This is a genomic window from uncultured Sunxiuqinia sp., assembly GCF_963974515.1.
Taxonomy (GTDB): Bacteria; Bacteroidota; Bacteroidia; order Bacteroidales; family Prolixibacteraceae; genus Sunxiuqinia.
On record NZ_CAXBDD010000014.1, the window covers coordinates 1 to 57671 of the forward strand.

Genomic DNA, 57671 nt, shown 5'->3' on the forward strand with positions numbered 1-57671 from the left:
AACATCATAAATATCACAGCACTATTAACTTTTCTATTTTGCTAATCTAAAGGAGTCTGAGATTAACTTTTGAAGATCGTCAATGGATGGTTGATGGCGCAGGAGTCATCAACATTCCGACAAATAAACGAGCCAAACGATAGTATCAACTTTGCCCGACACAAACAAAAGCCGCTCTCCTTTCGGAAAGCGGCTTTTGTTATATCTGGTTGTCAAGAATTACTTCTTGTAAACTTTTTTATATCCGTAAATGGCCGAAGCACCCAATTGCTCTTCGATGCGAAGCAGTTGGTTGTATTTTGCCATACGGTCGGAGCGGCTCAAGGAACCGGTTTTGATTTGACCTGAGTTGGTAGCAACAGCAATGTCGGCAATGGTTGAATCTTCTGTTTCACCTGAGCGGTGAGAAGTTACAGAAGTGTAACCTGCACGGTGAGCCATTTCAATGGCATCCAAAGTTTCTGTCAAGGTACCAATTTGGTTTACTTTGATCAGGATTGAGTTGGCAGCACCCAGTTCGATCCCCTTTTTCAGGTATTCTACGTTGGTCACGAACAAGTCGTCGCCAACCAATTGGCACTTATCGCCTAATTCAGCGTTCAAAGCAACCCATCCATCCCAGTCACCTTCGTCCATTCCATCTTCGATTGAATCAATAGGGAATTTAGCAACCAGTTCAGCCAGGTAAGCAGCTTGTTCTTTTGAGTTGCGCTTCGCGCCACCGGCACCTTCAAATTTGCTGTAATCGTAAACACCGTCGCTGTAGAATTCAGAAGCAGCACAGTCCAAGGCGATCGAAACATCACCACCATCTTCGGCACGACCTGGCTTGTAACCAGCGTTCTTAATGGCTTCGATAATTGAGTTCAACGCGTCTTCTGTTCCATCCAAGGCAGGAGCAAAACCACCTTCGTCACCAACAGCGGTGCTCAGGTTTCGTTTCGACAATACTTTTTTCAGGCTATGGAAAACTTCGGCACCCATACGCAAACCTTCGCGGAATGAAGGAGCGCCAATCGGGCGAATCATGAATTCCTGGAAAGCGATCGGAGCATCGGAGTGAGATCCACCATTGATGATGTTCATCATCGGAACAGGCAATGTTTTGGCATTGGCACCACCAATGTAACGGTACAACGGCAGGTCGAGCGCATTGGCAGCTGCTTTGGCAACCGCTAATGAGACACCTAGCATGGCATTGGCACCCAATTTTGATTTTGTTTTGGTGCCGTCAAGCGCCAGCAATTTGCGGTCGATTCCAACCTGATCAGAAGCGTCCATACCAATAATTTCTTTGGCAATCGCGTTGTTGACGTTCTCAACAGCTTTCAAAACACCTTTTCCAAGGTAGCGGCCTTTGTCACCATCACGCAGTTCAAGCGCTTCGTTTTCACCTGTTGATGCACCTGACGGAACAGCAGCTAAACCAATAGCTCCGCATTCCAGCGTAATTTCAACTTCTACTGTAGGATTACCGCGAGAATCTAAAATTTCTCTACCAACGACGTTATTAATTAACATGATTTATGGTTTTGATATTAAACTTAGTAATGATCTTAAACTTTGATTTCAGAAAACCGTTGCAAAGATAGAAAAACCAGTCGATATTTATGTATCATGGTCCCGATGGATAACCTAAATTTAACCACCAAATACTTCGAATCTGTCAGGATTCTCCATTGACCTTCGTTTCGGCCAAAAGAATTTTACCTGCAATTGGATTGAGCAGCGAAAAACAAGGAGATTGAGCTCTACTTTTTAAAACGACTTAAATGGGTTGTACTTATCTCCCGGCTTGTACTCCATCACCTCAACGGGTTGAATAGTTACCAGCGCACCCTTTTTCGACTGGTCAATCAGTTCGCTCACCCGAACCGCAAACTTTTTAATTTTCGGTTCGGTGTCCACAATTTCGATCACCACAGGCAGGTGACTCGATAGGGCGAAGATTTTCATGGTGTGGATGGAATGGCTTGCTCCAAACGAAAGTATCCCCCGTAGGACAGTCGCTCCGCCTAGTCCTTGGTTCCGTGCCTCGGCTACAATCTCCTCATACATGGGTGATGCACCGATTTTATCCGATTCTGAAATATAAACTTTCAGCAAACTCGCTTTCCCTTTCATCTCTGTCGCTTTTATGGGTTATACTAAGCACGAACAAAACATGTTACTCCAAACACCTGAAAATGTGGATTGACCGGATAGCGAATTAACAATTCTCCACATCGGATTGTTATCAAGTGAGGCAGCCCAACCATAAGTCCAGCCAACGATACGATATACCAACAACCATCATGACAAGTAAAGAGCACCACGAGACTACGGACCAACCCGGTTACAGCACAAAAAAAATAGAGGCTTTTGCTATGGGCGATGAAGCGAGCTTGCGTTTGATTCTGGATTCGTTTGTCCAATCCACTTGGGTAAACCTCAATCAATTCCGGAAGCACCTGGCCGAAGAACAGCATGAACCAATCATTGAACTGGCTCATAAAATGCGCTCGATGTTTCTGCAATTGGAGGCGACCGGGGTAGCCCGACTTTTAAATGAGCTGGAAGAAAACCAGCTGAGCAGCGATGCGTGGAAGGCTAAAGCCCAAGAGACGCTTAATCGGGCAGAAGATCTGGTAAAAACGATTCAAACGGACTATCGGCTTGACTGAACAAACCAATCTATTGTTAAACTGAGTATTCGCGAAATTAGCAATAGCATTAAATTGTCTTGCACCAATCCACGATAATCAAGCGCCAACGAATGATAATCATTGACAGCCCGGACAGGCTAAGTAGGCTGTGGTTAATCACTTACGTTCGGGTAGCTCAATCTTGTAGCTTTTCAATTTGTTGTACAAGGTTTTACGATCGATCTTCAATAGGCGGGCAGCCTGGCTTTTATTGTAATTTGTGGCTTCCAGCGCTTTTAAAATCAATTCATTTTCATCTTTTTCATTATACAAGGCAAAATGGCTCGCTTGTGATTCAGAATAAATTTCGGTGGGAATTTCATTTAACGTGATCCATTTGCCGTGAGCCAACAAGGTGGCCCGCTTGATGACATTCTTCATTTCTCGCAGGTTGCCTGGCCAGGAATAATTTAAAAAGACCGACTCCAAACTTTTATCAAACCCCTGCACAAACTTGTCGAGGTAACGATTGGACTGATCTAAAAAATAGTGCGCAAAGTGCATGATATCTTGCTGCCGCTCACGCAGCGGAGGAACATAAATCTGAAACTCGTTGAGCCGATGATAGAGATCCTCGCGAAATCCGCCTGTCTTCTGAGCTTCAAGCAAGTTTTCGTTGGTTGCAGCAATTATCCGCACATTGACAGTAATTTCCCTATTGCTTCCCACCGGTTTAATCAGGCGTTCCTGCAACACGCGCAATAACTGAATCTGGGTATTGTAAGGCAAATTACCCACCTCGTCCAAAAACAAAGTGCCTCCATTAGCCGCTTCAAAATTGCCAATCTTATCAGCAATGGCTCCGGTAAACGATCCTTTTACATGACCAAAGAACTCGCTAGCCACAAGCTCCTTAGGTATGGCTCCACAATCAACGGCCACAAAAGGCTTGTGCGCACGTTTGCTTTTTGCATGAATTAACTTAGCCACATATTCTTTTCCGGTTCCACTCTCACCGACAATTAAAACTGAAATAGGAGTTGGCGCAACCAACTGGATGTGTTTACTCATTTTCCTGGCCTGACTGCTCACCCCCTCCTGGTAATCTGTCTGAACCTCCTGACTTACCGCTTCCGGTTTGTCATTTAATTTTTCTGTTGAAGCAGCAAGAGCCTCTTTAACTACGTTCAGCAATTCATCCGGACTTAATGGTTTTGGGATGTAATTAAAGGCCCCCTTCTTAATCGATTCAATGGCCGTGGAAATGTCGGCATAGCCCGTCATCATGACTATTTGTGTATTGGGAGATTGACTTTTTACCAGGCGAATCAGTTCCATCCCGCTGATATCGGGCATGCGCAGATCAGTCAACACGACATCATACGCCGTGCCCTGAATCATTCGTGCTGCTTCAACCGGAGAAAATACAGTAGTTACCGTGTAATGATTCTTCTCCAGCAGGGTTTTCAACATTAAACAAAAAGTAACATCATCATCTATTATCAGAATGCTTGCCATAACATATTTCCATGCACGTTTATTGTTCCTTAACTACTATTTTCTAACGGGCAAAGTCTACAAATAGTATAAGCAATTTTCGCGCAAAATGTTTAGTAAAAAAACCCCTGTCAATCAGAATTTCTTCTTTTCGACAGGGGCTAAAGACACTTAATCTCAATTAGCATCCAAGTAACAGATGATTTCTTCTGTTTCTTTATTCTACTGGTACTTCACCAGCTGGCTCTTCGCCCTGCTCAATTTTCAGGAACTCACCGCTGGCATTGAAAAATACCGCAATTTTTTCTTCTTCTTTTGTCAATTTAACTTTGTAGCTACCGTCAGTTCCCATGTAGGCTTCAGACAAGGTATAATCTGCATACCCCTCAGAAATCGCCTGAGTTACTGCTTCCGGCAGATCCTCAACGTTCATTTTTTCATACTGAACTTCTTCCTGGGCAATCTGCATTGTTTGATTTGTACTTTCGGCCATAACTCCGGATGGCATACTAATTCCTAACACGATTACGGCGGCTGTCATTATCATTCCTTTTTTCATACTCTTTAATTTTTATGATTCAACATTTATTTATAATTCTACATCTTACCCTTAAGGGATAAGTGTGCCAAAAAAGAAAATAAAATCAGCAAAACGCCCCAAAACAATGACAACCAAGTCGTTGGAAAATAAACTATAAAGAATAAACTCGATAAGAATAGCATGCAACTCATGGGGATTACCCGTGTAGATGTAGAAAGTTTCTACATCATTTCGACAAAGGAAGTTGAATCGCAGTCAGAATGGATTCCACTAAAAGAAAGGAAATTCAAGAATGCTTAGCTATAAATCAATCGAACAGTTACAATCCCGACATAGACAGCAAAAACCCCCAGAAACACACTCATCCCCACATTGGCAAACAGCTGAAACAAGTTATTTTCCGATAGCATGGTCAGATTATTATAGGCAAACGATGAAAATGTCGTGAATCCACCACAAAAACCAACGGTCAAGAAGATGCGCCACTCGGGTGTCAGTAAGTTCCCGCGTTCTGAAAGGGCGAACACCAATCCGATAATAAAGCAACCAGCTATGTTGGCTACAAACGTTCCCCACGGGAAAGAGCTATGCAACCAGCGCTCAACTATAATCTGGGTCAGATAACGGGCCACACTTCCGAGGAAACCGCCAGTACCGACAATTAAGATGGTTTTCAACATCAATTTTTTATTTTTCGGGCGAAATGAATACCTTCCCTGCAAATTTACAATTATTAGCGACTTTTCGATTTTTGCACGGTACGAAGCTGATTTAATATTTTTATTTTCGCTTTTTCGGGCCTAAAATCACACAAGCAACAATAAACGAACACACGTTTGCAAATAACGTTTTCAAAAAGAAGCCCCATGAACAAAGTTAAGTTATTCTTCGCAGGACTCTTCATCCTCTGTGTTGGTAAGATGGGCACGGCGCAGCAAACCAACTGCTCTTTCAAAAATGAAGTTGCCCTGTGGACTACGCATACGGCTTTACGACATGCCGGCATTGGTATCTACTTACAAGATTCCGAAACAGGCGAAGTGCTTGCTCAAACCGATCCCCAGCTGAGCTTGGTGCCCGGATCGACACTAAAACTGATTACAACAGCAACGGCACTTGAGATGCTAGGCCCTGACTTTCGCTTTGAAACGCAACTGGCCTATTCCGGCGAAATAAAAAACGACACCCTCTTTGGCGATTTGGTGATCGTCGGGGGTGGAGATCCGGCGTTGGGGTCCAACTATTTCAAAGAACACTACCTCGACAACCACTTTCTGAACGATTGGATCAAATCACTTCAGAACAGGAACATCGTTCACATCACAGGAAACCTGGTTACTGATGCTACAATTTTTGAAGATCAGATGATTCCCAACACGTGGATTTGGGAAGACCTGGGTAATTATTATGGAGCCGGAGCCTCGGGCTTATCAGTTTATGACAACCTGTACAAGATTCACTTTTCGTCGCCACAGCAGTCCGGCGAGCCCACCCGAATCAAATACACCAATCCATACATTCCCGGTTTGGAGTTTGAAAATCAAGTCAAATCATCCAATATTAATCGTGATCTGGCCTATGTTTTTGGCGCGCCCAAATCAAACAAACACACCATTCGAGGAACCATTCCCAAAGGACGAAACGATTTCGTCATCAAGGCTTCTGTTCCTGACCCTCCGTTTTTACTAGCCTGGGAACTAAAGAACCGGATGGCCGAAAACGGGCTAAGCCTGGCCGGTTTCATTCAGGAAAAAAAGGGACTTAATCACTGGCCGCTTCACCCATTGACCAGGACGCTTTCACCCAAACTAATCGATATCGTCCGGGTGACCAACCACGAAAGTGTCAACCTTTTTGCAGAACACCTGCTAAAATACCTGGCTTGGTTAACACATGGTGAAGGATCGACTCAAAAGGGTCTGGATGTAATGACCGACTTTTGGGAAAAACAAGGCATCAGAATGGATGGCTGTTTTTTAGCTGACGGAAGCGGATTGTCGCATTTTAATGCAATCACCGCCAGGCAAATGGTCGACATTCTTTACTACATGAAAACCAACAGCCTCCAAAGCAACTTGTTTTTCAACAGCCTTCCATATGTTCCTAATGGAACGCTTTATTTTTTCAACCCGCTGAATTTTCCCGGAAAAAGCTTACGCGCCAAAAGCGGCAGCATGACACGGGTGCGTTGCTATGCCGGCGAGATTACCACGCAAAACAACCAGCACGTATTGTTCGCTATTTTCCTGAATAATTTTTCATGCAGTCAAACCGAAGCCATTAAGCTGGTGGAAGAATTGCTCGTTCGCATCGCCGAAAACTAGCCCCGAAGTGTTATTCTCAACCACAGCTATCATCCTACTTTTTTCCGGCAACTCCCAACATTTTTGCTATTTTTGTTGTTAGTCTTAGGAACTTGAAACAAGTCTATGTTTGAGAAACAAATATACCTGGAAGGTGTTGATCCATTGGAGTTTTATGGTGTAAACAACACCAAGATTGATCTGATAAAAACATTTTTCCCAAAGTTGAATATTGTCAGCCGCGGCAACCAGCTGATCATTCAAGGTGATGAAGTTGAGAGTGATGCTTTTGAAAAAAAGTTTCATCTGCTGCTGGATCATTATACCCAGTTTAATGTGTTAAGCGTTGACACAATTAAGCAAGTGATGAACAATGATTTTTCGCAGATCGAATCTGAGATTGAGAATTCAAGAGAAGTTTTGCTGCACGGAATTAACGGCAAACCCATTCGAGCCAAAACACCAAACCAGCGAGTTTTGGTTGAAGAAAGCCGGACTTCGGACCTGATTTTTGCTATTGGCCCCGCCGGAACCGGAAAAACCTATACTGCCATTGCCTTGGCTGTCCGGGCACTGAAAAACCGAGAAATCAAACGGATTATTTTAAGCCGTCCGGCAGTTGAAGCTGGTGAACGACTTGGATTTCTTCCCGGTGATTTAAAGGAAAAAATCGATCCCTATCTGCAGCCACTTTACGATGCACTGCAAGATATGATTCCGGCCAAAAAGCTGGAAGAATTCATGAAAGACGGCATCATCCAGATTGCTCCGCTGGCCTTCATGCGGGGCCGCACCCTCAGCGATGCCTTTGTGATTCTGGACGAAGCACAAAATACCACCCTCAACCAGCTCAAAATGTTTCTCACCCGAATGGGAATGAATGCCAAATTCATTATCACCGGCGATGAAACTCAGATCGACTTGCCATCAGTCCACCAGTCCGGGCTGGTTCAAGCCAAAAAAATTCTGAAAAACATCAAGGATATTTCGTTTGTTCAGTTTGACGCCAACGACATTGTTCGTCACCGCCTGGTGCGCGATATTGTCAATGCCTATGATGCCTTTTACAAAAAAGAATTAGCACGAAAAGAAGCACTAAAAAAAGATAAAAACGACAAAAAATGACGAAAGCACTTACAAGAACCGATTTTAATTTTCCAAAGCAAAAAAATGTCTATCATGGAAAAGTCAGGGATGTTTATAACATTGACGACCAATATTTAGTGATGGTTGTTTCGGACCGCATCTCGGCTTTCGATGTAGTTTTGCCCGAAGGAATTCCTTACAAAGGACAAGTATTAAACCAAATTGCCGCCAAGTTTTTGGATGCAACAGCCGACATTGTGCCCAACTGGAAAATTGCGACGCCCGACCCCAACGTAACGGTTGGTCACCATTGCGAGCCGTTTAAAGTTGAAATGGTGATTCGTGGCTACCTGACCGGTCATGCCTGGCGCGAATACCGCGACGGTAAGCGCAGCATCTGCGGCGTACCGATGCCCGACGGCATGGTGGAAAACCAAAAATTTGAACAACCGCTGCTTACGCCAACCACCAAAGCCGACCAAGGCCACGACGAAGATATTTCGCGCGAGGCCATCATTGAGCAAGGATTGGTGAGCAAGGAGGAATACGAAATGCTGGAAAACTACACCCGCCAATTGTTTCAGCGAGGAACCGAGATAGCTGCTGAAAAAGGACTGATCCTGGTGGATACCAAATACGAGTTTGGTAAAAAAGATGGTAAAATCTACCTGATTGATGAAATTCACACGCCCGACTCATCTCGCTATTTTTATGCCGATGGCTACGAGGAACGTTTGAAGAAAGGAGAAAGCCAAAAACAATTGTCGAAAGAATTTGTGCGCCAATGGCTGATAGAAAATGGTTTTCAAGGAAAGGCAGGACAAAAAGCACCTGCAATGAACGCCGATTTTGTGAGCTCGGTTTCCGAACGTTACATTGAGTTATTTGAGAACATCACCGGTGATTCGTTTGTGAAATCGGAGATTGTTGACATTCAGAGTCGGATTGAGAAGAATGTAAATGCTTTCCTTTCATCGATCTGAGCGTTCAAATAAAATAACGATACAAACTTCCGGAAATCTCACTCCGGAAGTTTTATTTTGCCTTTTCGCAAATCAACTTAACCCGTGCTGTTCTCAGAAACTTTGATTATGCAACTTAAAAGCTTCCATATATTTCTCCTAACTCTAGTGTTATTTGGCTCTTCACTCTTGGGATCGTGCCAAACCGATGCCGCAAAGTCAACGCTTGTGAAAGTTGGCCAGCAGGTTCCCAGTTTTGATTTTATCGAAGCCAACGGGCAGGAAAAATCCCATGCCGATTTAAAAGGCAAGGTAATCATGATCAATTTTTTTGCAACTTGGTGTGCCCCTTGCCTCAAAGAACTGCCCCACGTACAAAGCGATATTTTCGATCAGTATAAAGATCATCCGGAATTCAAGCTGTTGGTCATCGGCAGAGAACACACTACGGATGAGCTTGTCAAATTCAAGCGAGCAAAAGGCTATACGTTCAGCCTGATTGCCGACCCCAAGCGAGAGATCTATTCCAAATTTGCCGGGCAATTCATTCCACGCAACTTTTTGATCGACCGCGATGGAACAATCATTTACAGCTCAGTTGGTTTTAAAGAAGACGAATTCAAGGAATTAAAAAATATTCTCGAGGAACAACTGAAAAAATGAAATTCCTGATCTACCCCATTCTTCTGCTTTTTCTCATTCAGCACAGTGGCTTTGCCCAAACTGTAGACAGCCTTTTAATTCGGGCAGAAAGCCCGAATGAACTTGAAGCCATTGGGGCTTTAAAAAAGCTGGGCTCGGGCGAATTTGATTCTTTGCCTGCTCCCCGTTTGGATTACCTCCGGAAAGCGCACCAGTTAGCCAGAAAAATAGATGATGCCTTTGAAATCGCCGATAGTTGGTACTTTATGGGGCAGCTGTTTCACGAATCCGGCGAACTCGATTCGGCCCGGTACTATTTTGAGAGATCGCTTGCTGGATTTCAGTCGCCCAACCATCGAGAAAAGCTTGTGGATTGCCTGAACTATCTGGGAGTAGTGCATAAAGTTAGCGGCAATTACGCCAAAGCACTGGAATGTCAGTTAAAAGCACTTCCCATTCGCATGGATCTGGGAAACCAACGGGAAATCGCCAGAACCTTTAACAACTTAGGCAATATCTACTCGGCCATCAGCGATACCACCAAAGCCATTGATGCCTATTCGAAAGGCAAGCAAATAGCTGAAAATACCAACGACACAATTGCCACCATTTATTTAGGTTTGAACATCGGGCGCTTGCTGGTTCTTAAAGGTCAATACCAGGAAAGTCTTCCGATCTTGAATGAGGTTAGACGCTATGCCCAGGCAAAAGATTTCAGCATTGGACAGTCGGCTTCGGCAAATCTTCTGGCCTACATAGCTCAGGAGCAAGACCTGGACGAAAAGGCACTGGAGCTTGCCAATGAAGCGCTGGCAATTGCAATCGACAAGGGATTGATGGACAGGGCGGCCGACTCGTACGGAATTATCGGTGACTATTACAAGAAAAAGAAGCAATATGTCAGAAGCCTCGAATTTCATTCCAAAGCTCTGCAAACAGCCAATGAGCATGAACTTGTTGAAATTCAAGAACAACAACATGAAAGCATCTCAAAATTGCACGAACTGCTGGAAAATCCGGGAGAAGCACTAAATCACTACAAAAAGCATATCGCACTCAGAGATAGTATTTACAACCACGAAAACGAGTTAAAGCTGGCTTACGTGGAATACCAGCATGAGCTGGAAACCAAAGAAAGGGAAAATACATTCCTTGAGCAGGAATTTGAAAAGCAGAAACAATACCAGTCCTTTACCTATATTCTGATCGTCTTGTTGTTGCTTATCATTATTATGCTTGTTGTTTTGCGGTTCGAGCACAAGCAAGCCCGCCAATATCTGACAGAACTGAATGAACAAAAAGACCGGATGTTTACGCTGATCAGCCATGATTTGCGAGGCCCGATTGGCAGTGTTAAAAGTATTTTTGATCTGATAAAACAGGAAAACATCCAAGACCCGAAAGAGCTTCGGGTGATTATTGATGAATCAAGCGATATTGTTGACAATTCCTACAACCTGCTCGAAAATCTCCTGAATTGGGTTCGCAGCCAAACCGGGCGATTAAAAGTCAATCCGGAGCCCATTTCCATCGCTGAGGTAGTTGACCAAACACTCAAACTATTTGCAGTCCCCATTCGAAATAAAAAACTGCAGATCATCACTCAAATCAGAGAAGAGCACATCGTTTTCGCCGATCGCGAAATGATTAAATCGGTGGTTCGAAACCTGATTTCCAACGCCACCAAATTCACTTTTCCCGAAGGTGAAATAAAAATCAGCACGGAACAAAGCGCCAAGCGGGTGCAGCTAATCGTGAAAGATTCGGGTACAGGAATGAACCCTGAAACCATCAGCCAAATTTTGGACAATAAAAATACCATCAGCCAAAGCGGTACTGAAAATGAGAAAGGAACAGGAATCGGACTACGTCTTTGTCTTGATTTCATCGAAAGGAACATGGGACGGCTGGAGATTAAAAGTAAACCGGGAAAAGGTGCAAGCTTTCGAGTGAGTCTTCCCGTTGCCAACTCGCAATAATTTTTTGCACCGACTTCAACGCATTATCCAGGAATATAGAAATAGAAATCAGACCCTTTTCCCTGCGTTGATTTAACCCCAATATCACCCCCCAACAAATGGACGATTTTTTGCGAGATCGCCAATCCTAAGCCAGTTCCTCCATAAGTTTCCGATGCATGAGTACGGGCTTGGGTGAAGCGTTTAAAAATGTTTTCAATATCTTCGTCAGCGATGCCAATTCCGGTATCCTGAACGTTAAAATGCAGCCAGGAACCAAGTTTGGCAACCCGCAAAGTAATCGTTCCTTCCGGTGTAAATTTTAGGGCATTTCCGATTAAATTATCCAAAACCTGCTTCAGCCTCAATTTATCAGTTTGCAACAAATAGCCATCCGGAAGCGTGTTCTGCAGCTCAAAATGAATCTGCATTTTTGTTTGGCTTTTAATGAGGTCGCTGTACTGAATTTGAATATCAAAGAGTAATTCGTTTAATAGAAAATCCTCCGGAATAATGGTAAGCTGATCTGATTCAATCTTCGAAATATCCATGATATCATTGATCAATTTTAGCAAAAACTCTCCATTTTTATGAATCAGTTGGAGGTAGGTCTTTTTATCATCGTCCGATAATTCCTGCTCATTCAAGAGGCCTGAAAACCCGAGGATCGCATTCATCGGGGTGCGAATTTCATGTGACATGTTGGCCAGAAATGCCGTTTTTAAACGATCCGACTCTTGCGCTTTTTCCTGTTCCAACACCAGTTGTTGGTGAATCTTTTTGCGCTCAAGGATCATCTCATTTGCAACAGCTCCCATTTCCTTAAACTCATCAAAATACAGGTTATCCAGATCGACCGCTTGGTAACGCAGCTTCCCAGCTTTAAAAAAACGTGTAAAATTATCAAAGTCAGCCCGAAAATTCGCATTAAAACGATAGATAATCATCGACTCAACAAGAATTACCACCAACAAAATGAGCAGGATAATCAACAGATTATGAATCAAATTTCGCTTCAGTTCATTTTGCTGTGTCTCAATGTCCCTCCAGATGTCATCCAGATAGAAACCGCCTCCAACCAACCAATTACATTCATAAACTGGCTTTACAAAGGAAATCTTCGGCTGTTTTTCGGTTTCACCTATTTTATTCCAGTTGTACGAGAAAAAATCACCATTCGGAGAATTGGCAATAGTCTCAAGTTCCAATTTAAACACGGCCATTTTTTCAGGATCGGTGCCATCCAATAGGTTCAAATCCCCTGCATACGGTGCACCGTCCATCACAATCGGATCGCCATCCATCTCATTAATAAAGACATATCCTCCATACCGAAAATGATCTGCACTCACTTTGCTGGCAATTTCTTCTTTGAATTCATCGTAGTAATCCTCGAGGTAGGTCTTGGAACCAAAATACCAGTTCAGCTGTGGAAACTTTTTTACAAAAACTACTTTATTCTCCGGTAGATCATCGCTGACAGACAAACGGTTATCATCAACATAACGCACATACCCCTCCTCTTCCCGCGTCAAAAACTCCAACTCACGCTGAATAACATGGTTGCCGTTCATATCTGTATGCATCAGCAAATTAGCGTCGCGATAATCTGGTTTTCCAGGATAAAAAACCCCTGCTCCATTCAGGTCATTGATAAAAACCTCCCGGTAAACGCTCGAAGTTTCCAGTACCGAAACCGCATCAATGATCAGCTGTTTCAGTGCGGCATCACTAAATTTCGTATGATAATCAGCATAAATCTTTTCGGCAAGATTATAAGCGCTATAAACGTTTTGCCTCACACTATGCATCATACGCTCATCGAAAAAACGTTTTTGGGTGCGGATGTATTCGACTTCGATGGTAATTAAATCGCGAACAAACTCCTTGTGTTCTTCCAGATGCATTTTCTGCTGCTGCCGGGCAATATCACGAAAAATAAATATCTCATGAATGCTGATAACCGTAGCCACAAAAATAGTCATCAACAAAGTAGAACTGATCACGATTCGCTTGAAATGAACGGTCAGTCTCTTGGAATTGATTCGATTTCTATTGATATTCTGCCCCATCGAAAAAGTGTTAGACCACAGAGTTGGCCTTTGCACCAAAGTTAGCGATATTAATGAAATAATGTCAGTTTTTTCCAAAACCGCCGTGGACTTTCTTTCGTGGCTGTCATCGCAACAAGCCCCCAATGAATTCTGACAATTCGAAAACACAAATTCTCTGACTTATTGACACTTACAAACCCAAATCGTTGTTAAAACTTGTTAAACAATCCAAATGAAATAAAAACCGGAAAACACTGGCACTCTTTATGCGTTAAATTAGCACGTTCAGAAAAAAATAGCTATTAATCTTTAAACGACAAGAAAGATGAAAGATTATAAAAAAGTAGGATTAACATTTGCAGTAGCACTTTTCAGTGCATTCGTAGCCGTTTGGGCATACACCAGTTTTTTTAACGAACCGCAGGTTGTCACCGTTCAACAGGATCAGCCCCTGAGATATGCCAGTTTACCTTCGGCACCTCAGGGCGACGCCCCCGACCTGACCTACGCAGCAGGAAGCTCAGTGCATGCTGTGGTTCACGTAAAAGTATCGTCAAAACAAGAAGCACCACAATACCACAGTAACCCGTTTTATGAATGGTTTTATGGCGACCGCTACCAGCAACAGCAGCCTCCGCAAATCAGGCAGGGTTCTGGATCAGGCGTCATTCTAAGTGAAGACGGTTACATCGTTACCAATAACCATGTCATCGACGGTGCTGATGATATCCAGGTGGTATTGAATGACAACCGGCAATTTGAAGCGAAGTTGGTTGGAACGGATCCCACAACCGATCTTGCCGTACTTAAAATTGAAGCAGAAAACCTGATTCATTTAAAGTTTGGTAATTCCGATGCCCTTAAACTGGGTGAATGGGTGTTGGCTGTCGGCAACCCTTTTAACTTAACCTCAACAGTTACCGCAGGAATTGTAAGCGCAAAAAGCCGGAACATCGGCATCAACCGTGTTGAAATGGGCATCGAGGCTTTCATCCAAACCGATGCGGCCGTTAATCCCGGAAACAGTGGCGGCGCCTTAGTCAACATGAATGGCGACCTTGTGGGCATTAATACGGCCATTGCCTCCAGAACCGGCTCCTATAGCGGATACTCGTTTGCAGTGCCGGCTTCGATTGTTGAAAAAGTATATACCGACCTGAAAGAACATGGGCAAGTTCAACGCGCTTTACTAGGCGTTAACATAGGCGATGTAACCGCTGAGGTGGCAGAAAAATACGACTTGGATAAAATCGAAGGTGTTTTTATTGCCAAAGTAAACGAAAATAGCGCGGCTGAAGAAGCCGGGATTGAAGAAGAAGACGTTATCCTAAGCATTGACGGCATAAATGTCAATTCGACGGCGCAACTTCAGGAACAAGTCAGTAAACACAGGCCAGGCGACAAGGTAAAAGTTTTGATAAAAAGAGATAACAAACCGAAACAATTTACGGTGACCCTCCGTAACATGCACGGAGATACAGAAATCGTCAAAGCTAGCGACAATAGTTTTCTTGGCGCTAAATTTGATGAATTGACAGAAAACGAGAAATACCAACTTCGCTTAAGCCATGGAATTAAAATCACCAGTCTGGATAAAGGCAAACTAAAAGATGCTGGTTTGAAGGAAGGTTTTATTATAACCGACGTGAACAAGGAACAGGTTAGTGCGGTTAATGATTTAAAACGCATTATAAACCAGGCAAAAGGAGGGGTATTGATCGAAGGGTTATATCCAAGTGGAGAGCCGGCATACTTCGTTTTCGGGATGAATTAATAATTCAATCGTTTACGTAGAATTAACAAAGCAAAGCGCTTTAGCCAAAGCGATCCATTAGTTTGAATTATTGACCTAAAAAGTCTATATTTGCACGATTTTTTTTAGAAGGGTATATGAGACAATTAAAGATTACAAAATCGATTACCAACCGTGAGAGTGCTTCTCTTGACAAGTATTTGCAGGAAATTGGCAAAGAGGATCTGATTACAGTTGAAGAGGAAGTTGAGTTAGCACAGCGGATTAAAAAGGGCGATCAGGCAGCATTGGAAAAACTGACCCGCGCGAACCTGAGGTTCGTCGTTTCGGTTGCCAAGCAGTACCAAAACCAAGGCTTAAGCCTTCCCGACTTGATTAACGAGGGAAATCTGGGACTGATAAAGGCAGCAGAAAAGTTTGACGAAACCCGCGGATTTAAGTTTATTTCCTATGCCGTGTGGTGGATTCGTCAATCTATCCTTCAGGCTTTGGCCGAACAGTCGCGTATTGTTCGATTACCGCTTAACCAGGTAGGTTCGTTGAATAAAATCAACAAAGCATTTTCGAAATTCGAACAGGAAAACGAACGCAAACCATCTCCTGAAGAATTGGCCGACTCGTTGGACTTGCCAGCGGAGAAAGTTGCAGACACCTTACGGGTTTCGGGGCGCCACATTTCAGTTGATGCGCCATTTGTTGAAGGAGAAGACAACAGCCTGCTCGATGTTCTGATCAACAATGATTCGCCAAATGCCGACCGCTCTTTGATGATGGAGTCGTTGGCCAAGGAAATTGAACGCGCGCTTGCTACCCTTACCGAACGCGAAAGCGACATTATCCGAATGTTCTTTGGAATTGGGTGCCAGGAAATGACCCTGGAGGAAATTGGAGAACGTTTCGGGCTGACCCGTGAAAGGGTACGACAGATAAAGGAAAAGGCAATTCGCCGGTTACGGCATACTTCCAGAAGTAAATTGCTAAAAACTTATCTTGGATAAAAGATTTAAGCAAAACCGCCTAGAGAGGCGGTTTTTTTTGCTTCAAAAACAAGCTGACAACACCGGTTGTTTCTTTCAAAAAGCATCCTCGTACCAATCACATTATGAGCAAAAAAGTCATGATCCTGTTTACCGTACTCATCTCCCTGACCTTACTTATTGTTATCATTATTCGTCTGAATCCTTCCTTTGGAGCTTCAGCTGCCGGTGAACGTTTACAGCGAATTCAACAATCGCCAAACTTCCGCGACGGCAAATTCCAGAATCCCGTAGCAACAGTTATGCAGACCGATGACATGCCTTTCTTTAAGGTGATGAAGGAGTTTTTCTTCGCTAAAGGCGACCGCGTACCGGCTGAAACCATCCAAACCATGCCTGTTGACCGGTCGGCTTTTCACCAGCAAACGGGCGGCGTAAAAGTCTGTTGGCTGGGGCATTCATCCCTGCTGATTGAGATTGATGGAAAAGTTATTTTAACCGATCCGGTATTCAGCCAGCGTGTTTCGCCCTTTTCATTTGTCGGAACCAAAGCCTTCCCCTATTCTGAAAACTACGATTGGGAAAACCTCCCAAAAATTGATCTGGTGCTCCTGTCACACGATCATTACGACCACCTGGATTACCAAACCATCCGAAGTTTAAAAGACAAAAACCTGCCATTCGTTACCGCATTAGGCGTTGGGGCACATCTGGAACGCTGGGGAATCGCACCTGAACGGATCACCGAACTGGATTGGTGGGAAAGCTGGCAATTTACGGAGACCATTCGGTTTACCGCCACACCGGCACGACATTTCTCCGGACGCGGGCTTACCAACCGCTTTTCAACGCTCTGGGCATCATGGGTGATCGCCGGATCGGAAAATCGCGTCTTCTTTGGAGCCGATTCGGGCTATTACCCGGGCTTTAAAACCATTGGCGACAAGTACGGCCCCTTCGACCTGGCCTTGCTCGAATGCGGGCAATACAGCCAGTACTGGCCCTACATCCACATGTTGCCCGAAGAAGTGATTCAGGCAGCAAACGATCTTGGAGCCCAATCACTGCTGCCCATTCACTGGGGAAAATACAAGCTGAGTATTCATCCCTGGACCGAGCCGGTTGAACGGCTACTGAAAGCAACCGGCGACGAAAACATTACCATCGGTACACCTCAGGTTGGCGAGGTCTTTGAATTGGACAGTTCGCTGCCGAACCGGAAATGGTGGAAAGAATAACCATGTACACTTACCAAGACCAAAGTATAGATCTATCAAGCTATTCTAAGAGGGTCAAAACCTTAGGGAATAGTCTTGCCCAACAAGGCGACGGCTTTACTCTCCGAGGATTTTGCTCCTACCCTTTAGGATATCCCTATGGTCCCCAAGGATATGATAGATAAATCCTAAGACATTGTTTTGCTCCCCATGGGGACGGAAGCAAAAAAGCAGGAGACGGCTTCCGTCCCCTGCTTTTTTTAACCAGTACCCCAAGCCCGTGGGTTCCCACCTCCAGGGATACCCCTACAAACCAACGTTATGGGCTCGTTCCGGCATGGACTACCAATAAACTTACGGGATAGCGGGCAAAATACCGGAAGGAATTATTAATCCCGCCGAAGCAACTATTGCCTGTTAAGCAGAGCTCTTTCGGATCACTTGCTCTGGTCCTTCAACTCCCCTTTCATAAAAGCCATTGGATTGTAAAAGATATGGTCGCGCATGCGGGCCTGACGCGCCAATCGCCAGTTTTCGACGTAGGTCAACGCTTTGCGCAGCAGGTCGAAGTAAAGCGCCACCATCAGGATAAAAGTCAACAGCCACATGACACCAATATTGTAAAAAATCGTGTCAATTCGCCAGTTGCCCAGCAGCTTGTATGAAGCATAGAAATGTGCAGACCCATTTGCCTGAGCAGGCTGCCTAAAGACAGGCTCATCACCCTGAAAAATATGGTTGTCAAACACGTAAGTTTTATGCAAGCTATATTTATCGCGTACCAGGGTTTCCATTTTCTTGTTCGTATGCCGTTGCTTAAAGGCAAGCAGTCGGTCGTTATCGCCGTCAAACCGAGTCAATAGGTCCTCGTATTTCTGCTCCAAAGCGCGCGAAGCTTCGCCATATTTTTGCTTATAGCTTTCTTGCGAAAAATTCAAGTAATTAGTCAACATCTTATTAAAATCTGCCTTGAATTCGCTGCCACCAATCGACTCGTAAGCCAGGTGAATGGAATCGTTGAACTGCCCGACTTCTTCAAATAAATCAGCAAAGGAATTTTTGAGCAAGGGAGTCAGCGTTGCAGCGTCTTCCTTGCGATTATTCTGACTCAACACCTGGTATGAGTTCAGGTACTGCTCCACCTCGGGAATCCAGTAAAAGGCCTTAAAACCCAAGTCATTCTTCGCTTGTTCCTCCCTGAAAATAACCTGGCGATAGGCGTTGTTTTTAAATTGGTTCACCGCCAGTGCCTCGTACGACCAGCGCGAAACCATGACATCGCCAATCAGCGGTGTGCGGTTGTAGCTGCTTAGCGACGGATGCATCTTGTTGAAATCGATGATCACCCCGCTGAGAAGTAGTTGCGGCACCAGCATGAGTGGAATCAGGATGTAAATGGCCACGGCCGAATTTAGGCCGGCCGACAGGTTTAAGCCCAGCAAGTTGGCAAAGCAGGCTGTAGAAAACAAAATGGCCCAGTTTGAAAAGGTAAGACCTTGAATTTCGAGCATGTGATGGCCAATAAGCACAAAGGAAATGACCTGAACGGCAGAAATGAGAAAGAGCATCAATATTTTGGAAGATATGTAGGCTCCGCGGCTTAAATCGAGGAATTCCTCGCGCTTTAGGATTTTACGGTCTTTGAAAATTTCTTCGGCGCTAATGCTCAAGCCAATAAACAAGGCCACGACCACGCTCATAAAAAGGAAAGCCGGCAAATTATCGTTGTTGGCCAACCAGTAGGTTCCTTCGGCCGAGTATTTAGAGAAAAAGCCCAGGATCAGGGCCAGCAAAGGGGCTTCGAGTAAGGCAATGGCCAGGTATTGTTTGTTTGAACGCTTGGTCGCGAAGTCGCGCTTAATAAACAGCTTCAACTGCTTGAACCAGTCGGGCACCTTAAAGTAAACATCCGGGAAAACTTCCTTTTCAACCGGGTTGGTAATCATGAAATCGAGCACGCGTGGCTCCACATGCTTTTTATAGCGCTCGTACCAATCTTCGGGCGAAATCTTTCGGCGCCGGATACTTTTGCCAAACGGGTTCACCATCCGGGTTTCAATAATCCTAAGCGGCTGCTCGGTCTTCACGTTTCCGCAACTTAAACATTCGCTTTCATCCGGATTGACGTAATTTGCCTGGTTTTTGAAATAGACGATCGCGTCCATCGGGTTTCCGAAGAACACCACCCGTCCCCCTTTATCCATAACAATCATCCGGTCAAACAGCTTGTAGATATCGCTTGACGGTTGGTGAATGTTGGCAAATACCAGTTTGCCTTTCAGGCATTGCTTTTTCAGCAGGTACATGACCTTTTCCGAATCCGCGGACGACAAACCCGAGGTCGGCTCATCGACAAACAGGATGGACGGTTCACGCATCAGCTCCAGCGCAATGTTCAAGCGTTTGCGCTGACCGCCGCTCAGAATCTTTTTCAGCGGGCTTCCAACCACCAGATCGCGGGCTTCAACCAGATCAAAATCGTTCAGCGCCTGATCGATCTTCGCTTCAATCTGCTCATCGCTCATATCGCCAAAGCAGAAGCGGGCGTTAAACTCCAGGTTCTTATACACGGTTAGCTCTTCCAACAGCAGGTCGTCCTGCGGCACATAGCCAATGATTCCTTTCAGCAATTCGTCATTGTCCGGGTCGTGTAAATCGTACCCGTTGATGGTGATGGTTCCGTTGTTGGGTTTGAGCTTTCCGTTCAGGACATTGAGCAGGGTCGTTTTTCCAACGCCACTGCCGCCTAAAATTCCTACCAAATCGCCCGAGCGTTCCTGAAAGCTCAGCGGGTGAAGTCCATAGTTTTTTCGTGTGAACCGGTATTCAATATTTTCAACATTCAGCACAATGCGCGGCTTCCCTTTTTCCTGAATGAAACGGGTCATGACGCTGCTGTAGTAAATGGGAATGATCCGCGAGGTTTTCAAAATGGCTCCGGGAGGAAAAACATACAAGCGGTTCTGGGTTAGTCGGTGGCCATTCATATACATGTTTCGCGGCCCCCAGTACTTAAAAAACAGCGTATTGATACTGGCAATGCGAATCAGTTCGAGCTCAACCTGCTGGTTTTCGCGGTAAAGATGCTTGATCTCCTTGTCGTGATAGCTTTCGTTGCCATTCACCACGAACAGGCTTGACTTGTCTTTGACTTTTTGAATGGAATACAAATGAAACCGGTACAGGTTGTCGTATTCTTTGGAATTGATTTTCAGTCCCCGGGACACCAGATTCACTGTTTTTAAATCGTCCAGCTTAAAATCTCCTTCTTTATTGATGAAGTTTAAAAGCTGGGCTACAATCATAAATCGTGTCCCCAGATCGAACTGACCAACAATATCATTGCAAATCTCATTAAGGTATGACTTATTGATGAATTTATGCCCGTTGCCATTCTGTTCATACAAAATATCACGGTTGGTAATGTGATAATGCTCCACGAACTCTTGGTAATGCCTGTGATATACTTCAACCAGCTCGCGGTTAAAGTTCTCCTGCAAGAACGACTCAACCAGTTCCGAAGACATCTTTTTGGAATCTTCATTATGGTAGTCGGTAATGATGGCAAACAACCGGATCAATGTTTCAATGATACCTTCATACATAAGCCTGGAAATTTAAGAAAAAACGGATTTCTGCATTCCCGAATTAAAGGTGGAACAACAAAAACCCGTTTTGTATTTTAAAAGCATCGTGCTTTACTGAACAAACTTATTCCGAATAGAAGCGATTAAATCAGTCAACTTTACAACTTGTTCTTTGGTCATTGAGGTTGCCCCTTCTTCAAGGGCGTAAACGGCATTGATACTGGCAATATCAGCATACAAATCACCCAGAATTTCGGAGTCCTTGTATGGCTCCATCATTTCTTCCAGTTTCATCAGCGGCTCTTCCTGAAACAGGATGGCTTCAATCAGCTTTGGATTCTGGAAAGTATTTTCCGACACGTTGGTTGTCAGGTACAAGCCTTCAATCACGGTTCCGGAAAGCACCAGGTACGAAACTTCCGTCCTCCCCTGTTGATTCAGGTATGAATAGGCATTCTGAAACATGTCGGTAATGATTTCGACCAGTTTTTCCTTATTATCCAGGTTGGCTTCAATCTGATCTGGCAAATCTTCCTGAAAAGCCCCTGTTAAATCCAGCTCGCGAACCAGTGTCTCGCTCGCTTTGAAGTAATTCTGCACATCCGATTTTTGGTTATAGGTGGTTGCATAAGCCAAATCGGCCGTGTAAATCCCCAGGTTCACTGCCCGGTCTTTCTCCGAGAAGTATGTGCCGGCCTTTTCGGGATCGTTGGTCAATCCAACGATGTAGCTCGCCTCTATTTCATTTAACATTTCAGTCACTTCAAAGGCTGAAACGATCGGATAGGAATACTCTTTAATTTCTTCTTTTATCGTTTTTTCAACAACTTCAGGATCAGTCTTCTTTTCCTTTTTACTGCCGGAACACGAGCTAAATCCAAAGGCGAACATCCCTGAAAGGATCGCTAAAGAAACGAATTTGTATGTTCTTGTTTTTTTCATGTTTATGGTTTTTAATGATCGATTATTTTTTCTTTTCAAATGTCAGTATCTGCATCAGCGGCAAATACCAATCATGATATCTATCTGTAAAATTTTAAGCTAAAATAATATAAAATTGTTCGTACTCGTATGATTTGAAAATGATTTTTCAGATAATAATCCGTTACCATTCGCATTTCTCCGATTAAATCGGATGCATCTTATTGACTACTTTAGCACAAGGCCATCTGCTTATATTCATCAGCCACTATGAAAGCTTTGAGCTGATTAGTTTGATAAATTCTTCGCGGGTAGCCACACGCTGAAAAGCGCCGGTAAAATCGGAGGTTGTTGTTATGGAATGCTGCTTTTGAATGCCCCGCATTTGCATGCACAGGTGCTGCGCCTCAATCACTACCGCTACACCCAGCGGATTCAGTGTTTTCTGAATGCACTCCTTAATCTGCAAGGTTAACCGTTCCTGAACCTGTAAGCGCCGCGAAAAAGCATCGACAACCCGCGCTATTTTGCTCAGGCCGGTAATGTATCCATCGGGAATATACCCCACATGCGCTTTACCGATAAACGGCAGCATGTGGTGCTCACACATGGAATAAATTTCGATGTCTTTCACAATCACCATTTGCCGGTAGTCTTCCTTAAACATGGCCGAACGCAGCATGGCTTCGGGGTCCTGTTCATACCCCTGAAGCAAGAACTGCATGGCCTTGGCAACCCGTACAGGGGTTTTCTCCAAGCCTTCCCGCTGAGCATCTTCACCGAGCAGATTAATAATTTCGCGGTAATGCTCACTGATTTTTTCGGTGTTCAGGCGATCAAATTTTTCAATACGCCGATAGCCGCTTTTCTTGCCGTTAAATGAATCTTCCATATCGTATGTACTTTGTGTCCCGTTGTTTCTATCAGCAAAAGTATAAACTTATCTTAAGAATCAGTTTCGAAATGAAGGACAAACAGGTTAAATCACTCAAAACAAAACAATTCCGGAACAAAACATGCTTCGAGTTTCAGACGTTGGATAAATTCCTATTTTTGTGTGGTCAACACCGGCAAAGTTGTTACTGTGACCTTTCGGGAAAATATTTTTCATCAGGATAACAATATTTTAACATTTTTAAAAGTTTGCCTTGTGTTGATCGAACAGGATGAAGAGATGATAAATCTGACGATATGATTGTTGTTACCGGGGCTGCGGGATTTATTGGGAGTTACATGGCTGGCAAGCTGAACCAGGAAGGACGCCAGGATTTAATTTTGGTGGATCAATTCACCGATCCTTCAAAAATTTCAAATTATATTTCGAAAACATACCTTCAACTCGTTGACCGGGATGTATTTTTTGAGTGGCTCAACGATAAGCATCAGTTCGTTCAATGCATTATTCACCTTGGGGCACGGACAGATACGATCGGGCAAGACCCCGTCAGTTACAAAAAGCTTAACTTCGACTATTCCCGGCGGATTTGGAACGATTGCGTCCAATATAGACTGCCGCTGATTTACGCTTCGTCGGCTTCAACCTATGGCGATGGCGAGTTTGGATTCGACGATGACCACCGATTGATTGACAATTTCAACCCGCTGAACTGCTATGCACAATCCAAGCACGATTTCGACCGGTGGGTTTTGGCTCAAACACAACAACCACCTTTTTGGGCAGGATTGAAGTTTTTCAATGTGTTTGGCCCCAACGAATACCACAAAGGGCGCATGGCATCGGTGGTTTATCAGGCTTTTAACCGAATCAGTGAAACAAAGAACATGACCCTTTTCCGCTCTCACCGTCCCGATTTCGAAGACGGTGAACAAGCCCGCGACTTTATTTATGTGGAGGATGTTGCCAAAGTGATGCTTCACTTCATGAACAACCGGCATATGTCAGGAATTTTCAATGTCGGAACCGGTGTGGCCCGCACTTACCTTGACCTAAGCCGGGCGGTTTTCAAGGCGATGAAAATCGAAGAAGACATTCGCTTTATGAATACGCCGAAAGATATCCGCGACAATTACCAGTATTACACCTGCGCCCAAATAGATAAGCTACGGCAAGCCGGATACGATCAACCATTCATCAGCCTGGAAGATGCTGTACATGATTACGTTAAGTCATACCTTATCGCTGAATATTGCTTTTAGCTGAAAGCTTGATGCCAGACAGTGGATGCCAGAAGCTTAATTCTGGATGCCCAGGCACTCACCGAAACTGAAACTGAACACTTTTTCATGGTCCTTCAATCGTCGTTCGTCGCAAGAGGTTGGAATTTGAAACTCGAAACTTTCTCAATGATCGCGTGTGAAAACCCAGTTTTTGCCTTTCGACAATTCGTTGTTAAAATAATAATCGTCCAAATCAAAGGCTTTCAAATCTTCCGGATCAGACAACTTGTTTTGTACGATAAAGCGGCTCATCAAACCCCTTGCTTTCTTGGCATAAAACGAAATCATCTTGTATTGGCCGTCTTTCAAGTCTTTAAAGGCCGGTGAAATAATTTCGGCTTTGATTTTTTTCGAATCCACGACTTTAAAATACTCATTCGAAGCCAGGTTGATCAACGGGCCACCAGTTTTCTTCAAATCGTCATTGATCGCTTTGGTCACTTTCTCCTGCCAAAAGCCATACAAATTATCATACCCGTCAACGCCCCACTTTGTCCCCATTTCCAACCGGTAGGCCTGAATCAAATCCAGCGGTCTCAACACCCCATACAGTCCCGACAAAATCCGGATCGTTTGCTGTGCCACATCAAAATCAGCTTCCGAGAAAGTTCCCGCGTCCATTCCCTGGTAAACATCGCCCGCAAAAGCCAATACAGCCTGTTTGGCATTTTCTGGTTTGAAAGGGGTTTTCCACATTTGGTTCCGTTCAAAGTTCAATTCGCCCAACTTGGCCGAAATCCCCATCAGGCTTGATAAATCTTTGGGCGAAAGTTTTTTCAGCGACTTGTTGATGAGCCTGGCTTCTTTTAGAAAAGCCGCTTGCGAATAGTGTTCAGTGATCGGGTTTGAATCAAAATCCAGCGACTTGGCTGGTGAAAGAAGTACGAGCATAATTTCAGTTTTTTTTTGATTTTAAAACAAGCCGCCCATTAAAATGTTTACCCTATTTGCGGACAAGCAAAACCACATTTTCAACATGATGTGTATGCGGAAACATGTCGACTGGCTGAATCTGATCCACCCGGTATTTTTCGTCCATCAGGGCCAAGTCGCGAGCCTGCGATGCCGGGTTGCAACTCACATAAACCACTTTTGCAGGCGCCACATCCAGTATGGTCTTCACCACATCTTCATGCATTCCCGCGCGCGGCGGATCAGTAATAATAACATTCGGCTTGCCATTCTCAGCAATAAATGCATCGTTTAAAACAGCTTTCATGTCACCAGCAAAAAAGCTTGTGTTGCTTATTTGATTGATTTCGGAATTAATTTTAGCATCATCAATCGCTTCGGGAACATATTCAATACCAACCACCTTTTTTGCTTTCAATGCCACAAAGTTGGCAATTGTACCGGTTCCGGTATATAGATCGTAAACTACTTCTTCGCCTGTCAAGCCGGCAAAGTTGCGAGCTACTTTGTACAACTCATAAGCCTGCTCCGAGTTGGTTTGATAAAAGCTTTTTGGGCCAATTTTGAAACGCAGGCCTTCCATCTCCTCAAAAATATGATCGCGTCCCTTGTATGAAATCACTTCCTGATCGGTGATGGTATCATTTCCCTTGCTGTTAATGACATACATCAGCGAGGTCAAATCCGGAAACCGTTCCGTTAGCGCATTTAACAACCCTTCCCGCTTTTCAACGTCTTCTTCGAAAAAAGCAATAATCAACATGGTTTCGCCTGTTGAAGCAGTTCGAATGATCATATTCCGCAAAAAACCTTGCTGGCTTTTGATGTCGAAAAATTCCAAATTATTTTCCAACGCATAAGCCCGAATAAAATTGCGGATTTCATTCGACGGGTCCGGTTGCAACCAACACTTCTCAATATCGATAATTTTATCGAACATGCGCGGAATGTGAAAGCCCAACGCATTCATGGTTTGCGGCTCTTCGTCCGAATTCAGTTGTTCGGAAGTCAGCCAGCGCTTATTCGAAAAACTAAATTCAAGCTTATTCCGGTAAAAGGTGTCTTTGGCTGAACCCAGGATCGGACTCAGTTCCGGCAATTCAATGCGCCCGAGCCGTTTCAGCTGATCGCCCACCTGCTTCTGCTTATAAAACAACTGCTTTTCGTAGGGGAGAAACTGCCACTTACATCCGCCACAAACTCCGAAGTAAGCGCAAAAAGCCGCCACCCGGTCAGCTGACTCCTGATGTACACGCACCACGCGGGCTTCCTCGTAACTTTTCCTTTTCTTGGTTACCTGCAAATCCACCACATCACCGGGAATGGCATGCGTGGTAAACACAACCTTTTCATTCACGCGGGCAATCGCTTTGCCTTCGGCGCCAATATCGCTGATTGTCACTTGTTCATAAAAAGGTTTATTTCTTCGGCTTCGTCCCATATCAATCAAATTTGGTGCAAAAATAGGAAAATGAACGATACGCAACCGTTCTTCCCAAGCTTCATTTTCGCAAACACCCAAATGCTTCCGAATAGCTCAAAGAACTTAATTTCAACCCGCCAATCACCTGCACAAAACCTCAGATATGAACGGAACAGAATAATCGACAAATTTCTGTTGGATTGTCTTATCTTTGCACTTCATTTTTTTATTTATTATGATTTCAGTTGATCAGTTAGTCGTCAGTTTTGGCGGATTTGAGCTTTTAAAGAAGATTTCGTTTTTAATTACTCCGAAAGATCGGATCGGTTTGGCCGGAAAAAACGGTGCAGGAAAATCGACCCTCCTTAAAATCATTGCCGGGCAGCAAGCTCCCAGCGAAGGATCAGTCGTGGTTCCAAAGGATATCCGCGTGGGGTATTTACCGCAACACATGACAGTCTCGGACAATCATTCGGTTTTTGAAGAAACTAAAAAAGCGTTTGACGAGATTCTTCACATTAAAAAGAAAATTGACCACATCAATCACCAGATCTCCACGCGTGAAGACTACGAATCAGACGAATACATGGATCTCATTACCCAGGTGACTGAAATGAATGATCGGTTTCAAATGGTTGGCGGTAGTAATTTTGAAGCCGAAATTGAGCAAACGCTCACCGGTCTGGGATTTAAGCGCAGTGATTTTTCGCGTGCCACTTCCGAATTTAGCGGTGGCTGGCGAATGCGCGTTGAGCTGGCAAAAATCTTACTGAAAAAACCGGATGTCTTTCTGCTGGATGAGCCCACCAACCACCTGGACATTGAATCGATTCAATGGCTCGAAGATTTCCTGAAGGGCTATGCCGGATCGGTGGTGCTGGTATCGCACGACCGGGCATTTCTGGATGCGGTGACCAACCGTACCATCGAGATTTCGCTGGGAAAAATTTACGACTACAAAGCCAACTATTCACGCTACCTTGTGTTGCGACAGGAACAGCGAGAAACCCAGTTGGCTGCTTTCAAAAATCAGCAAAAAAAGATTGATGATACGGAGAAATTCATTGAGCGTTTCCGGTACAAAGCTACCAAGTCGGTGCAGGTGCAATCGCGTGCTAAAATGCTTGATAAATTGGATCGGATTGAGATCGAAGAGGAAGACAATTCACGCCTCAACATTCGTTTTCAACCGCCGGAACGATCAGGAACCATCGTGGCAGAATGCAAACACCTGACTAAAAAATATGGCGATTTGTTAGTGCTCGACGATATTCACCTGATGATTGAGCGGGGCGAGAAAGTGGCTTTTGTTGGCAAAAACGGCGAAGGAAAAACTACTTTGGCCCGAATCATTCTGAATGAGCTGGAATACCAGGGAACGATGAAACTCGGGCATAATGTTAAGATTGGCTATTTTGCTCAGGATCAAGCCCAACGACTGGACGAGAATCTTTCGGTGCTCGAAACCATCGACCAGATTGCTGTTGGCGACGTTCGAACAAAAATCCGCGATATTCTTGGTGCCTTCATGTTTTCGGGAGAAGATGTGGATAAAAAAGTGAAAGTCCTTTCAGGTGGCGAGCGTTCGCGGCTGGCCATGATCCGACTGATGCTGGAACCAGTCAACTTTTTGGTGATGGACGAACCCACCAACCACCTCGACATGCGCTCGAAAGAAATTCTGAAACAAGCTTTGGCAAGCTATGAAGGAACTGTCCTTGTTGTTTCGCACGACCGCGAATTTTTGGATGGCTTGGTCAATTGTATCTATGAATTTAAAGACCGGAAGATCAAGCAACATTTGGGTGGAATTTATGACTTCCTGAAGCGCAAGAAAATGGAATCGATGAAGGAGCTGGAAATGAAAAGCAAGCCCGATGCTGTTTCAGCAAAAAAAGAAAAACCGCAACAGGCCGAACCCAAACTGAGCTACGAAGAGCGCAAAGAGATAAACAAAAACATCAGCCGGCTGGAAAAACAGATCGAACAAGCAGAAGAGAATATAACCGAGCTGGAAAACAAGATTGAAGCTCTTGACGAGAAAATGGCCAAGCCCGAAGCCATAAACGATCACGCTGTCTTTGAACAGTACGATCAACTCAAGGCAAAACTGTCTGAGGTCATGCACGCCTGGGAGAAAAACCTGGAAGAATACGAATCATTGAAATCACAGAAAACCTGGTAATATGTACAACAAAGCACAAAAAAATACCGACGACTTTATTTTTGGCATCCGCGCGGTTATTGAAGCCATCGATTCAAGCAAAGAAATTGACAAAATCTTGCTAAAAAAAGGGTCTGGAGGTGATCTGTTCAAGGAGTTGTTTGAAAAAATCAGGGAACATCAAATTCCGTTTCAATACGTTCCACAGGAAAAAATTAACCGGATTACCCGCAAAAACCACCAAGGTGTGCTGGCGTTTATTTCACCAGTGACCTTTTATGAATTGGAGAATTTCCTGCCCTCGGTATTCGAAGCCGGCAAAAACCCGCTGATCTTGGTTTTAGACCAGGTAACTGATGTGCGTAATTTTGGAGCCATTGTGCGTACCGCCGAATGCGCAGGCGTTGATGCGATCGTCATTCCGGAAAAAGGAGCCGCCCGAATTAATGCCGATGCCGTAAAAACCTCAGCCGGCGCGTTGCACTTGGTGCCTGTTTGCCGCACCAAAGACCTGAAAAAAAGCATCGTTTTTTTAAAAGAGTCCGGATTAAGAATAACCGCCGCCACCGAAAAATCTTCGAACAATTACACACAGGCCGACTTTACCGGGCCAACTGCCATTGTAATGGGTTCGGAGGAAAAGGGAATCGAACAACAAATTCTGAACCTGGCCGATGCACAGCTTCAAATTCCCATTCTTGGTAAAATTGAATCGTTAAATGTGTCGGTCGCTGCCGGCTTACTCGTGTATGAAGCAGTCAGACAACGACTTACTCAATCCTGAATTGGCACCTGACGTTTAAAGGTCTCTTCAAGTGAGATAAAGGTTTCGGTACTTGATATTCCGGAAATCTTCTGAACTTTTCCACTTAAAATATCTTTTAAGTGCTCATTATCACGGGCATACACTTTCACAAAAATGGCATACTGCCCGGTCGTGTAGTGACATTCCACAATCTCCTGAATATCTTTCAGCTGTCGGGCAACATCCTCATAATAACCACCTTTTTCAAGAAAGATACCCACGTAAGTGCAGGTTTTAAAGTCCACTTTTCGGGGATCAATGTGATAACCTGAACCAGTAATGACTTTCATCTCAATCATTCGATTCACGCGCTGATGAACTGCAGCCCGTGAAATCCCAACTTCAGCAGCAACGTCTTTAAACGGGATTCGAGCATTGTTTGTGATAATCTCCAGAATGTGCAAATCTGTCTGGTCCAAGTTGTTTCGTAGTGTCATAATTAAACTTCAGCCTTGAATTATTGTGTGTAAAAATACACAATTTAAAACAGATAGTTAAATTTCCGGCACTGAATCTTGCATTGTGAGAAATTGGATCCACCTCCACAAACCGAACCAAAGTTCTCAAAAACAAAGTATTAACTTTTTACACTACTTTCACAAATCAAAACAAATGGAATGCAAGTCGCCAATTTTCATATCGTTTTGAGATTTTTATTTTTGTTTTTATTTTATTTTGCTATTTTTGCCCCTTATTCAATGTCAAATCGACAAAGGCTGAAACTATTTCGTTTGACTTCACATTGCAATTGTAGGTAACTTAAATATTTTGACATCATGAAAAATCGTAAACTCAGTTGGCTTTTTATTCTCTTGCTATTAATTCTTGCAGCGGTGGTTGGGGTATTTTTCCCCAGCGGATTTGGAGGCCTAGATGACCCCAATATTGACTCAGGCGATTCAGCCTGGATGTTGACGGCAACTGCCTTGGTTTTATTAATGACTCCCGGACTTGCATTCTTTTACGGAGGCATGATTCAGTCACGAAATATCCTTTCGACCATGTTGCAAAGCTACATCGCTATGGGATTGATCAGTGTGTTGTGGGTGGTTCTTGGGTTCAGCTTGGCTTTTGGCGACAGCATTGGCCCCGAGGGATTTGGATTGGTTGGAAACCCCTGGACTTTCTTCATGTTTAGAGGTGTAAGCGGAGCTACACATCCCGATCTGGCCCCAACCTTTCCATTAGCCTTGTTCGCAATGTTCCAGTTGAAATTTGCCATTATTACACCAGCTTTAATTACCGGATCATTTGCAGGCCGGGTGCGTTTCCGGGCATACATGCTTTTCATGGTCTTGTTTTCCTTATTCATTTATGCTCCACTGGCTCACTGGACTTGGCATCCAAACGGATTCCTGAGAAACTGGGGAGTACTCGATTTTGCCGGCGGAACGGTAGTCCATATGTCGGCTGGTTTTGCAGCTTTGGCAGGAGCATTGTTCTTGGGTAAACGTAAGGACTTTGGCAAGGAATTCAAACCTGCCAACATTCCATTTGTACTACTTGGTGCCGGAATGTTATGGTTTGGCTGGTTTGGCTTTAATGCCGGTTCGGCTCTGGGCGCAAATTCAACAGCCGCCCTGGCGCTGATGAACACCAACACGGCCTCCGCAGCAGCCATGCTTGCCTATTTATTTTACGACATGGCCAAAGGAAAGAAACCAACCGGGATGGGTGCGTCCATCGGACTGGTTGTTGGCTTGGTAGCCATTACGCCCGCTGCGGGTTTTGTCAATGTGGGTGCCAGTATTTTTATTGGTGTTGTGGCCGCATTGATCAGCAACTACGCCATCGAACTTCGCTCAAAAACACGGCTGGACGACACACTGGATGTATTTCCTGCACACGGGATGGGTGGTATTGTTGGCATGTTGCTAACCGCCGTTTTTGCTCAAGAAGTCGGCTTGATTTATGGCGAGTTCACGACGTTCCTTTACCACCTGCTGGCTTTGGTAATTGTTGGAATCTTCACCTTCGGGGGGTCTTACCTGCTGTATAAAGTCACTGATATGATTGTTCCATTGCGTGTTTCGGCCCAGTCAGAAAAAATAGGTCTGGACTTGAGTCAACACAACGAATCGTACGATTTTGAATATAAAAGCGAAAAATAGCATTAACGAATCTCCTTTCCATATACTCAAAAACTCCCCGGAATGCGGGGAGTTTTCTTTTTGTTGTCTTCTCACGATTTACGAAACGTTAACTGAAGATCGAAAATCTCAGTCCCATTTTTCTCTTCCGATTGATCTCGGTACCTACGCACTCGAAAAAATAGATGGACAAATGATCCAAGGCTCTTGAATTAAGGCACAGGAATCAATCTCAATATTTTGCCCGGATTTTCAATGGCGACATACACGAAGCCATCCGGACTCATTTCAACATTTCGCACCCTTCCAATTCCTTCCAGAAGCTTTTCCTGATGGGTGACGGTATTTCCATCCAAAACAACCCGCTCAACATACATAAAACGGAGTGAACCAACCAAAATATTATTCTTCCATTTCTCGTAACGGTCACCCTTCACGAAGGTAGTTCCGCAAGGCGCAATCGACGGGTCCCAATAAATAATGGGCTGCTCCATACCTTCTTTTTCGGTTATTTCTGTAAACGTTGTGCCATCGTAATTGATGCCATAAGAAATAACCGGCCAGCCATAGTTTAATCCTGGCTTGATCAGATTCAGCTCATCGCCGCCACGGGGGCCGTGTTCTGTTTCCCAAATTTCACCTGTTTCGGGATGCATGCAAGTTCCCTGCGGATTACGGTGTCCATAGGAATAAATGCTGGGCTGGGCATTTGGAGTGTCGATAAACGGATTATCTTCAGGGATTGAGCCGTCATCATAAATCCGGTGAATTTTGCCTGAGTGATTCGTTAAGGTCTGCGGATTAACATCGCGGTTGCCGCGATCGCCAATTCCAAAGAAAAGGTAGCCATCCTTGTCGAATTCGAGTTTGCAGCCCCAATGTTGTCCACGATTCGAATCGGGGAAACCATTGAAAATAACTTCCTGATCAACCAGTTGGTTGCCATTAAGCCGGGCACGCATGACGTTGGTGCAACCTTCATTCTTGTTATCATCGGCATAACCAGAATATGACAGATAGAGCCAGCCATTTTCTTCGTAGTTCGGGTGCAGTTCCAAATCCATCAGCCCCCCCTGCCCTTTCACCATAATTTCGGGCAAGCCAGTAATTTCCTTCAATTCATAATTGGTAAAGCGATACAATTTAGCGGAACGCTCTGCTATTAGCAGGTCGCCGTTCGGAAGAAATTCCAGTCCCCATGGAACACCCAGGCCAGAAACCACCGTATCAACAATAAACTTCTGCTCTTCCGATTCGACCACCTGGTTGCCTGAAAGTGCTGGTTTCAGAGACCCTTTATCTTCAGGGACTCCTTTCTTCACATACTCGGCCAATGCTGAAATCTCGTCTTCCGAGAAAGTCGCTTCGAAACCGGGCATGCCCATTTCGTCCTGTCCAAAGGTAATGCTGTGAATGATGGCTGCATTGTCTTCTCCATACATCCACTCTTTGTCTTCAAATTTCTCAAGATTATTACCGTGACATCCGGCACAGAAATTCTGGTAGTTTTCGGCTGCTTGTTGCATTCGCTGTTCATTGTGCTGACCGTTTGTTGTACAACTTCCAAACACAAAAAGTAAAACGAGCATTGCAACCAACTGATTCATCAAGTTTTGATTCATTTTATTTTAGCTTTAGATTATCTTTCACCGAAACAAAAGGGAGAATTAAAAGTTAAGGCTTTTTTGTTAATAATACCAAATTCCGGGATCAAATTAAGCCCGAACAGCAAAAACAAACCGCCTTATTACTCTTAGATCAAAAGTTCATTTTAAACCGAAACCTGTCGAGGACCAGCAAATGCGACAGATCTTTCTACCGCACCAAAAACCTCAAACAAACCGGATCGGGAACCTCCATACTTGTTCCCGTGTAGGAAAGTATTACAGCTTCAGGATCAATTTCAAAGACGGTAATGTTGTTGCTATGCTGATTGGCAACCAACAGGTAATTTCCTCCCGGAGAAATACTGAAGTTGCGCGGCCATTCTCCCTCAACCGGAACTGTTTCAATCAAGTGAATAGAGCCATTGGCATCGCGGCTGAACACGGCAATGGAGTTGTGCCCCCGGTTAGAGCTGTAGACAAATCTGCCGTCATCACTCACATGAATATCCGCTCCAGAATTATCACCCTCAAAATCAATCGGTAAAGTCGACACACTTTCAAGCAGGTCGAACTGTTCATCTTGCTTTTTCAGCACACTCACCTGCGAATTCAACTCGTTCATCACATAAATGAATTGTCCGTCGGGTGAAAAAGCGAAGTGGCGTGGACCAGCTCCAGGCTCCATCGCGACAAACGCTTTTTCGGCTTCCTGGAATCGACCGGTGACTTCATCATATTGGTAAAACTCCAGCTTATCGTTGCCCAAATCGGCCGAAACAAGCAAGTCTCCGGAAAACTCGAACAGTGCCGAATGCGCATGCGGCTGGCTTTGTCGGGTACTGTCGGGCCCTGAGCCTACATGCTGAATTTGCTGAAACGAATCGCTCAAGCCACCATCGTCTTCCACGCGATAAAAGCTGAGACTGCCGCTGCTGTAGTTCGAAGCCACCACAAACTTGCCGTCGGGCGAAACTTCCACATGGCAAGGATGATATCCTTTCGTGGCCTTTTGATTAATTTTTTCCAGCTCTCCGGAAGCGGCAATCCGGTAAGCCGTTACCGAACCGCTATCAATCCCCGGACTTTGCCTGACCTCCGACACGGCATACAAGTAGTCTTGGTTGGGCGAAATCGCCAAAAAAGAGGGATTTTCCTGGTTCGGGCTTACAAATTTTAGCGTAAGCTCCCCTAATTCTTCATCAAACTCGTAACAATAAATTCCTTCGCTATCGTTGTCGGTGTAAGTTCCGACATACAACAGAACTTCTTCTTTAGGACTACAGGAAACCAATAAAATGGCTATCAACGCAATAAACAGGAATGTTTTTTTCATCTTTTTATTTTTTCAATTTAAGGTTGTGCAATCTTCGTATCCTGCTCTGTCGCTTTATTTAGCTGACCAACGGATGAAACTCCCAAAAACATTCGCCGGTGTGAACTGTGTTTTGATCATGGTCGTTTCATATGTCAGGATTTAAAGACCAAACTAAAAAGTCAGTACCTTGTTAATTGGATTAGAATGTGAAATCTAAAAATAACGGAAATGAACCCAAAAAAAACATTTGTCGCTGTATTTATTTTATTTTTTTCGATTTACAGCTACGGTCAAAAACTTGTTGAAGTTTGGCGTACCGGACCAAACATGAAAACTCCCGAGTCAGTCTATTACGATGCTGATCTGGATGTGATCTTTGTTGCCAACATCAATGAAAATCCTTCAGAAAAAGATGGAAATGGTTTTATCACCCAACTGAATGCCGACGGAACGGTAAAAGAAATGAAATGGGCAACCGGCTTGAGTGGTCCAAAAGGCATGGCTGTTTATGACGGAAAATTGTATGTTTCGGATATCGATGAGCTGGTTGAAATTAATCTTAGCGATGGTGAAATCGCAAACCGCTACCCTGCTCCAGGTTCCATTTTCCTGAATGACGTGGCTGCTTGCAGCAATGGAACAATCTTCGTAACCGACAGCCGGACCAACAAGGTACACGCTTTAACCGATGGAAAATTTGAAGTCTGGAAGGAAAGTGACCAATTTGAAGGCATTAACGGTTTGTACACCGAAAAAGGAAAGCTCTACATAGGGTCGGACAAGATTCATGTGGCCGATGTAAAAACCAAAGAAATGACTGAGATGCAGAGCGGCTGTCAGGGCATTGATGGCTTGGAAAAAGACAACCAGGGCAACTTTGTATTTTCGAATTGGGCTGGGCGAATTTTTTATCTGGAGGACGGTGAAATGACCAAACTCTGGGATTCAACCGAAGAAGAAATTAATACAGCTGATGTCTTTTTTGCCAAAGAACTTGATCTCCTCTTGGTTCCTACTTTTTTCGACAACCAAGTTGTTGCTTATAAAATTGAAAAATGATCTTGCGCTTGCAAGCTTTCTGAAAAACACAATCAAAAAAACCAGAAAATCATGGCGAAAGGAAAAATAGCAGAGAAAAGTCCGTTGATGATGGAAATGCAACCAGGCACCTATTTTTGGTGTGCTTGTGGAAAGAGCTCCAATCAACCGTTTTGCGACGGTTCGCACACAGGCAGCGAATTTACGCCCAAAGAAGTGAAAATTGAAGAAGTTCAATCGGTATTTTGGTGCCGGTGCAAACAAACAGACAACCCGCCATTTTGTGACGGAACCCATAACAAACTTTGAAATCATCAAATAACTGAATAAAAGGAGGCTAAAAAGTCTCCTTTTAAAATTTCTCCTCTCTAATTTCTCGTTCCTGGTGCCTCGCCCCCTCCCTCCAACCTTGTCGCGCAAAAAAAACCGCTTAAGATTCTTTCTAAATTCAGACAAAACAGTCTCAATTTGATAGTGAGTTCTTCATCCTGATAATATTCCGGAAAATCACCATCCGGCAAACCCCTGTAAGATTGGCTATTGCGAAAACAGATCCGCATGGCACAGTACTTGCGCCCTCTTTATCAATAATTCTAAAACTTAGAAAAATGAAAACAAAAATTTCAATTTTACTAGTACTATTTATTTTCTCAATGGTAGCAATCAGTTGTTCGGATGATGATGACGTGGACAAACAACATGGCGAAGTCAATGTGAAAGTGACTGATGCTCCTTCGGATGATACTAATATTCAGGGAACATTCGTTACCATTTCCGAAGTCAAAGTCGACGGACAGGCGGTGGAAGGTTTTACCGCACAAACCATAGAAATTTCAGCCTACCAAAATGGTAATGCCAAATTGTTGGTTAGTGAAACACTCGAAGCCGACACCTACAGCAGCGTTAGCTTGGTGCTTGACTACCAAACTGATGCAGACGGAAATTCGCCTGGTTGCTATGTGCTAACCGACGATGACAGCAAACATGCGTTGGAAGCGGCTACAAGCAGTACCACCGAAGTCACCTTCAACAAGTCATTCGATGTGGAAGCCAATGGCATGACTGACCTTGTGATTGATTTTGATTTGCGTAAAGCAATCGTGCGCGATGAGGATGGAGGCGACAGTGAATACAAATTTGTAACCAGCGCTGAAATAACCAATTCATTACGTATTGTTCAAGAAGATGATTGTGGAGAAATTAATGGACAGATTAATAACCATGCGGAAGCCGAAGGCTCGTTGGTAATTTTCGCCTATGAAAAAGGAAGCTTCAACGCTGAAACGGAAACCCAAGGACAAGGAGCCAGCCAGGTTCTGTTTGCCAACGCAGAAACAAGTGCCAAAGTTGCAAACGACGGCAGTTACAAGCTGTCGTTTCTGGAAGAAGGCGATTATGAAGTTCATGTCGCATCGTACGAAGAAGACGCCAATGGGCAGGTTACATTTACAGGTTTGATTGAAGCTTCAAGCTCAATTAGTGGCCTATTGCTAAACGACATCACCGTTGAAGCCAATAGTCAGGTAAATCTCGATATTGATATTTCTGCCTTGGTTAATTTATAACTAGATTTCTTACAAAGTTTGAGGGAGTAAAAGTTGCCGTGAAAGAGTCTGCTTTTCTGTTTATTCAGCAAAGGGGGTGGCAACTTGAACTCCCTCTTTTTTTATCTAAAAAAAAAAACGCTGCCTGAACGAATGCCAGCAATAAAATTTCATTAAATTGGAGTCCTGTTAAAAAACCCACTTTTTTAAAACCTTGCCAGACTATGAAAAGCGAAGAAAAACTTGTTCGTGTTTTTTCCGGAAGCGAAGTTTCGGTTATTCTTTTAAAAGCCAAATTAGAGGAAGAAGCAGGCGTGTCAGCTATCATCCAAAATGATTTTCAATCGGGTATTTCAGCCGGATTTGCCGGAAGCACTCCAACGGGTGTTGATTTGTACATTCGAGAAGGAGATCTCACCATGGCCGAACCTATTGTTCAAGCTTTTCAGGAATAGCTTGTACCATTCAAACAAGTCCGTTAAAAAACCTAAATCATCAAAACCATGACGTCCCAGCAAACTAGCCAACTCATGCGATACTTATTGATTATGAGCGCTTTTTCCATTCTGATCGGTGTTCTATTCAAATTACAGCATTACCCGTATGGGCAACAATTGTTTTATTTCGGACTGGTTGCGAATTTTGTGATCAGCAGTCTGGAGATTAATCGGCTAAAACGACGAATAAAAACACTCGAGAAAGGACGGGAAACTTCCGAAGATCCAGCAAGCCTTAGAAAGTAGACTGGAAAATTGAATTCAGTCTCATTTGCATCAATGGAATGCCTCCAATCGGCAAGCTCGGACTGTTGTTCCGTATCTTCGTGCACCTTGATTTTTCGTACCAACGGTTTTCACTTGACCGCAACCGGGTCGCTACTCCATCCTTTTCGCTTCTTCCCAATAATGATCCATTTCGGAGAGAGACATGTTTTTCAAGTCCTTACCTTTTTTCAAGGTTTGGCTTTCTAGATAGTTAAAGCGCTGAATGAACTTCAGGTTAGTTCGTTCCAGAGCAGCTTCCGGGTCAATGCCATAAAGCCGGGCAGCATTGACCATCGCAAAAAACAAGTCTCCAAATTCAGCTTCAATTTTGTCTCGGTTATTTTCTGTCAACTCATGCTGCAACTCATTCACCTCTTCTTTCACCTTGTCCCACACCTGATCCGGATGGTCCCAGTCGAAACCAACACCGCTGGCTTTCTCCTGTATCCGGTTGGCCTTTACCAAAGCGGGCAGCGAAGCAGGAACACCTTCCAGCACCGTCTTCTTTTTTCGGCCTTTTTCCTTCAACTTTAAAGCTTCCCAGTTTTGCTCCACTTCGCGGGCATTGTTCACATCCACCTCGCCATAAATATGGGGATGACGATAGATTAGCTTCTCGTTCAGACTATTGATTACATCGCTGATATCAAAGGCCTTTTGCTCTGAACCAATCTTGGCATAAAACACAATGTGCAACAGTAAATCGCCCAGCTCCTTTTTTATTTCCTGAAGATCGGCCTGCAAAATGGCATCACCCAGTTCGTAGGTTTCTTCAATGGTGAGCCTGCGTAACGACTCAAAAGTCTGCTCGCGATCCCAAGGGCATTGCTCGCGCAGTTCATCCATAATCTCCAAAAGTCTTCCAAAAGCTTCTAATTTATCTTTCATCGGTGGGGGCATTTTTAATTGAATTCAACAAAACTACAATCTTTCCTGAAAGTGACCAGAAGAAGCCGGAAAAAGATAAAAACGAATCACCCGCCCGAGCGCTTCACTTTGTATCCCTCGGCTTGAAGAATCTGCATGACCTTGTCTCGAAAGTCGCCCTGAATCATGACTTCACCATCTTTCGCTGATCCCCCTACTCCGCACTTCGACTTTAACCGTTTTCCCAGAGCTTTCAGGTCGTCATCGTTTCCTACAAAACCAGTCACCAGCGTAACCGCTTTCCCTTTCCGGTTCTTTTTATCCAAACTCACCCGTAAATCCTGCTGCTTCGGAACCAGTGTTTGCTGTTCCTCCCGCTCTTCCTTATTAAAACTGAAATCAGGATTGGTAGAATAAACTATTCCTAAGCGCTCTTTCCAATCTTTTGCCATAATTTTTGTCTTTAGCATTTCAAAAGTAACAAGAATATATGAGGCTACAGCTCCTGCTGCTCATTCTTTTTGGCTGACTGATATGAACCTTTAGGAGTTGGATTGGTTGCAGTAGAAAACGAATTGGCAAGAGAAAATGACACGACTGATTGAAGTAAATGGCAGGGAGGATATTTTACCAAAGTATCGGAATACACCCATTGGTCTATTATTGGAATACCAAAATCTAAATAAGACATTTAGTGCCTATGAAAAACCGAGAATGCTTATTGGCATGTGCATGGACAACCGTAAAAACCTGTGGGTTCCGGACAATTTTGCATACATCATCCGGTCGGGTGGCGCCAACCTGTTTTACCACGAATTTCAGGTTTCATACGCCATTGGGGTTGGTGGGGTTCAGCACATTGCTTTAATTGGTCATACCAACTGCGAGATGGTTCAGCTCGAAGAACGCAAAGATAAATTTATTAACGGATTGGCTATCAATGCCGGGTGGGAAAAAGATACTGCACAAATGCATTTCGAAAACCTTTCGCCTTTTTTTGAAATTGGCAATGCGGTGGATTTTTTAGTCGCCGAAGCCGGTAGACTTCGCCGGCGTTATCCCAAGGTCACCATCGCCCCGCTGTTTTATAATGTTGTGACCAATAACCTGGAACAAATCGAAGTTGAATAATCCCCAGAACCACAAACGCTCCGGGGATTATCTGTCTGATTAAAACTTAAAATCAATTCCGACAAAGAAATGAGTTCCGGCCTGCGGAAAATAGCCGTCCATTTTGTAGCGGTCGCCACTCAACCGGTAAGAGTAAACCCAGGCATTACTTTCGTATTCCACATCGAATAGGTTGTTCACCATCAGATGCAGTTTCACCTCATCAAACAATTTCATTTTCCAGGCATACTCAACTTTCAGATTATTCACAAACCAGGAGTCCAGCTTCCGGTCTTCGCTCGCTGAATTGTCAATGTATTGATCACTCACATAATTAGACAGCAGACTGATGTTAAAACCCTGGGCCGGGGCAAACTTCCACTGACTATTCACAATCACATTGGGCGAAAAGGCTAAGTCCGTTTCTCCCAACTCAAATGCATCCTGTTCGCCAGAGTCCCAGTTATCAACGTACTCCGTAAAATCCTTGATTTTATTCTGGCTGAAGGTTGCATTGGCATCCCAACTCAGACTGCGAGTCAACTTCAAACCACCGGTCAGTTCAATTCCCGCCCGGTAACTCTCATCCACGTTCATCATCAACGACGAACCTACATCATTCAATTCGCCGGTTTGAATCAGCTGGTCCTTGTAAGCCATGTAATACAGGTTTGCCCCAAGCAAAAAGTTGGAAGTCCGGAAAGTGTAGCCTGCCTCAAAATCATTCAGCGACTCGGCCACCGGCAGTTTTTCGCCAGGATCAACATCAACAAAATTGCTACGGTTTGGCTCACGGTTGGCACGGGCATAGCTCAGGTAAGCTTCCTGTGAATCGTTTGGCCGGTAAAAGATTCCAAATTTGGGGTTGAAGAATTTGAACTCGTGCGATTGCGTTAGATCGCGCAAATCATCATCAATGCCGTCAATGGTATAATCGATGTTTCGGTACTGTAAGTCAGCATATAAACTCACCGCTTCCGAAAGCTGGTAATTGTACTTTCCAAATACATTAAAATCTTTCTTTACACCGGTTCCGCGGTACCACTCATGATCTTTTTCGTTTTCGCCCATATATTGCGCCCAAATAACTTGTCCAAAATGGTCACCATCGTAAGTATTGTAGCCACCACCAAAGGTGAACGTTGATTTATTCTTGTCGTAATTCAACGAAAAAGTGGTTCCGTAAAAATCGTTGTCCAACCACTTGCGAACCACCATATCCGTTTCGTCCACGCCATCAGGAGCAATCATTTGATAGTCTGCATATTCTTCATCGTATTTGTAATTCTCATAGTAACCTCTGCCGTAAGTGTAATGCAAAGCAGCATTCAAGTTCAGATAATCATTAACCTGATGCGAAAAATGTAGCTGGTAGTGATCTTGCTGGTAATGATCCACCTCGTTTTCGTAAGTATAAAAATTGTAGGTACGGAAATCCGAATTGATCAGTCCCTCATACCGAATTTCATTTTCACGAGCTGATCCTGACCATAGCCAATGGTCGAGATAACGCTGCATCCCGGCTTCGTCTCCGTTCAACTTCACCGCAGGAACACCATACCATGCTTGGTAAGTTTCTTCAAAACCAGAAAACACGTTAATTTTCAGGATGGTATTTTCTGAATAATATCCTGCTGAGGTGAAAAAAGATTTCAAATCGGCTGAAGCCCGATCGACAAAACCATCCGAATTCACTTTTGACAAACGAACATCGAAGGTAAAATGGTCATTGATCAAGCCTGTTCCGGCAGCCACCGAATTCTTCAGCGTATTAAACGAACCGGCTGAAGTCCGGTACTCGGCATAAGCCTCCGAATTAAGAGTTGATGTTTGCAGATTGATGGTTGCCCCAAAAGCGGCCGCACCATTGGTTGAAGTTCCAACACCGCGCTGCACCTGAATATTCTCTACCGAGCCTGCCAAATCGGGAATATCCACAAACCAGGTTCCATGCGACTCCGCGTCATTCATCGGAATTCCGTTCACGGTTACATTGATCCGGTTCAGGTCCGTTCCCCGAATCCGAAAATTGGTGTACCCAATACCAGCCCCGGCATCCGAAGTAGCCACATATGACGGAGTCATGGTCAAAAGGTAAGGAATATCCTGTCCCATGTTCCGGCTTTCAATGGTTGACTGATCAACCGTTGTTTTGGCTACTGGCGTTTTATCGCTCGCCCGCGTTGCAGAAACCATTACTTCCTCAGCCATGATGTGGCGAGGTTTCAGCTCAACATGCAGCTTCGTATCGCCATCCACCTTCAGTCTTAGATTTCTGGGTTCGTACCCAACAAAGGAAACCTTCAAGGCATAGTTCCCTGCATTCACATTTTCAAACTGGTACCTGCCATCTTCGTTGGTTGAAGTGCCTCGGTAACTGCCCGATAAAACCAGGTTGGCACCAACCAGTTCTTCACCCGATTCATCCGTCACTTTTCCGCTGATTGAAAACTGTGCGAACGAATACACAAACAAACACTGCATCAGCAGCATTAATCCTAATCGTTTCATTTTGTGATAATTTTGGTTAATAAATAACCAATGAGGTAGGAATTGAATTCCTTTCGCCCTCCCTACGCCGGTACTAACCGGATCAGGTTCTTTGGGTATGATCTCAGTCCGTCAAATTTGGACACCCCATTGCGTAAACAACGCTGCAAAGGTAAAAAAGAAAACGCAAACTCTTCATTCTAAATTAGCAATCGCACAAGCAAAAACATGAAAATATTTCAGCATCAGCAATTTAAATCGTGATTTTTTGACTTCTTCACCGCCAAAATGTCCACTTATTTACACACAATCGATCAGAAAAAACCAATTAATCCGCTTGGTATGGCCTTTGATGTTCTGAGGGTGTAGTCATTAAATGTTAAACAAAAGAATAGGAGGATTTAGCCATGTTACCATTGACGAGAAACAGAAGAAACCTTCCAAATGTATTTGATGATTTCTTTGGAAGAAATTTTTGGAATGACGTTTTTGAAAAACCCGAATGGAGCTCAAATCCAGCAGTGAATGTTTATGAGAAAAAAGACAATTTTGAAATTGAGGTGGCTGCACCGGGTCTGGAGAAAAAAGATTTCCACATCGATTTAAAAGACAATGTTCTGACAGTTTCTTCAGAAAAGCAAGAAACGAAAGAAGAAAAGGACGGAGAAAAAGTTGTTTTCAGTGAATTTAACTACACGTCGTTTAGCCGTTCATTCAGGCTCCCTGACGGTGTTGATGCCAATAAGATTAAGGCAACTCACAAAAACGGTGTGCTCAAAATCTCACTTCCCAAGCTGGAAGCATACAGAACACAAGCTCCAAGAATGATCGAAATTTCATAGTTTAGTAGGTTTAGGTTTTAGTTTAGTTAGCAGAAAGGCCTCGCAAACGCGGGGTCTTTTTATTATCTGAGGAGGGAAATTTTCAAATATTAAAAGGTTGCTGGAATAACCACGTAAGCGACAACGGCTCACACGGCAACAACATTGGGTTAATGCAAAGCAACATCCGATTATCGCACAACAATGTGCGGTGAATGCAAGATCCGCTGAATAAATCGAAATCGAATCAGCCTATAAAAACTTTTTTCTTTTAAATAGCCAAAACTGAAAGCCAACCAGCAGTAAAAGGATCGCAAAAAAAACAGCAAAGGCCAACGGGTTCTCAGCCATTGGAATACCAGCCAGGTTAACACCAAGCAATCCGGTAAAAAAGCCCAAGGGTAAAAAAAAGGCCGCCACAATTGTCAACACATACATGCGCCTATTCATTTGTTCATTTTGTCGGTTATACAAGGTTTCCTGGCTTACGGTTCCCATGTCGCGTGCGGCATCCAACATTTCGAGGTAACGAATGAGCTGGTCGGTAATCTCACGAAATCGAAGTTGTTGCTTCACATTGATCCAGCTGGTTTTCTCGAGTTGAATTTTCAACAAGGCGTCGCGCTCCGGCACCAAAAATCGTTTCAATTGGATGATTTGGCGCCGCAAATTATGAATCTCAATCCGATAGTCATGTTCCTCATCGTCGAGTACCAGCTCTTCAATCTCAGCCGACCGGTCTTCAAGATCTTCCATGACATCACTCATTCTGAAAACCAGTCTCTCGCAAAGAAAAACCAGGAAGTGCCCGGTTGACTTCGGTGGATTGCCCGCTTCAACTTGCTGAATAACATCATCGATTGACAAAACATTTCGTCGCTGAGAGCTGATAATCCGGTTCTTTGTGATCAGCAGGCGGATGGAAACCATATCTTCAGGATCTGCCCCTTCGGCGAGGTTTACACCACGCAGGATCAAGAGCATGTCGTCGTTCGAAATTGACATGCGCGGGCGGGTTTCGCCTTTCAGCAAAGCATCAGCAAACAACTCGTCGGCACCTTCGAGCGAGTGGATTTTCGCGGACGTGTCCGGCGAATTCAAATCAAACTGCAACCATTGGTAGGCATGCTCCGGAATCGGATTGTTAATTTGGTCTTCTGTAAGCGGTTCAACTTTCTTTGACGCAGGAAAAATGTTGTACGCGTGAATTAAAGCCATAGCAGAAACGAATTAGTTGCGATCAAGATACTAAGGATTTATGAATTGAAGAAGATCTGTGAAATGGAATCTTATTGCTCAACTTCGCGAAATGTCTTTTTGCCTTCGAGGTAAAACTTCCAGATGATGCTTTTGCACAGTACCTCATCGGGCCATATTGGAGTCGCTATTTTTTTCAGGGCCTCGCGTTTATGTCGAATTCGCTGATGCGACCGGTAAAAGGCCCAATGGGCACGGATTACACTCGTGAAGCCGTTGACGTTTCCCTCGCTCAAGAGTTTAAATGCGGCCACTCCGTCCAATAGCATCCGCACCACAATCACTTTGTAAAACTTATGCCTTGGAAGGTTTTTATACAGCAACCAAAGACTGTTTCGGAAATTCAGGAACAATTTCTTTGGGTTGTCATAAGAAAGCGAGCCTCCTCCCAAGTGATAAACTTTGCTGAAAGGAGTAAACAGAATTTTGTATCCCCTGTTCTTTAGGCGCCAGCACAAATCAATTTCCTCCATGTGTGCCCAAAAGTCGGCATCGAAACCACCCGTTTGATGGAAATATTCGGCCCGGATAGCCATACAGGCACCTGTTGCCCAAAAAATGTTGGTCACCTGGTCAAACTGTCCTTCGTCTTTCTCAACCACATTCAAAATTCGCCCACGACAAAACGGATAGCCGAGTTTATCAATGAAACCACCAGCTGCTCCGGCATACTCAAATTCGTTTTTCCGATGCCAGCTCAGCACCTTAGGCTGAACCGCCGCCACCGTTTTATCCCTCTCCATCAATTCAATCAGCGGATTGATCCAGTTTGGAGTTACCTCCACATCCGAATTTAGCAAAATATAATAGGTCGCCTCTATTTGTTGAAGCGCCAAGTTGTAACCCTTGGAAAATCCATAGTTTTGATCAAGCTGCAGTATTTTTACCTGTGGAAAATTTTCCCTGAGAAACGAAATGGATTCGTCATCAGACTGGTTGTCGGCGACGATAATTTCAACACGATCTTCCTGACTATACTGAATGACTGAGGGAAGGTACTGTTCAAGCAGCTTTCGGCCGTTCCAGTTGAGAATAACAATGGCAACACGGGATGAATTCATGCCGCAAAGATAGTCATGAAATCAGAATCCGGGAAAGAATACTGATCAGGTTTTCTTTCTCCAACCTGTTAAGTACTTCCTGCACTTTCGCCAGTTTATTTTTCTTTCCTGAATCGAGAATGGCTTTAATTTCCTTGAATTGCTTGCCGGTTAACTCTTCTTCCATAAACTCCCACACTTTGTCCACCGATGATTCTTGCTGCGGCAATCCCAGGTTTTCAAGCTCCATAATTGCAGCCTCTAAAATTTCTTCGGCCTGCATTTTTACCGGGTCATCGGTTTTTTCGTTGCCCGTTGCATCACGCAAAGTCCAACTCGAATAATCGTACTTTAACTCGGAAATCATCTTCACGATGTTGTGGTTGGCACCAAAGATCCGTTGCAGAAAGAGGGTCGTCTGGTTCTTCCAGGCTTCCAGGTCGAAGCTTTTCTCTGTCAGCTTTTCTTGCTGTTTCTTGAGTAGGGCAATTTCTTTTTCAGCCATCGTTGCTTTTTTGTGCAATTTAGTCTATTACCCGACTCTGTACAACAACCAAGACGAAAAAACTATCCCAAATAATGATTTACTTTTTCGAAAAAGGCGGGAAAATAATTTTCATTTGAGGCGATAATTTCTTTCCCATGCAGAAAGTTATCGCCTCCCCTAAAGTCACAAACTTTTCCGCCTGCCTCTTTCAAAATGATGATCCCGGCAGCAATATCCCACGAATGCAGGGCATGTTCGAAAAATCCGTCAAAACGCCCGCAAGCCACATATACCATATCCACCGCGGCCGATCCCATTCGACGCATGCCGCGCGTTTCAATCATGAAAAACTCCAGCAAACGCAGGTAATCGTTTAGCATCTCGAAATTGTAGTACGGAAAACCTGTGGCCAGCAAAGCATCTTCGTGGGTGCTGCATTTGGATACCTCGATGGGGTTTCCGTTTAACCACGCACCCCCGCCTTTCCAGGCCGAAAAAAGTTCGTCCTGCCCAATCTCGTAAACCACACCCGCAATGGGTTCATCACCATCAATTAAGCCAATAGAAACCGAATGCGGAAAAATTCCATGAATAAAATTAGTCGTGCCATCCAGCGGGTCAATCACCCATTTCAACTGCTCGCCATCTTCGGTAGCTGTTCCTTCTTCAGTGATATAACCTGCTTCGGGAATCAGTTTCCGCAATTCAGTTACTATCATCGTCTCCGCATTTTTATCGACATAGGTCACCAAGCTGGCTTTTCCCTTCAGCTCAATATCGTCGTTGGTAATTTTTGAACGCTCTTCACGAATAAACTGTCCGGCTGATTTGGCGACCGCCGCCATTGTTTTGCAAATATGTTGTAAATCCATTGTTTTCTTTTTGTTCGAAATTCGCCTAAATTAGCTCGACTTCAAAATTTCCGATGTTATTTATTTCTGAAAGCTTCATGAAATGAATGATCCGATGAATTGCGGTCATCGGATCACGGGATGAAAATTTTGTATCAATTGCTACAGGAGATCGCTGGCCAATTCAGCCAAATAACTGCGCTCTCCCTTTACAAGGTTGACATGTGAAAACAGTTCCTGGCTCCGCATTTTGTCAGTCATATAAGCCAGTCCGTTTGATTTCATGTCGAGGTAGGGCGAATCGATTTGCTGCATATCACCCGTAAAAACCATTTTGGTACCTTCACCCGCCCGGGTAATAATGGTCTTTATTTCGTGCGGTGTGAGGTTTTGTGCTTCATCGACAATAAAGAATGCATTGGACAAACTGCGACCGCGAATATATGCCAGCGGAGTAATCAGCAAACGTTCTTCCTTCAGCAACTCCTCAATTTTCATATACTCCTGGCTGCGAGGGTTGAATGCATGCTTAATCACCGACAAGTTATCAAAAAGAGGCTGCATGTAAGGACTGATCTTTTCGGTGGCATCACCCGGCAAATAACCCAAATCACGGTTGCTCAACGCCACAATGGGACGTGCGAGTAGAATTTGTTCGTACTGCTTGTTTTGCTCCAACGCGGCTGCCAGCGCCAGCAAGGTTTTTCCGGTTCCGGCTTTCCCGGTGAGCGATACAAGTTTAATATCAGGATTCAACAGGGAATTGATGCTAAATGTTTGCTCGGCATTGCGTGGTTTGATTCCGTAAGCCACGCGCTTTTCAATCCGGACAATCCGCTGGGAGCCACTGTCGAAACGAGCCAAAACACTCGATTTATTTCCTTTCAGGATAAAATATTCGTTGGGAACCGGCTTTCCGCTGATTTCAGATTCTGCAATCGGAAAAGATCCTTCGTTGTACAACCGCTCAATCAGTTGATCTTTGTACGTCTCAATCTCCGTAATGCTCTTTTCAAAAACCTGTGGATCCTTGATCTTGTCATTCTGGTAATCCTCAGACATGAGTCCCAGCGACTTCGCCTTCATCCGCAAATTAATGTCTTTCGAAACCAGAATCGTCTGGCGATCCGGATTATCGTTCTTCACAAATTCGGCCACCGCCAAAATCCGGTGATCCGGTATATCTTCCTTGAAGGATTGCTTCATGGCTTCGGTAAAGGGCTTACCCGTTGCTATAATCAATTTCCCCATCCCCTCGCCTAACTGGATTCCGCCATTGAACAGTTTCTCACCTACAATTCCATCCAAAATTCGCACAAATTCGCGTGCCTGAAAGTTGATCGGATCATTTCCTCGCTTAAATTTGTCGAGCTCTTCCAAGACCGTTAAGGGAAGAATGATATCATTATCTTTGAACTGGTAAATACACGTGTGATCGTGCAGAATAACATTTGTATCAAGTACAAATACTTTGGTGTTAGCCTTCTTCATTGTTGCCATAGCCTTAGGTTTTGCTTTTGCTAAATGTAGAAAAAATAGCTGAACTGAGTTTAAGGGCCACACCAAAGCAGACCAATTGTTATTAACACTAAAAGAAATTTTACAGTAAATATCTGATTCAGAATGAAAAGTTATAAACAGACCCTCGATTTTTTATATACCCGTTTGCCTATGTACCAGCGCACGGGACCAGCCGCTTATAAGGATACTCTTGAAAACACCTTAATTCTGGACAAGCTATTTGCCTTTCCGCATCATGATTTTAAGAGTGTGCATGTAGCCGGAACCAACGGAAAAGGCTCGTGCTCGCATTTGTTGGCTTCGGTGTTGCAGGAAGCGGGTTACAAAGTTGGCCTATATACTTCGCCCCATTTGATCGATTTTCGCGAACGAATAAAAATTAATGGCGAAATGATTTCAGAAGCGGATGTGGTTGCTTTTGTCGACCAATTCAGAAAAATGAATGAAACAGCACAGCTCGAACCCTCATTTTTTGAAATTACGGTTGCCATGGCTTTTGATTATTTCCGAAATCAAAAGGTCGACATTGCCATTGTGGAAGTGGGACTTGGCGGCCGGCTGGATTCAACCAATATTATTCGGCCCGAAGTATCACTTATCACCAACATCAGCCTAGACCACACTGCACTTTTAGGAAATACAATCGAAAAAATCGCCTTTGAGAAAGCAGGCATCATTAAAGCATCCATTCCTGTTGTGGTTTCAGAATTCAACGAATCGTATAATAAGGTATTTGAGTCTGTAGCCAACGAAAAGCAAAGTCGCGTTTATTTTGCCGATCGCGAATTTAAATCTGATTATTCCATGTATTTGCCCGAGGGAAAACAAGTTTTCAATTTCAACAAAGACGGACAGCTGGCGTATCCCGACTTGAAAATGGATTTGCTGGGAAACTACCAACGTAAAAATGCGGCAGGCGTACTAAAAACCATAGAGCTACTTCAGGAAAAAGGATGGACTATAGGAAATAAAGCCATTTACCTTGGCTTTTCAAATGCCTCAAAAAACACTGGATTGCGGGGCCGTTGGGAAGTGGTCGACAATAATCCGCTGGTAATTTGCGATACAGCGCATAACGCCGCAGGTTTAACCGACGTAGCTGCTCAAATTGAAGCAACCCCCTGGAAGACCCTATACCTCGTTTTAGGCATGGTTAATGACAAAGATCTGGATCAGGCGTTGGCTATTCTACCAAAAGAAGCGACCTATTTATTCACGCAGGCAAAAATTCCCAGGGCACTCCCGGCGGCCGATTTGGCGGCTCAGGCAGCAGCTTTCGGGCTCCATGGCCAAGCAATACCTTCTGTTCCTGAAGCAGTTGCCAAGGCCCGGTCGTTGGCACAACCAGAAGACCTCATTTTTATTGGAGGCAGCACCTTTGTGGTAGCTGATTATTTTTCTTGAAAATTTTAATTTTTTCTTTTGGCAGAGCGAAAAAAGGATTTATATTTGCAACGCCTTTCTGAAAAGGAGGTGAGTTCAGAAAACATTCGGGCGATTAGCTCAGTTGGTTCAGAGCATCTGGTTTACACCCAGAGGGTCGGGGGTTCGAATCCCTCATCGCCCACAAAAAGAGAAATATCAACATGATGTTTCTCTTTTTTTTTACCAAAACACTACAAAGTCACCACCACCTTTCCAACCGTGTGTCCGGTTTCCAGTTGCTGATGGGCATCAGCCATTTGTTCCAAAGTGTAGGATTGTGATACATAGGCTTTCAGTAGCCCTTTTTCAAACCAGTCGGCCAGCCATTTCATATCATCGCCATTGGATTGAACCAACATAGTCACGCCCTTGACTCCTTTTGCGCTAGCTTTGTCACTCACTTTTTCATTCATTCCTGATACAATGCTAACAATTGTTCCGTCAGTCTTCAGCGTATCCAACGAGCGATCAATGTAATCTCCTCCAATCGTATCCAGCACAAAATCGACTGGATTAATGACCGATTCAAACTGCTGGGACTGGTAATCAATATGCTCGTCGGCGCCAAGCGATACCACAAAGTCTCTATTCTTAGCGGAGGAAGTTCCAATAACATAAGCTCCGAGTTGCTTCGCAATTTGCACCGAAAAATGCCCCACTCCACCCGACGCGGCATGAACGAGTACCCGGTCACCGGCATTTACTTTGGCATGCCTTACCATCGCTTGCCAGGCAGTCAACGCAGCCAAGCTTCCGGCGGCAGCTTCGGCAAAACTGATGTTCGCCGGCTTTAGTGCCAAATGGCTGGCAGGAGCCGCAACATATTCGGCATAGGCCTTTCCATGCCCTGGAAAATTCACCATTCCAAAAACCTCATCTCCCGACTTGAAAGTTTCAACTTTACTCCCTGTTTCTTCAACCACCCCGGCGATATCCCAGCCTAAAATCAGCGGATTTTCTTTTTCTAACTTTTCGGCCAGCGCTTTTCCCTTTCTTGTTTTGATATCCACCGGGTTCAGACTCATGGCTTTCACCCGAACCAAGACCTCATCATCGGCAATAGAAGGTTGCGGAATTTCGGTGAGCAGCAAATTCTCGGTACTTCCAAAATCACTTAAAACAATTGCTTGCATCGTTCTCATTTTTTTTTATTTCAACTTGATTTCCCTTATTTCAAGTCCTTTCTTCCCGATTTTGTTCAAATTCTGATGGCAGATCTGTTCCGCCAAACAAAAAAACCTTCTTAAGTAGCAGAATAGCGATAAAAATTTTGAATCCAAACGCAATCAGACCTCCATAGTAAGATTGAGTTCAATCCACCATGCTTACAAATCTGTTATCAAATTGACTGCCCTTCAAAAACAGATGATTCTTCCAAGGGTACCAAATCTCCGTCAAAGGTTAACTGTCCCGGTCGTAAACCAGTTAGTCTGGCGGAAGTCCTCCCATCCGGTCCGATTGAAAACCGCACATCATAAATGCCAATACTTGTCATGACATTCATGGCAAGGTGAAAAGTATTTCTCTTCTCATTCTCCGTTAACTCCCATTTCGTAATTCTTCCTTTTGCGGTTACTCCTCCTACTCCGTTGGGCCCAACTCTCCAATTCGATCCAATTTGAATGGTTGCTTCGGTTGAGTCGACCGCGATAAAATTAATGGTAGAATTTACATATACACGACTTCCAAAACGCCCCTGTAAAAAGTCGGCTTCGAGCACAAAACTTCTATTCTCCAGCATGTATTCCGTCAACTCATACTGAAGCTCTCTTTCGGCTTCACGTTTTTCCCTTTTTGTCAGAGGAGCTTGTTGGGTCTCTTCTAGCACCTGTGCAAATAGGCCATTTGACGCAATGGCAAATAATAAGATTACGGCTATTTTTTTCATTGTTAACTCCATTCTTTTGTTCGTGGACTGCGAAAACAAGATCTATTCCACATTCAATCCACCAAAGGTTCTTTAGAACTCCTTAGCAAAAATTAACATTACAAATCTGGCACACGCGGATACACAAAGCTAAAACGCAGATAAACGGACACCCTGCGCGGTAGGTTATCGTGCTTTTGAAGTAACCGGACGCTCATTCAGTATTGCGTCACCCCAAGGAATGCTTATTTCTTGTTTAGTTCAAAGTTGCAGACGATATCAATCTCCTTGCTCACGACCATCCCTTTCGTAAATGTTTTGTTCCAATCAACATTGTAATCAAACCTCTGAATAGATCCGGTCAGTTTGAACCCAGCTCTTGTTTCACCCATGGCCTCAACGGTCCCCATATGGCTCACATCAAAAGTTTCTGTTTTGGTTACATCTCTGATTGTGAGTGTTCCGGTCAGCTGGTATTTGCCATCACTAATCTTTGTTAACGACTCACTTGTAAATTTAATAACAGGATATTTTTCAACACCCAAAAAATCATCTGATTTTAAGTGGTCATCTCTTTTCGTATTGTCTGTGTCCAAGCTGTTTGCCTGAATAGTCACCTCGATTTTAGCATCCGTGAAATCAGCTTCATTAGATACAACCTTGATGTCAAAGTCTTTAAAATTGCCCTCAACTTCTGAGATCCCCATATGGATGGCTGAAAATTTGATCGATGAGTGGGCTTCGTCTTCTACCCATACGGTGCCCTGCGCAACTACATGAGTCGCAAATAAATTCAGGGCTAAAATAATGATGTAAGTAAGTGTTTTCATAATCTTCTCTTTTTTGTTCATTTTATCCATTTTGCTTGTACACAACAACTTCCAGGCGATCCAACGTAATTCAGTTCGCATTGAAGAAAATCACCATCAATACGATCTGGGATTAATTAAATCAACACGCATGCCAGTTTCCCTAAAAATCTGTATTGAAAGGCCGCAGCCAAAGCGAATGTGCGGACGTAAACTTCTTCTGCAAAACCGGCGCAACAAGCTTTTGTTGCCCTTAGAGCAATGCCCTATCCTGCTTCTTTAGGTTCAATATGAAACTAATATCACCTACAAAAACCGCTGATCTTCTTTCACTTCCGTGAAATTCATCCACAGTTCTACCGTGTAATTTCTCCACAGCCTAAGAACGATCAATTCGGAAACCGCCACTTTTTCCTGTTTGCGAATCTTGGCACAGAATTATCACCTCGGTCAATGACCACTTTAGACTTTAGCAACTTGCAGCAGGCTCTGCAACATTTATCTGAATAAAATGAGTCATAACGATACAAACGATGAAGTGAATAACCAAAAAAACAGATGTTATGGGATTTAATTTAACAAGTACCGCATTTGAAGAGGATGCAAACATACCAACAAAACATAGTTGTAAAGGCGACGATACTTCACCACCATTACGATGGGATGAAGTTCCTGGCGGAACCGCTTCCTTTGCGTTAATACTGGAAGATCCGGATGCCCCAAATGGCACGTTCTGTCATTGGATTGTCTATAACCTTCCGGAGGACTGCCGTGAACTGGAAGCCGTTATTCCAATTCAAAAAAAGCTGGACAACGGCGCCATGCAGGGACAAAACGATTTTGGGAAAATTGGGTACGGAGGACCTTGCCCGCCCCAGGGTGAAGAACACCGGTATTTTTTTCGGCTTTTTGCGTTGAAGAAAAAGCTATCCCCGGAATCGGCTAACCGAAGTGAGGATTTTTACAATGCTGTAAATGGATTAATACTTGGGAAGGCCGAATATATGGGACGGTTTAAAAAATAAACTTTAGCACACATCGAAAATGAACTTCAACCCTCCTGACAGGAAGGACAATCGCCAGTGGTTCATCGTGAAAATTTGATCTTCTGGATTTTCCCATCGCACCGCAGACAATCTGCGTCGTCTTGGTGTGTGGACGCATTTACAATATTCATTGCCGAGTGGCACCACGTCATTCAATGTTTTCCAGATACCTTTCCATTAAATGGAGATATTTCAGGGCCTCATGCAATTCATCCTGATTTTTCCCTTCTCCTTTCTTTTGTGCGGCAAGCAGACTTACTTTTGCCCGGACATTGGCACGGTAACTTTTATAAAAATTGAATAGCTCGCGGGTAGCGGGCTGCTCTTCGGTATTAGAAAAGTTCAGGTATTTTTTATAGAAAAGCTCTCCGAGCTCTTTCCGCCCAAAGAAATCGAAGTCGACAGCCAGAAAAGCGATGTCATTCAATACATCAATCTGCCGAAAGTTTTTGTTAAACTCAATGCAGTCAAAAATAACCGGATCGTCGTATAGGAAGATGTTCCTCGAGTTTAAATCGCCATGACAGTCTTTGTGAAAACCGGAAATAATCCGTTCATTCAAAAGACTTCGGCTGTTATTTAGGTAGTCCCATGATTTTTTAGTTGCCCAACGGATGATATGCTTGCATTCTTCTCCAATTTGTTCGGCAGCAAATGATGCCAGCGACTGGATATCCTCATAATTTTCCTGGAATTCAATGGTTCGAAAAGCATTTTTGATTGGTTCTTCCTTTCTGTGAAAATCAGCTGTTTTTTTCGCCAGGCGATCCACTTGCTTTTCAGTGACCTTATCCTCCCTAAGCAACTTGCTCATCTCCATCCGGCTGTCCATCCGCTTCATTTTCACCGCATAATCAACCACCTCCTCTTGCTGATCTTCTGTCTGTTCGAGCATATTCCGGGTGATTGAGATAACTTCCTGATACACATCCGGAGCCAGTCGCCTGTTGAGCCGCAGTTCCTCCTTGCAAAAAAACTTCCGCTTCTCGAGCGATGTAAAATCGAGAAACGAAAAGGCCACCGGACGTTTGATTTTGAAGGCATAATGATCAGTCAGAATAATCCACGAGATGTGCGTTTCTTTCAGTTCTGCACGTTGGCAACTATCGGGCAAGCTGCAATTATTCAGAAGATTTTCAATCTGTTTTCTGTCCATAAATGTATCCTTGTGCTTGTTGAATCAGGTGTTGCATTTCCGATGAATCTGACCACAACCGGAGATGGTCCTCCCGACATGGCTCCCATTCTTGTTTGATCTGCTGATACACTTGGAAATCAGATTCGCTGTAATAACGTTTGTTTTCAAGCCGTTTCTTCACTGTTTCCTCCTGCGTTTTCAGCTCAATTAAAAAAACAGGATGATCGTATTCCAGCCCTATTGCTCTCACTCGGGCTCGTCTTTCCTGCTTATGAAAAGTACCGTCTACCAGAACATCCAAGCCATTTTTCACTACTGCTCTCAATCGCTTCATCAGCTCCTCATAAACCTGTTCCTTGGATTGTCTGTCGTACTGTCCGCGTTTGTTTAGCCCATCGCGCACAACATCCGTGTTCAGGTATGCGGCATCTATCTCTTTGGTAAATTGCCTTGAGAAATACGATTTACCTGTGCCGGGAAGACCAAAAACCAAAATAATCATATGAGCTCCTTTCGTTTAGGGCCGCAAAGCTACTCCACAATCAGCTTTCCTTTCATGCCAGCCTGAAAGTGTGCCCGAAAGGTGCATACGTATTGATACTCCCCCTTCTTTTCGGGTACCGTAAACGTGATTGAATCCACTTCGCCATCGCCAAGCATGTCGGTTTTGGCAATAATTTGTCCTTCCAGCTCCGGATCGATAAAGTCATTATCCTGATGCTGTAATCCCTGGGTCACAAAATTGAGCGCATCAGTTCCTCGTTTGAGTAATACCCAGTTATGCGCCATCTGGCTTTTATCCACCGCACTAACTGTTTTTAAGGTAATTTTTAAGGTTTCGCCCGGTTTGGTTTTTATTGTTTCTACCGTATAGCGGAGGTGATCGTGCCCTTCAATCTTAACTTCTCTGGGCTGACTATACCCCAACTGCACCATTACAATAAGAAGCAAAGCGGTGAGCACTGTTTTTATCGCCTTCATAGTTTTTGGTCTTTTTGATTTTAATTGACATGATTTCTCATAAAAAAAAACAAGTTTCCTCATTAGTCTTGCTCAGACTATAAAGGGAGCTCTGTTTGCGTATCGTTTAAAGTCTTTGCCCTCATTCGCATATTTTTAGAAGGAAAAACCAGGATCACTCCTTAAAAAAGGTAAATTCCTGACTTTTCCAATCCGACTTTATTTTTCGATCTCAAATGAGATTTTGGCGTTGACCGCATAAGAAACAATCTTGTTATTTTCAACATTAGCATTCATTTCTTTCACGTAGATCGATTTGATATTCTTCACTGTTTTCGAAGCTTCAACAAGTGCGTTTTGTGTTGCTTCAGTAAATCCTTTGTCAGATGCTGCAATGACTTCAATTACTTTAACCAATTTCATAATTCTGTGTTTTTAAATTTTAACAAGTTAATTACATTCTTTACTCACCAGAATCATTCCAAATAAAGATCGATGCGCCGCATGCCAAAACACACAAAAACCTAACACACTATACAATAACGACATACAAAACACAAGAAAACAAAGACCAGCAAACCACTCCTCAACGGGCAGTGTTGATTTTATGCACAAGCGTGTAACTATTCCACAACAAAAGAGCGACTGTCCATTCATCTACTGGGACAGCCGCTCTTACACCTCAATTTTGCCTTTTCAGACACTAACCTAAACCAAACTCAATTTTGTTGGACCACACGACCAGCCAGATCATTCGGTAGTTTTACCAACTCGTTTGCTACCAACTCGGCCACCTTTTTTGCGCCAACCACACGCAAGTGTGTGTCGTCTTGTCTTCCCTCCGGGAATCGATCGTTGGGTTCTGTCCACAAATAAACCTCTTTCGAAGGTTCATCGCCCATAGACTGAACCAAATCAGCGGTGAGCTTTTGCAAGTCAATCAGCCCAACATCCAATTCCTTAGCTACTGCTCGCATAGCCAAGGGATAGTCGCCATGTGTATCAAGCAACTGGCCGTTTTCATCAAACTTCCGGCGAACAATGGACGTTAACAAAATTGGTGTCGCACCTTTGTCCCGACTTTCACGAACATACTTTTCCAGGTTCTGCGAATACGTGCCATATGGATCGGTGTACCGCGCACTGTCTTGATCTTTCTGGTCGTTGTGTCCAAACTGAATGAAGACATAATCACCTTGCTTCAAGCTATCCAATACCGTCTGCCATCGCCCTTCGGTGATAAAACTTTTGGTGCTGCGCCCGTTGACCGCGTGATTATGAACGGTAACCTGCTCATCAAAAAACTCGTCAAAAACCTGTCCCCAGCCGGTTTCAGGATAAACTTCGGCTTTTTTGTCCGACATGGTTGAATCGCCAACCATGTACACATCAATTGGCTTTTGCACTCCTGTACAAGCTTCCAGAATTAAAACCAGAATTAGAATACTCCATTGTATTTTCATCGTTCGTAATTGATTATTGTCGTGTCACCTTGACGGCTTCAGGATTCACATTTTGATTCAGCAACAGGATTTCATCCGTTGCTTCACCTGTGCTAAGCACAATGTCCACATTTTTGGTTTTTGAACCATTTACTGAAATAATCGGCTGACCACCAGTATTGACCGACAAATCTTTGATGGAAACATTTTGCACGTTGTAAAAATTAACCGCAGGAAACTTGGTCGTTTTCAGTTTCAGGTTGTTCACCGTAACGCCATTGGCATCCATACAAAACAAGCCATTTTCGGCCTCCATGACCAAGTCCTCCAACAACACATTTTCCAGGTTCATTTCCGGAAGTCCCTGCAGATAAATCGCCTGTTTAGCTCCTTTTACTATCACATTTTTAATCGAAATATCCTTAAACTGAGGGGTTTCTTCAGTTACCTCCATCATTTCCGATTCTCCGTCATTTTGAGCTTGTTGCTCCAGCATTTCGGAAACTGACAGCCCTCCATAATACAAGTTGAATGAAATGGCGTTGGTTGGAATGTCGATCATATCGATATCTGAGATG

Annotated in this window: 53 protein-coding genes, 1 tRNA gene and 1 riboswitch (1 of these 55 running past the window's edge); of the genes, 23 read left to right on the forward strand and 31 right to left on the reverse strand. The window is 43.9% G+C overall.

The window, feature by feature from the left end:
• Positions 1-219: 219 nt before the first annotated feature.
• Positions 220-1521 carry a phosphopyruvate hydratase gene (gene eno, locus AAC033_RS05645; RefSeq protein WP_339736298.1) on the reverse strand — a complete coding sequence of 434 codons (1302 nt, stop codon included), beginning with the start codon at positions 1519-1521 and terminating at the stop codon, positions 220-222.
• A gap of 237 nt (positions 1522-1758) precedes the next feature.
• Positions 1759-2124, reverse strand: coding sequence for a DUF190 domain-containing protein (locus AAC033_RS05650; RefSeq protein ID WP_339736300.1), 366 nt, complete (start codon positions 2122-2124; stop codon positions 1759-1761).
• A 170-nt stretch (positions 2125-2294) separates the two neighbouring features.
• On the opposite strand from AAC033_RS05650, the gene AAC033_RS05655 reads away from it, so the two are divergent.
• Positions 2295-2663, forward strand: a complete 369-nt coding sequence (locus AAC033_RS05655; protein ID WP_339736302.1) for an Hpt domain-containing protein — start codon at positions 2295-2297, stop codon at positions 2661-2663.
• A 138-nt stretch (positions 2664-2801) separates the two neighbouring features.
• On the opposite strand, the gene AAC033_RS05660 is transcribed toward AAC033_RS05655, so the two are convergent.
• The 3 genes from AAC033_RS05660 to crcB form a co-directional block, all read right to left on the reverse strand.
• A complete protein-coding gene (locus AAC033_RS05660; protein WP_339736304.1) occupies positions 2802-4142 on the reverse strand; it encodes a sigma-54 dependent transcriptional regulator in 1341 nt (446 codons plus the stop codon).
• Positions 4143-4338: 196 nt separating this feature from the next.
• The gene (locus AAC033_RS05665) at positions 4339-4680 is read right to left on the reverse strand and encodes a hypothetical protein (RefSeq protein WP_339736306.1); all 342 of its coding nucleotides are present in this window, start codon (positions 4678-4680) and stop codon (positions 4339-4341) included.
• A 278-nt stretch (positions 4681-4958) separates the two neighbouring features.
• The gene (gene crcB, locus AAC033_RS05670; protein ID WP_339736308.1) at positions 4959-5342 is read right to left on the reverse strand and encodes a fluoride efflux transporter CrcB; all 384 of its coding nucleotides are present in this window, start codon (positions 5340-5342) and stop codon (positions 4959-4961) included.
• 186 nt (positions 5343-5528) lie between these two features.
• On the opposite strand from crcB, the gene dacB reads away from it, so the two are divergent.
• From dacB to AAC033_RS05695, 5 genes are all read left to right on the forward strand, one after another.
• Positions 5529-6986, forward strand: a complete 1458-nt coding sequence (dacB, locus tag AAC033_RS05675; RefSeq protein ID WP_339736310.1) for a D-alanyl-D-alanine carboxypeptidase/D-alanyl-D-alanine-endopeptidase — start codon at positions 5529-5531, stop codon at positions 6984-6986.
• A gap of 105 nt (positions 6987-7091) precedes the next feature.
• Positions 7092-8090 carry a PhoH family protein gene (locus AAC033_RS05680; protein WP_339736312.1) on the forward strand — a complete coding sequence of 333 codons (999 nt, stop codon included), beginning with the start codon at positions 7092-7094 and terminating at the stop codon, positions 8088-8090.
• A complete protein-coding gene (locus tag AAC033_RS05685; protein WP_339736314.1) occupies positions 8087-9034 on the forward strand; it encodes a phosphoribosylaminoimidazolesuccinocarboxamide synthase in 948 nt (315 codons plus the stop codon). Before AAC033_RS05680 ends, AAC033_RS05685 begins: the two co-directional genes overlap by 4 nt.
• A gap of 207 nt (positions 9035-9241) precedes the next feature.
• Complete coding sequence (locus tag AAC033_RS05690; RefSeq protein ID WP_339736316.1) at positions 9242-9676, forward strand: TlpA disulfide reductase family protein; 435 nt, start codon at positions 9242-9244, stop codon at positions 9674-9676.
• Entirely contained in the window at positions 9673-11634 is a 1962-nt protein-coding gene (locus AAC033_RS05695) for a tetratricopeptide repeat-containing sensor histidine kinase (protein WP_339736318.1), read from the forward strand. Before AAC033_RS05690 ends, AAC033_RS05695 begins: the two co-directional genes overlap by 4 nt.
• Positions 11635-11657: 23 nt before the next feature.
• On the opposite strand, the gene AAC033_RS05700 is transcribed toward AAC033_RS05695, so the two are convergent.
• Positions 11658-13685, reverse strand: a complete 2028-nt coding sequence (locus tag AAC033_RS05700; RefSeq protein ID WP_339736320.1) for a cache domain-containing protein — start codon at positions 13683-13685, stop codon at positions 11658-11660.
• A 307-nt stretch (positions 13686-13992) separates the two neighbouring features.
• Here AAC033_RS05700 and AAC033_RS05705 point away from each other — a divergent pair, with 307 nt between their 5' ends.
• The 3 genes from AAC033_RS05705 (at position 13993) to AAC033_RS05715 (ending at position 17635) form a co-directional block, all read left to right on the forward strand.
• On the forward strand, positions 13993-15441 hold the full coding sequence (locus AAC033_RS05705) for a Do family serine endopeptidase (RefSeq protein WP_339736322.1): 1449 nt from the start codon (positions 13993-13995) through the stop codon (positions 15439-15441).
• 116 nt (positions 15442-15557) lie between these two features.
• The gene (locus tag AAC033_RS05710; RefSeq protein ID WP_339736324.1) at positions 15558-16418 is read left to right on the forward strand and encodes an RNA polymerase sigma factor RpoD/SigA; all 861 of its coding nucleotides are present in this window, start codon (positions 15558-15560) and stop codon (positions 16416-16418) included.
• Between the two features lie 104 nt (positions 16419-16522).
• A complete protein-coding gene (locus AAC033_RS05715) occupies positions 16523-17635 on the forward strand; it encodes an MBL fold metallo-hydrolase (protein ID WP_339736326.1) in 1113 nt (370 codons plus the stop codon).
• 416 nt (positions 17636-18051) lie between these two features.
• Here AAC033_RS05715 and AAC033_RS05720 read toward each other — a convergent pair whose 3' ends face one another.
• The 3 genes from AAC033_RS05720 to folE form a co-directional block, all read right to left on the reverse strand.
• Positions 18052-21219 carry an ATP-binding cassette domain-containing protein gene (locus AAC033_RS05720; protein WP_339736328.1) on the reverse strand — a complete coding sequence of 1056 codons (3168 nt, stop codon included), beginning with the start codon at positions 21217-21219 and terminating at the stop codon, positions 18052-18054.
• A gap of 93 nt (positions 21220-21312) precedes the next feature.
• Positions 21313-22143: a hypothetical protein gene (locus AAC033_RS05725; RefSeq protein ID WP_339736330.1), complete on the reverse strand. Its 831-nt coding sequence runs from the start codon at positions 22141-22143 to the stop codon at positions 21313-21315.
• Between the two features lie 247 nt (positions 22144-22390).
• Positions 22391-23014: a GTP cyclohydrolase I FolE gene (folE, locus tag AAC033_RS05730; protein WP_339736332.1), complete on the reverse strand. Its 624-nt coding sequence runs from the start codon at positions 23012-23014 to the stop codon at positions 22391-22393.
• A 299-nt stretch (positions 23015-23313) separates the two neighbouring features.
• Here folE and rfaD point away from each other — a divergent pair, with 299 nt between their 5' ends.
• Positions 23314-24279, forward strand: a complete 966-nt coding sequence (gene rfaD / locus AAC033_RS05735) for an ADP-glyceromanno-heptose 6-epimerase (RefSeq protein WP_339736334.1) — start codon at positions 23314-23316, stop codon at positions 24277-24279.
• A gap of 144 nt (positions 24280-24423) precedes the next feature.
• Here rfaD and yaaA read toward each other — a convergent pair whose 3' ends face one another.
• Positions 24424-25191 carry a peroxide stress protein YaaA gene (gene yaaA, locus AAC033_RS05740; protein ID WP_339736336.1) on the reverse strand — a complete coding sequence of 256 codons (768 nt, stop codon included), beginning with the start codon at positions 25189-25191 and terminating at the stop codon, positions 24424-24426.
• 52 nt (positions 25192-25243) lie between these two features.
• On the reverse strand, positions 25244-26653 hold the full coding sequence (gene rlmD / locus AAC033_RS05745; protein WP_339736338.1) for a 23S rRNA (uracil(1939)-C(5))-methyltransferase RlmD: 1410 nt from the start codon (positions 26651-26653) through the stop codon (positions 25244-25246).
• 217 nt (positions 26654-26870) lie between these two features.
• Here rlmD and AAC033_RS05750 point away from each other — a divergent pair, with 217 nt between their 5' ends.
• The gene (locus tag AAC033_RS05750; protein ID WP_339736340.1) at positions 26871-28820 is read left to right on the forward strand and encodes an ABC-F family ATP-binding cassette domain-containing protein; all 1950 of its coding nucleotides are present in this window, start codon (positions 26871-26873) and stop codon (positions 28818-28820) included.
• A gap of 1 nt (position 28821) precedes the next feature.
• A complete protein-coding gene (gene rlmB, locus AAC033_RS05755) occupies positions 28822-29583 on the forward strand; it encodes a 23S rRNA (guanosine(2251)-2'-O)-methyltransferase RlmB (protein ID WP_339736342.1) in 762 nt (253 codons plus the stop codon).
• Here the strand turns inward: rlmB and AAC033_RS05760 are convergent.
• Positions 29574-30041 (reverse strand): Lrp/AsnC ligand binding domain-containing protein, encoded by a 468-nt coding sequence (locus AAC033_RS05760; protein WP_339736344.1) that lies wholly within the window; start codon positions 30039-30041, stop codon positions 29574-29576. The two genes, rlmB and AAC033_RS05760, sit on opposite strands and share 10 nt — an antisense overlap.
• Before the next feature lie 339 nt (positions 30042-30380).
• On the opposite strand from AAC033_RS05760, the gene AAC033_RS05765 reads away from it, so the two are divergent.
• Positions 30381-31715, forward strand: coding sequence for an ammonium transporter (locus AAC033_RS05765; RefSeq protein ID WP_339736346.1), 1335 nt, complete (start codon positions 30381-30383; stop codon positions 31713-31715).
• A 191-nt stretch (positions 31716-31906) separates the two neighbouring features.
• On the opposite strand, the gene AAC033_RS05770 is transcribed toward AAC033_RS05765, so the two are convergent.
• Positions 31907-33316, reverse strand: a complete 1410-nt coding sequence (locus AAC033_RS05770; protein ID WP_339736348.1) for a PQQ-dependent sugar dehydrogenase — start codon at positions 33314-33316, stop codon at positions 31907-31909.
• A 193-nt stretch (positions 33317-33509) separates the two neighbouring features.
• Positions 33510-34634, reverse strand: coding sequence for a lactonase family protein (locus AAC033_RS05775; RefSeq protein WP_339736350.1), 1125 nt, complete (start codon positions 34632-34634; stop codon positions 33510-33512).
• Between the two features lie 210 nt (positions 34635-34844).
• Here AAC033_RS05775 and AAC033_RS05780 point away from each other — a divergent pair, with 210 nt between their 5' ends.
• The 5 genes from AAC033_RS05780 (at position 34845) to AAC033_RS05800 (ending at position 37941) form a co-directional block, all read left to right on the forward strand.
• Positions 34845-35675 (forward strand): hypothetical protein, encoded by an 831-nt coding sequence (locus AAC033_RS05780; RefSeq protein WP_339736352.1) that lies wholly within the window; start codon positions 34845-34847, stop codon positions 35673-35675.
• A 51-nt stretch (positions 35676-35726) separates the two neighbouring features.
• Entirely contained in the window at positions 35727-35963 is a 237-nt protein-coding gene (locus AAC033_RS05785; protein ID WP_339736354.1) for a CDGSH iron-sulfur domain-containing protein, read from the forward strand.
• A gap of 299 nt (positions 35964-36262) precedes the next feature.
• Positions 36263-37219: a DUF4382 domain-containing protein gene (locus AAC033_RS05790; protein ID WP_339736356.1), complete on the forward strand. Its 957-nt coding sequence runs from the start codon at positions 36263-36265 to the stop codon at positions 37217-37219.
• Positions 37220-37422: 203 nt separating this feature from the next.
• On the forward strand, positions 37423-37653 hold the full coding sequence (locus AAC033_RS05795) for a DUF2007 domain-containing protein (protein WP_339736358.1): 231 nt from the start codon (positions 37423-37425) through the stop codon (positions 37651-37653).
• A gap of 75 nt (positions 37654-37728) precedes the next feature.
• A complete protein-coding gene (locus AAC033_RS05800) occupies positions 37729-37941 on the forward strand; it encodes a hypothetical protein (RefSeq protein WP_339736360.1) in 213 nt (70 codons plus the stop codon).
• 132 nt (positions 37942-38073) lie between these two features.
• Here AAC033_RS05800 and mazG read toward each other — a convergent pair whose 3' ends face one another.
• Together mazG and AAC033_RS05810 are read right to left on the reverse strand one after the other, a co-directional pair.
• Positions 38074-38850 carry a nucleoside triphosphate pyrophosphohydrolase gene (gene mazG / locus AAC033_RS05805; RefSeq protein ID WP_339736362.1) on the reverse strand — a complete coding sequence of 259 codons (777 nt, stop codon included), beginning with the start codon at positions 38848-38850 and terminating at the stop codon, positions 38074-38076.
• A gap of 86 nt (positions 38851-38936) precedes the next feature.
• Positions 38937-39281: a translation initiation factor gene (locus tag AAC033_RS05810; RefSeq protein WP_339736364.1), complete on the reverse strand. Its 345-nt coding sequence runs from the start codon at positions 39279-39281 to the stop codon at positions 38937-38939.
• A 136-nt stretch (positions 39282-39417) separates the two neighbouring features.
• On the opposite strand from AAC033_RS05810, the gene AAC033_RS05815 reads away from it, so the two are divergent.
• Positions 39418-39960, forward strand: coding sequence for a carbonic anhydrase (locus AAC033_RS05815; RefSeq protein WP_339736366.1), 543 nt, complete (start codon positions 39418-39420; stop codon positions 39958-39960).
• Positions 39961-39999: 39 nt separating this feature from the next.
• Here the strand turns inward: AAC033_RS05815 and AAC033_RS05820 are convergent, their stop codons facing one another.
• The gene (locus tag AAC033_RS05820) at positions 40000-42450 is read right to left on the reverse strand and encodes a TonB-dependent receptor (RefSeq protein WP_339736368.1); all 2451 of its coding nucleotides are present in this window, start codon (positions 42448-42450) and stop codon (positions 40000-40002) included.
• Positions 42451-42492: 42 nt separating this feature from the next.
• A riboswitch (TPP riboswitch) is annotated at positions 42493-42589 on the reverse strand.
• 247 nt (positions 42590-42836) lie between these two features.
• Between AAC033_RS05820 and AAC033_RS05825 the strand changes: the two genes are divergently transcribed.
• Entirely contained in the window at positions 42837-43271 is a 435-nt protein-coding gene (locus tag AAC033_RS05825; protein WP_339736370.1) for an Hsp20/alpha crystallin family protein, read from the forward strand.
• 231 nt (positions 43272-43502) lie between these two features.
• Here the strand turns inward: AAC033_RS05825 and AAC033_RS05830 are convergent, their stop codons facing one another.
• From AAC033_RS05830 to AAC033_RS05850, 5 genes are all read right to left on the reverse strand, one after another.
• Positions 43503-44468 (reverse strand): zinc transporter ZntB, encoded by a 966-nt coding sequence (locus AAC033_RS05830; protein WP_339736372.1) that lies wholly within the window; start codon positions 44466-44468, stop codon positions 43503-43505.
• A gap of 71 nt (positions 44469-44539) precedes the next feature.
• Positions 44540-45568 carry a glycosyltransferase family 2 protein gene (locus AAC033_RS05835; RefSeq protein WP_339736374.1) on the reverse strand — a complete coding sequence of 343 codons (1029 nt, stop codon included), beginning with the start codon at positions 45566-45568 and terminating at the stop codon, positions 44540-44542.
• A gap of 13 nt (positions 45569-45581) precedes the next feature.
• Complete coding sequence (locus tag AAC033_RS05840) at positions 45582-46052, reverse strand: hypothetical protein (RefSeq protein ID WP_339736376.1); 471 nt, start codon at positions 46050-46052, stop codon at positions 45582-45584.
• A gap of 62 nt (positions 46053-46114) precedes the next feature.
• A complete protein-coding gene (locus AAC033_RS05845; RefSeq protein ID WP_339736378.1) occupies positions 46115-46906 on the reverse strand; it encodes an inositol monophosphatase family protein in 792 nt (263 codons plus the stop codon).
• 141 nt (positions 46907-47047) lie between these two features.
• Positions 47048-48385: a PhoH family protein gene (locus AAC033_RS05850; protein ID WP_339736380.1), complete on the reverse strand. Its 1338-nt coding sequence runs from the start codon at positions 48383-48385 to the stop codon at positions 47048-47050.
• Positions 48386-48508: 123 nt separating this feature from the next.
• Here AAC033_RS05850 and AAC033_RS05855 point away from each other — a divergent pair, with 123 nt between their 5' ends.
• Together AAC033_RS05855 and AAC033_RS05860 are read left to right on the forward strand one after the other, a co-directional pair.
• Positions 48509-49810, forward strand: a complete 1302-nt coding sequence (locus AAC033_RS05855) for a folylpolyglutamate synthase/dihydrofolate synthase family protein (protein WP_339736382.1) — start codon at positions 48509-48511, stop codon at positions 49808-49810.
• An 88-nt stretch (positions 49811-49898) separates the two neighbouring features.
• Positions 49899-49973, forward strand: a tRNA-Val gene (locus AAC033_RS05860).
• A 49-nt stretch (positions 49974-50022) separates the two neighbouring features.
• On the opposite strand, the gene AAC033_RS05865 is transcribed toward AAC033_RS05860, so the two are convergent.
• The 3 genes from AAC033_RS05865 to AAC033_RS05875 all read right to left on the reverse strand — a co-directional run bounded on the left by AAC033_RS05865 (position 50023) and on the right by AAC033_RS05875 (position 52528).
• On the reverse strand, positions 50023-50973 hold the full coding sequence (locus tag AAC033_RS05865; protein WP_339736384.1) for an NADP-dependent oxidoreductase: 951 nt from the start codon (positions 50971-50973) through the stop codon (positions 50023-50025).
• Positions 50974-51170: 197 nt separating this feature from the next.
• Positions 51171-51719, reverse strand: coding sequence for a DUF4251 domain-containing protein (locus AAC033_RS05870; RefSeq protein ID WP_339736386.1), 549 nt, complete (start codon positions 51717-51719; stop codon positions 51171-51173).
• A gap of 224 nt (positions 51720-51943) precedes the next feature.
• On the reverse strand, positions 51944-52528 hold the full coding sequence (locus AAC033_RS05875) for a YceI family protein (protein WP_339736388.1): 585 nt from the start codon (positions 52526-52528) through the stop codon (positions 51944-51946).
• A 542-nt stretch (positions 52529-53070) separates the two neighbouring features.
• Between AAC033_RS05875 and AAC033_RS05880 the strand changes: the two genes are divergently transcribed.
• Complete coding sequence (locus tag AAC033_RS05880; protein ID WP_339736390.1) at positions 53071-53532, forward strand: YbhB/YbcL family Raf kinase inhibitor-like protein; 462 nt, start codon at positions 53071-53073, stop codon at positions 53530-53532.
• Positions 53533-53701: 169 nt separating this feature from the next.
• On the opposite strand, the gene AAC033_RS05885 is transcribed toward AAC033_RS05880, so the two are convergent.
• The 6 genes from AAC033_RS05885 to AAC033_RS05910 form a co-directional block, all read right to left on the reverse strand.
• Positions 53702-54709: a hypothetical protein gene (locus AAC033_RS05885; RefSeq protein ID WP_339736392.1), complete on the reverse strand. Its 1008-nt coding sequence runs from the start codon at positions 54707-54709 to the stop codon at positions 53702-53704.
• Positions 54690-55193 carry an AAA family ATPase gene (locus tag AAC033_RS05890; RefSeq protein ID WP_339736394.1) on the reverse strand — a complete coding sequence of 168 codons (504 nt, stop codon included), beginning with the start codon at positions 55191-55193 and terminating at the stop codon, positions 54690-54692. The genes AAC033_RS05885 and AAC033_RS05890 overlap by 20 nt, the downstream gene beginning before the upstream one ends.
• A gap of 29 nt (positions 55194-55222) precedes the next feature.
• Positions 55223-55672 (reverse strand): plastocyanin/azurin family copper-binding protein, encoded by a 450-nt coding sequence (locus AAC033_RS05895; protein WP_339736396.1) that lies wholly within the window; start codon positions 55670-55672, stop codon positions 55223-55225.
• 198 nt (positions 55673-55870) lie between these two features.
• A complete protein-coding gene (locus AAC033_RS05900; RefSeq protein ID WP_339736398.1) occupies positions 55871-56074 on the reverse strand; it encodes a dodecin family protein in 204 nt (67 codons plus the stop codon).
• 296 nt (positions 56075-56370) lie between these two features.
• Positions 56371-57114, reverse strand: coding sequence for a rhamnogalacturonan acetylesterase (locus tag AAC033_RS05905; protein WP_339736400.1), 744 nt, complete (start codon positions 57112-57114; stop codon positions 56371-56373).
• 13 nt (positions 57115-57127) lie between these two features.
• On the reverse strand, positions 57128-57671 hold part of the coding region annotated (locus AAC033_RS05910) for a glycosyl hydrolase family 28 protein (protein WP_339736401.1) (this coding region is incomplete at its 5' end). The annotated region continues 728 nt past the right edge of the window; 544 of 1272 annotated nt are visible.

What these genes read in the sequence shown, in the direction of transcription:
- AAC033_RS05840 (WP_339736376.1), bottom strand. Translation starts at nt 46,052, where the DNA reads ATGGCTGAAAAAGAAATTGCCCTACTCAAGAAACAGCAAGAAAAGCTG.
- AAC033_RS05875 (WP_339736388.1), bottom strand. Translation starts at nt 52,528, where the DNA reads ATGAAAACACTTACTTACATCATTATTTTAGCCCTGAATTTATTTGCG.
- AAC033_RS05660 (WP_339736304.1), bottom strand. Translation starts at nt 4,142, where the DNA reads ATGGCAAGCATTCTGATAATAGATGATGATGTTACTTTTTGTTTAATG.
- rlmD (WP_339736338.1), bottom strand. Translation starts at nt 26,653, where the DNA reads ATGGGACGAAGCCGAAGAAATAAACCTTTTTATGAACAAGTGACAATC.
- AAC033_RS05870 (WP_339736386.1), bottom strand. Translation starts at nt 51,719, where the DNA reads ATGAAAAAAATAGCCGTAATCTTATTATTTGCCATTGCGTCAAATGGC.
- AAC033_RS05655 (WP_339736302.1), top strand. Translation starts at nt 2,295, where the DNA reads ATGACAAGTAAAGAGCACCACGAGACTACGGACCAACCCGGTTACAGC.
- AAC033_RS05795 (WP_339736358.1), top strand. Translation starts at nt 37,423, where the DNA reads ATGAAAAGCGAAGAAAAACTTGTTCGTGTTTTTTCCGGAAGCGAAGTT.
- yaaA (WP_339736336.1), bottom strand. Translation starts at nt 25,191, where the DNA reads ATGCTCGTACTTCTTTCACCAGCCAAGTCGCTGGATTTTGATTCAAAC.
- AAC033_RS05695 (WP_339736318.1), top strand. Translation starts at nt 9,673, where the DNA reads ATGAAATTCCTGATCTACCCCATTCTTCTGCTTTTTCTCATTCAGCAC.
- AAC033_RS05780 (WP_339736352.1), top strand. Translation starts at nt 34,845, where the DNA reads ATGAACCCAAAAAAAACATTTGTCGCTGTATTTATTTTATTTTTTTCG.
- crcB (WP_339736308.1), bottom strand. Translation starts at nt 5,342, where the DNA reads ATGTTGAAAACCATCTTAATTGTCGGTACTGGCGGTTTCCTCGGAAGT.
- mazG (WP_339736362.1), bottom strand. Translation starts at nt 38,850, where the DNA reads ATGAAAGATAAATTAGAAGCTTTTGGAAGACTTTTGGAGATTATGGAT.
- AAC033_RS05710 (WP_339736324.1), top strand. Translation starts at nt 15,558, where the DNA reads ATGAGACAATTAAAGATTACAAAATCGATTACCAACCGTGAGAGTGCT.
- AAC033_RS05650 (WP_339736300.1), bottom strand. Translation starts at nt 2,124, where the DNA reads ATGAAAGGGAAAGCGAGTTTGCTGAAAGTTTATATTTCAGAATCGGAT.
- AAC033_RS05885 (WP_339736392.1), bottom strand. Translation starts at nt 54,709, where the DNA reads ATGGACAGAAAACAGATTGAAAATCTTCTGAATAATTGCAGCTTGCCC.
- rfaD (WP_339736334.1), top strand. Translation starts at nt 23,314, where the DNA reads ATGATTGTTGTTACCGGGGCTGCGGGATTTATTGGGAGTTACATGGCT.
- AAC033_RS05845 (WP_339736378.1), bottom strand. Translation starts at nt 46,906, where the DNA reads ATGGATTTACAACATATTTGCAAAACAATGGCGGCGGTCGCCAAATCA.
- AAC033_RS05835 (WP_339736374.1), bottom strand. Translation starts at nt 45,568, where the DNA reads ATGAATTCATCCCGTGTTGCCATTGTTATTCTCAACTGGAACGGCCGA.
- AAC033_RS05785 (WP_339736354.1), top strand. Translation starts at nt 35,727, where the DNA reads ATGGCGAAAGGAAAAATAGCAGAGAAAAGTCCGTTGATGATGGAAATG.
- eno (WP_339736298.1), bottom strand. Translation starts at nt 1,521, where the DNA reads ATGTTAATTAATAACGTCGTTGGTAGAGAAATTTTAGATTCTCGCGGT.
- AAC033_RS05830 (WP_339736372.1), bottom strand. Translation starts at nt 44,468, where the DNA reads ATGGCTTTAATTCACGCGTACAACATTTTTCCTGCGTCAAAGAAAGTT.
- folE (WP_339736332.1), bottom strand. Translation starts at nt 23,014, where the DNA reads ATGGAAGATTCATTTAACGGCAAGAAAAGCGGCTATCGGCGTATTGAA.
- AAC033_RS05720 (WP_339736328.1), bottom strand. Translation starts at nt 21,219, where the DNA reads ATGTATGAAGGTATCATTGAAACATTGATCCGGTTGTTTGCCATCATT.
- AAC033_RS05750 (WP_339736340.1), top strand. Translation starts at nt 26,871, where the DNA reads ATGATTTCAGTTGATCAGTTAGTCGTCAGTTTTGGCGGATTTGAGCTT.
- AAC033_RS05820 (WP_339736368.1), bottom strand. Translation starts at nt 42,450, where the DNA reads ATGAAACGATTAGGATTAATGCTGCTGATGCAGTGTTTGTTTGTGTAT.
- AAC033_RS05705 (WP_339736322.1), top strand. Translation starts at nt 13,993, where the DNA reads ATGAAAGATTATAAAAAAGTAGGATTAACATTTGCAGTAGCACTTTTC.
- AAC033_RS05765 (WP_339736346.1), top strand. Translation starts at nt 30,381, where the DNA reads ATGAAAAATCGTAAACTCAGTTGGCTTTTTATTCTCTTGCTATTAATT.
- AAC033_RS05905 (WP_339736400.1), bottom strand. Translation starts at nt 57,114, where the DNA reads ATGAAAATACAATGGAGTATTCTAATTCTGGTTTTAATTCTGGAAGCT.
- AAC033_RS05760 (WP_339736344.1), bottom strand. Translation starts at nt 30,041, where the DNA reads ATGACACTACGAAACAACTTGGACCAGACAGATTTGCACATTCTGGAG.
- AAC033_RS05665 (WP_339736306.1), bottom strand. Translation starts at nt 4,680, where the DNA reads ATGAAAAAAGGAATGATAATGACAGCCGCCGTAATCGTGTTAGGAATT.
- AAC033_RS05770 (WP_339736348.1), bottom strand. Translation starts at nt 33,316, where the DNA reads ATGAATCAAAACTTGATGAATCAGTTGGTTGCAATGCTCGTTTTACTT.
- AAC033_RS05790 (WP_339736356.1), top strand. Translation starts at nt 36,263, where the DNA reads ATGAAAACAAAAATTTCAATTTTACTAGTACTATTTATTTTCTCAATG.
- AAC033_RS05725 (WP_339736330.1), bottom strand. Translation starts at nt 22,143, where the DNA reads ATGAAAAAAACAAGAACATACAAATTCGTTTCTTTAGCGATCCTTTCA.
- AAC033_RS05890 (WP_339736394.1), bottom strand. Translation starts at nt 55,193, where the DNA reads ATGATTATTTTGGTTTTTGGTCTTCCCGGCACAGGTAAATCGTATTTC.
- rlmB (WP_339736342.1), top strand. Translation starts at nt 28,822, where the DNA reads ATGTACAACAAAGCACAAAAAAATACCGACGACTTTATTTTTGGCATC.
- AAC033_RS05850 (WP_339736380.1), bottom strand. Translation starts at nt 48,385, where the DNA reads ATGGCAACAATGAAGAAGGCTAACACCAAAGTATTTGTACTTGATACA.
- AAC033_RS05895 (WP_339736396.1), bottom strand. Translation starts at nt 55,672, where the DNA reads ATGAAGGCGATAAAAACAGTGCTCACCGCTTTGCTTCTTATTGTAATG.
- AAC033_RS05865 (WP_339736384.1), bottom strand. Translation starts at nt 50,973, where the DNA reads ATGAGAACGATGCAAGCAATTGTTTTAAGTGATTTTGGAAGTACCGAG.
- AAC033_RS05825 (WP_339736370.1), top strand. Translation starts at nt 42,837, where the DNA reads ATGTTACCATTGACGAGAAACAGAAGAAACCTTCCAAATGTATTTGAT.
- dacB (WP_339736310.1), top strand. Translation starts at nt 5,529, where the DNA reads ATGAACAAAGTTAAGTTATTCTTCGCAGGACTCTTCATCCTCTGTGTT.
- AAC033_RS05800 (WP_339736360.1), top strand. Translation starts at nt 37,729, where the DNA reads ATGCGATACTTATTGATTATGAGCGCTTTTTCCATTCTGATCGGTGTT.
- AAC033_RS05680 (WP_339736312.1), top strand. Translation starts at nt 7,092, where the DNA reads ATGTTTGAGAAACAAATATACCTGGAAGGTGTTGATCCATTGGAGTTT.
- AAC033_RS05900 (WP_339736398.1), bottom strand. Translation starts at nt 56,074, where the DNA reads ATGAAATTGGTTAAAGTAATTGAAGTCATTGCAGCATCTGACAAAGGA.
- AAC033_RS05880 (WP_339736390.1), top strand. Translation starts at nt 53,071, where the DNA reads ATGGGATTTAATTTAACAAGTACCGCATTTGAAGAGGATGCAAACATA.
- AAC033_RS05810 (WP_339736364.1), bottom strand. Translation starts at nt 39,281, where the DNA reads ATGGCAAAAGATTGGAAAGAGCGCTTAGGAATAGTTTATTCTACCAAT.
- AAC033_RS05815 (WP_339736366.1), top strand. Translation starts at nt 39,418, where the DNA reads ATGACACGACTGATTGAAGTAAATGGCAGGGAGGATATTTTACCAAAG.
- AAC033_RS05700 (WP_339736320.1), bottom strand. Translation starts at nt 13,685, where the DNA reads ATGGGGCAGAATATCAATAGAAATCGAATCAATTCCAAGAGACTGACC.
- AAC033_RS05715 (WP_339736326.1), top strand. Translation starts at nt 16,523, where the DNA reads ATGAGCAAAAAAGTCATGATCCTGTTTACCGTACTCATCTCCCTGACC.
- AAC033_RS05855 (WP_339736382.1), top strand. Translation starts at nt 48,509, where the DNA reads ATGAAAAGTTATAAACAGACCCTCGATTTTTTATATACCCGTTTGCCT.
- AAC033_RS05685 (WP_339736314.1), top strand. Translation starts at nt 8,087, where the DNA reads ATGACGAAAGCACTTACAAGAACCGATTTTAATTTTCCAAAGCAAAAA.
- AAC033_RS05775 (WP_339736350.1), bottom strand. Translation starts at nt 34,634, where the DNA reads ATGAAAAAAACATTCCTGTTTATTGCGTTGATAGCCATTTTATTGGTT.